38 protein-coding genes and 1 tRNA gene are annotated in these 42,084 nt (G+C 61.2%); 23 read left to right on the top strand and 16 right to left on the bottom strand.

Annotated features, from left to right (window positions below):
* The first annotated feature begins 275 nt into the window (after positions 1-275).
* From I4W07_RS07725 to I4W07_RS07755, 7 genes are all read left to right on the top strand, one after another.
* Positions 276-1,214, top strand: coding sequence for a phosphate ABC transporter substrate-binding protein (locus tag I4W07_RS07725; RefSeq protein WP_196026218.1), 939 nt, complete (start codon positions 276-278; stop codon positions 1,212-1,214).
* Between the two features lie 25 nt (positions 1,215-1,239).
* On the top strand, positions 1,240-2,148 hold the full coding sequence (gene pstC / locus I4W07_RS07730) for a phosphate ABC transporter permease subunit PstC (RefSeq protein ID WP_196026220.1): 909 nt from the start codon (positions 1,240-1,242) through the stop codon (positions 2,146-2,148).
* Complete coding sequence (gene pstA / locus I4W07_RS07735) at positions 2,141-3,067, top strand: phosphate ABC transporter permease PstA (protein WP_196026221.1); 927 nt, start codon at positions 2,141-2,143, stop codon at positions 3,065-3,067. Before pstC ends, pstA begins: the two co-directional genes overlap by 8 nt.
* The gene (gene pstB / locus I4W07_RS07740; RefSeq protein ID WP_196026223.1) at positions 3,064-3,936 is read left to right on the top strand and encodes a phosphate ABC transporter ATP-binding protein PstB; all 873 of its coding nucleotides are present in this window, start codon (positions 3,064-3,066) and stop codon (positions 3,934-3,936) included. Before pstA ends, pstB begins: the two co-directional genes overlap by 4 nt.
* A gap of 163 nt (positions 3,937-4,099) precedes the next feature.
* Complete coding sequence (locus I4W07_RS07745; RefSeq protein WP_195502717.1) at positions 4,100-5,959, top strand: ABC-F family ATP-binding cassette domain-containing protein; 1,860 nt, start codon at positions 4,100-4,102, stop codon at positions 5,957-5,959.
* Between the two features lie 6 nt (positions 5,960-5,965).
* Positions 5,966-6,736: a Cof-type HAD-IIB family hydrolase gene (locus I4W07_RS07750; protein WP_196026225.1), complete on the top strand. Its 771-nt coding sequence runs from the start codon at positions 5,966-5,968 to the stop codon at positions 6,734-6,736.
* Between the two features lie 208 nt (positions 6,737-6,944).
* The gene (locus I4W07_RS07755; protein WP_196026226.1) at positions 6,945-7,334 is read left to right on the top strand and encodes a metal-dependent transcriptional regulator; all 390 of its coding nucleotides are present in this window, start codon (positions 6,945-6,947) and stop codon (positions 7,332-7,334) included.
* Between the two features lie 283 nt (positions 7,335-7,617).
* Here I4W07_RS07755 and I4W07_RS07760 read toward each other — a convergent pair whose 3' ends face one another.
* The 5 genes from I4W07_RS07760 to I4W07_RS07780 all read right to left on the bottom strand — a co-directional run bounded on the left by I4W07_RS07760 (position 7,618) and on the right by I4W07_RS07780 (position 13,435).
* Positions 7,618-9,570, bottom strand: a complete 1,953-nt coding sequence (locus tag I4W07_RS07760; RefSeq protein WP_196026227.1) for a heavy metal translocating P-type ATPase — start codon at positions 9,568-9,570, stop codon at positions 7,618-7,620.
* Between the two features lie 100 nt (positions 9,571-9,670).
* Positions 9,671-9,889 (bottom strand): cation transporter, encoded by a 219-nt coding sequence (locus I4W07_RS07765; protein ID WP_117735568.1) that lies wholly within the window; start codon positions 9,887-9,889, stop codon positions 9,671-9,673.
* Positions 9,890-9,952: 63 nt separating this feature from the next.
* A complete protein-coding gene (locus I4W07_RS07770) occupies positions 9,953-10,318 on the bottom strand; it encodes an ArsR/SmtB family transcription factor (RefSeq protein WP_055285819.1) in 366 nt (121 codons plus the stop codon).
* Positions 10,319-10,707: 389 nt separating this feature from the next.
* Positions 10,708-11,829 carry a hypothetical protein gene (locus I4W07_RS07775; protein ID WP_196026229.1) on the bottom strand — a complete coding sequence of 374 codons (1,122 nt, stop codon included), beginning with the start codon at positions 11,827-11,829 and terminating at the stop codon, positions 10,708-10,710.
* A 637-nt stretch (positions 11,830-12,466) separates the two neighbouring features.
* A complete protein-coding gene (locus I4W07_RS07780) occupies positions 12,467-13,435 on the bottom strand; it encodes a 3'-5' exonuclease (protein ID WP_006235437.1) in 969 nt (322 codons plus the stop codon).
* Between the two features lie 172 nt (positions 13,436-13,607).
* Here I4W07_RS07780 and I4W07_RS07785 point away from each other — a divergent pair, with 172 nt between their 5' ends.
* Positions 13,608-14,714: a putative manganese transporter gene (locus I4W07_RS07785; protein ID WP_196026231.1), complete on the top strand. Its 1,107-nt coding sequence runs from the start codon at positions 13,608-13,610 to the stop codon at positions 14,712-14,714.
* A gap of 105 nt (positions 14,715-14,819) precedes the next feature.
* On the opposite strand, the gene I4W07_RS07790 is transcribed toward I4W07_RS07785, so the two are convergent.
* Both I4W07_RS07790 and I4W07_RS07795 read right to left on the bottom strand, forming a co-directional pair.
* Complete coding sequence (locus I4W07_RS07790; protein ID WP_196026233.1) at positions 14,820-15,302, bottom strand: YaiI/YqxD family protein; 483 nt, start codon at positions 15,300-15,302, stop codon at positions 14,820-14,822.
* The gene (locus tag I4W07_RS07795; protein WP_196026235.1) at positions 15,303-15,905 is read right to left on the bottom strand and encodes an HdeD family acid-resistance protein; all 603 of its coding nucleotides are present in this window, start codon (positions 15,903-15,905) and stop codon (positions 15,303-15,305) included.
* Between the two features lie 236 nt (positions 15,906-16,141).
* On the opposite strand from I4W07_RS07795, the gene I4W07_RS07800 reads away from it, so the two are divergent.
* The 3 genes from I4W07_RS07800 to I4W07_RS07810 all read left to right on the top strand — a co-directional run bounded on the left by I4W07_RS07800 (position 16,142) and on the right by I4W07_RS07810 (position 18,091).
* On the top strand, positions 16,142-16,813 hold the full coding sequence (locus tag I4W07_RS07800; RefSeq protein ID WP_195235055.1) for a nitroreductase family protein: 672 nt from the start codon (positions 16,142-16,144) through the stop codon (positions 16,811-16,813).
* An 82-nt stretch (positions 16,814-16,895) separates the two neighbouring features.
* Complete coding sequence (locus tag I4W07_RS07805; protein ID WP_196026236.1) at positions 16,896-17,438, top strand: histidine phosphatase family protein; 543 nt, start codon at positions 16,896-16,898, stop codon at positions 17,436-17,438.
* A gap of 17 nt (positions 17,439-17,455) precedes the next feature.
* On the top strand, positions 17,456-18,091 hold the full coding sequence (locus tag I4W07_RS07810) for a histidine phosphatase family protein (protein ID WP_138374914.1): 636 nt from the start codon (positions 17,456-17,458) through the stop codon (positions 18,089-18,091).
* A 129-nt stretch (positions 18,092-18,220) separates the two neighbouring features.
* On the opposite strand, the gene I4W07_RS07815 is transcribed toward I4W07_RS07810, so the two are convergent.
* From I4W07_RS07815 to I4W07_RS07835, 6 genes are all read right to left on the bottom strand, one after another.
* Positions 18,221-18,901 carry a DUF1015 family protein gene (locus I4W07_RS07815; RefSeq protein ID WP_195235056.1) on the bottom strand — a complete coding sequence of 227 codons (681 nt, stop codon included), beginning with the start codon at positions 18,899-18,901 and terminating at the stop codon, positions 18,221-18,223.
* 39 nt (positions 18,902-18,940) lie between these two features.
* Positions 18,941-19,561: a M20/M25/M40 family metallo-hydrolase gene (locus I4W07_RS09190; protein WP_230317556.1), complete on the bottom strand. Its 621-nt coding sequence runs from the start codon at positions 19,559-19,561 to the stop codon at positions 18,941-18,943.
* Positions 19,562-19,573: 12 nt separating this feature from the next.
* Positions 19,574-20,161, bottom strand: a complete 588-nt coding sequence (locus I4W07_RS09195; protein WP_230317557.1) for a M20/M25/M40 family metallo-hydrolase — start codon at positions 20,159-20,161, stop codon at positions 19,574-19,576.
* A 177-nt stretch (positions 20,162-20,338) separates the two neighbouring features.
* Positions 20,339-21,502, bottom strand: a complete 1,164-nt coding sequence (locus I4W07_RS07825) for a phosphoglycerate dehydrogenase (protein ID WP_196026238.1) — start codon at positions 21,500-21,502, stop codon at positions 20,339-20,341.
* 72 nt (positions 21,503-21,574) lie between these two features.
* Positions 21,575-22,699: a 3-phosphoserine/phosphohydroxythreonine transaminase gene (gene serC / locus I4W07_RS07830; protein WP_196026240.1), complete on the bottom strand. Its 1,125-nt coding sequence runs from the start codon at positions 22,697-22,699 to the stop codon at positions 21,575-21,577.
* 226 nt (positions 22,700-22,925) lie between these two features.
* Positions 22,926-24,527 carry a potassium/proton antiporter gene (locus I4W07_RS07835; protein ID WP_196026242.1) on the bottom strand — a complete coding sequence of 534 codons (1,602 nt, stop codon included), beginning with the start codon at positions 24,525-24,527 and terminating at the stop codon, positions 22,926-22,928.
* 253 nt (positions 24,528-24,780) lie between these two features.
* Between I4W07_RS07835 and I4W07_RS07840 the strand changes: the two genes are divergently transcribed.
* The gene (locus I4W07_RS07840) at positions 24,781-25,620 is read left to right on the top strand and encodes a metallophosphoesterase family protein (RefSeq protein WP_022095029.1); all 840 of its coding nucleotides are present in this window, start codon (positions 24,781-24,783) and stop codon (positions 25,618-25,620) included.
* Positions 25,621-25,925: 305 nt separating this feature from the next.
* On the opposite strand, the gene I4W07_RS07845 is transcribed toward I4W07_RS07840, so the two are convergent.
* A complete protein-coding gene (locus I4W07_RS07845; RefSeq protein ID WP_328291091.1) occupies positions 25,926-27,506 on the bottom strand; it encodes a lipopolysaccharide biosynthesis protein in 1,581 nt (526 codons plus the stop codon).
* 180 nt (positions 27,507-27,686) lie between these two features.
* Between I4W07_RS07845 and I4W07_RS07850 the strand changes: the two genes are divergently transcribed.
* From I4W07_RS07850 to I4W07_RS07875, 6 genes are all read left to right on the top strand, one after another.
* Positions 27,687-29,258 (top strand): L-lactate permease, encoded by a 1,572-nt coding sequence (locus tag I4W07_RS07850; RefSeq protein WP_196026244.1) that lies wholly within the window; start codon positions 27,687-27,689, stop codon positions 29,256-29,258.
* A 278-nt stretch (positions 29,259-29,536) separates the two neighbouring features.
* Positions 29,537-31,207 (top strand): phosphoenolpyruvate carboxykinase (ATP), encoded by a 1,671-nt coding sequence (pckA, locus tag I4W07_RS07855; RefSeq protein WP_196026246.1) that lies wholly within the window; start codon positions 29,537-29,539, stop codon positions 31,205-31,207.
* Positions 31,208-31,434: 227 nt separating this feature from the next.
* Positions 31,435-32,154 carry a B3/B4 domain-containing protein gene (locus I4W07_RS07860; protein WP_196026248.1) on the top strand — a complete coding sequence of 240 codons (720 nt, stop codon included), beginning with the start codon at positions 31,435-31,437 and terminating at the stop codon, positions 32,152-32,154.
* A 170-nt stretch (positions 32,155-32,324) separates the two neighbouring features.
* On the top strand, positions 32,325-32,774 hold the full coding sequence (locus I4W07_RS07865; protein WP_117820503.1) for a MarR family winged helix-turn-helix transcriptional regulator: 450 nt from the start codon (positions 32,325-32,327) through the stop codon (positions 32,772-32,774).
* A gap of 119 nt (positions 32,775-32,893) precedes the next feature.
* Complete coding sequence (locus I4W07_RS07870; RefSeq protein ID WP_195239497.1) at positions 32,894-33,748, top strand: DegV family protein; 855 nt, start codon at positions 32,894-32,896, stop codon at positions 33,746-33,748.
* A gap of 80 nt (positions 33,749-33,828) precedes the next feature.
* Entirely contained in the window at positions 33,829-34,149 is a 321-nt protein-coding gene (locus I4W07_RS07875) for an MGMT family protein (RefSeq protein ID WP_035137247.1), read from the top strand.
* Positions 34,150-34,542: 393 nt separating this feature from the next.
* On the opposite strand, the gene trpS is transcribed toward I4W07_RS07875, so the two are convergent.
* Positions 34,543-35,592, bottom strand: coding sequence for a tryptophan--tRNA ligase (gene trpS / locus I4W07_RS07880; protein ID WP_196026250.1), 1,050 nt, complete (start codon positions 35,590-35,592; stop codon positions 34,543-34,545).
* Between the two features lie 159 nt (positions 35,593-35,751).
* The gene (locus tag I4W07_RS07885) at positions 35,752-36,951 is read right to left on the bottom strand and encodes an MraY family glycosyltransferase (RefSeq protein WP_195544746.1); all 1,200 of its coding nucleotides are present in this window, start codon (positions 36,949-36,951) and stop codon (positions 35,752-35,754) included.
* Positions 36,952-37,476: 525 nt separating this feature from the next.
* On the opposite strand from I4W07_RS07885, the gene I4W07_RS07890 reads away from it, so the two are divergent.
* From I4W07_RS07890 to proB, 5 genes are all read left to right on the top strand, one after another.
* Positions 37,477-38,415, top strand: coding sequence for a radical SAM protein (locus tag I4W07_RS07890; RefSeq protein ID WP_196026252.1), 939 nt, complete (start codon positions 37,477-37,479; stop codon positions 38,413-38,415).
* A gap of 150 nt (positions 38,416-38,565) precedes the next feature.
* Positions 38,566-38,638, top strand: a tRNA-Ala gene (locus I4W07_RS07895).
* Between the two features lie 64 nt (positions 38,639-38,702).
* Positions 38,703-39,161 (top strand): hypothetical protein, encoded by a 459-nt coding sequence (locus I4W07_RS07900; RefSeq protein ID WP_195645291.1) that lies wholly within the window; start codon positions 38,703-38,705, stop codon positions 39,159-39,161.
* An 84-nt stretch (positions 39,162-39,245) separates the two neighbouring features.
* Positions 39,246-40,751: a nicotinate phosphoribosyltransferase gene (locus I4W07_RS07905; RefSeq protein WP_196026254.1), complete on the top strand. Its 1,506-nt coding sequence runs from the start codon at positions 39,246-39,248 to the stop codon at positions 40,749-40,751.
* A gap of 79 nt (positions 40,752-40,830) precedes the next feature.
* Positions 40,831-41,958 (top strand): glutamate 5-kinase, encoded by a 1,128-nt coding sequence (gene proB, locus I4W07_RS07910; protein WP_035137237.1) that lies wholly within the window; start codon positions 40,831-40,833, stop codon positions 41,956-41,958.
* Positions 41,959-42,084 lie beyond the last annotated feature (126 nt).

Consider the following 42,084-nt stretch of genomic DNA (forward strand, 5'->3'; position numbering starts at 1 on the left):
CGGCGGCCCGTTCTGGGCGCGCCTCAATCGTAGCCCGAGATGGTCCCAGGCTGACAATTTCGACTGTAATGGACGTTCCTTTGGTGTAAAAGGTGCGCCATGTTCGGCGCTGGATTGTTATCCGTTTGTAAAGGCCGTGCTGCGCTTGCGGTAAGGGTCTATCAGATGCCCGTAAAAAACCGCAGTTGGCGCTGGTGCTGCCCGGTCGGGGCCGTATCTTTCCAAACAGCAAAGCGGGCAGGGTGCCCGCGAGTCGCATGTATGAAAGGAAGATCATGCTCGATCAGGCTTATTCTCGTCGTCAGTTCCTCGGCCTCGCTGGTGGTCTTGCCAGCATCGTCGGTCTCGGCCTCGTTGGTTGCGGCGGCTCCGGCGCATCCGACGCCGCCGACAAGGGTAGCGCCGCTGCTGCCGAGTCCGTCTCCGGCGAGGTGACCTACGACGGCGCCTCTTCGTTCCAGGCCCTCGTCGAGGCTGCCGCCGAGAAGTTCATGGACGCCAACCCCGACGTCTCCATCTCCGGTTCGGGCAACGGTTCGGGCAAGGGCCTGACCGCTGTCGCCGCCGGCACCGTCACCATCGGTAACTCCGACGTCTTCGCCGAGACCAAGCTCGAGGCCGACCAGGTCAAGAACCTCGTCGACCACGAGGTCGCCGTCGTGGGCATGGGCCCCGTCGTCTCCAAGAACGTCAAGGTCGACGACCTGTCCCTCGAGCAGCTCAAGGGTATCTTCTCCGGCCAGATCACCAACTGGAAGGAGGTCGGCGGCGACGACGCCACCATCGTCGTCCTCAACCGTAAGGCTGGCTCCGGCTCCCGTGCTACCTTCGAGGCCGCCGTCTTTGGCGACGAGGCCGTCGACTTTAAGGGCGACGCCGAGCTCGACAAGTCCGGCGACGTCCAGACTCAGATCGCCAGCACCGACAACGCCATCTCCTACCTCGACTTCTCGCACTTCGATGACTCTAAGTTCAACGCCATCAAGGTCGAGGGCGTGGAGCCCAAGAGCGAGAACGTCACCGACGACTCCTTCAAGATCTGGGCTACCGAGCACATGTACTGCTCCAAGGACGCCTACGAGGCCACCAAGGCTTTCCTCGACTTCATGCTCTCCGACGATGTCCAGGGCAAGCTCGTCGAGGAGCAGGGCTTCATCCCCGTCTCTGCCATGAAGGTCGTCAAGGACGCCAGCGGCAAGGTTTCCGCTAAATAAGTAATCGCCCCCGGAAAGGTTTGCAATGGCAAAACAGCTGCCAAAGCGCGACCTTGAGAATGCGGGCCTGGGCGTCACGGGCGCGTGCGTAGCGCTCGTGACGCTTGTCGTTGCCGCGCTCATCTTTATGGTCGCCCAAAAGGGCCTCTCGGCTTTTTTCAAGGACGGCGTCTCGATCGTCGAGTTTTTTACCGGTACCAAGTGGGACCTGGCCAACACGGCCGAAAACGGCCTGCCCTACACTGGCGCCCTGCCCCTGATCGTCACCTCGTTTGCGGTCATGGTGCTCTCCACGCTCATCGCACTGCCCATCGCCATCGGCTCTGCCATCTTTGCGGTCGAGATTCAGCCTAAGTTTGGCTCCAAGGTCTTTCAGCCGCTTATTGAGCTTTTGACCGGTATTCCCTCGGTCGTCTTTGGCCTGATCGGCTTTCACGTGGTCGTCGGCCTTATGAAGAGCGTTTTCCACGTGAGCACGGGTCTGGGTATCCTTCCCGGCGCCATCGTGCTGGCCGTCATGATCCTGCCGACCATGACCACGCTTTCGGTCGACGGCCTGCGCGCCGTGCCCGACAGCTACCGCCAGGGCTCGCTCGCGCTGGGCTACACCCGCTGGCAGACCATCTGGCACGTGGTGCTCAAGTCCGCCATGCCGTCGCTCATGACTGCGGTCATTCTGGGTATGACCCGCGCCTTTGGCGAGACGCTCGCCGTGCGCATGGTCATCGGCGGTATCGAGGCCATGCCGACGTCGCTGCTGTCGCCGGCCTCGACCATCACCACCACGCTCACCACGTCCATGGCGGTCTATGCCGAGGGCTCGGCCCAGGACGATGTTCTGTGGGCGCTCGGTCTGCTGCTGATGGGCATGAGCCTCATCTTCATCCTGATCATCCATCTCATTGGCCGCAAGGGGGCGAAGGCTCGTGGCTAGCACGCGCATCCACATTGACGAGGCGAGACTCGGGCGCGTCCAAAAGCAGGACCGCATCGCCACGGGCGTGCTGACGGCGATCGTCGCCATCGTCATGCTCATCGTCGTCTCCATGGTGGCCTATATCCTGTTTGAGGGCGTCTCGACGCTGTTCCAGCCGGGCTTTCTCACGGAGCCGTCGCGCGCCAACGGAACGCAGGGCGGCGTGCTCTACCAGCTGTTCGACTCGTTCTACCTGCTGCTGATCACCCTGATCATCTCGGTGCCCATCAGTCTGGGCGGAGCGGTCTTTTTGGTTGAGTACGCGCCGGACGGACCCATCCGCGACATCGCCTCCACCGCCATCGAGACGTTGTCCTCGCTGCCTTCCATCGTCGTCGGCATGTTCGGTTTTCTGGTGTTCTCGGTGCAGCTGGGCTGGAAGTACTCCATCATCTCCGGCGCCGTCGCGCTCACCATGTTCAACATCCCCATCCTGGTGCGCGTGATCCAGCAGGCGCTCGAGGACGTGCCGCAGGCCCAGCGCGATGCGTGCCTGGCCATGGGCCTCACTCGCTGGGAGGCCACGCTGCACATCCTGATCCCCGAGGCCATGCCTGCCATCGTGACGGGCATCGTGCTTTCGGCCGGTCGCGTGTTTGGCGAGGCCGCAGCACTGCTTTTTACCTCGGGTATGAGCTCGCCGGTTCGCCTGAACTTCTTGAGCTTTAACCTGTCGAGCCCCACCTGCGCTTGGAACGTGTTCCGTCCCGGCGAGTCGCTCGCCGTGCACATCTACAAGATCTATGGCGAGGGCAGCCCCGAGGCCCAGCAGATCGTCTGGGGCACCGCTGCACTGCTGATGATTTGCGTGCTGCTGTTTAACGTAATCGCCCGCATTGTGGGCAAGCAACTGGCAAGGAAGATGACGGCCGAATGAGCGAGATGAATGTAACGCCCGCAACCGAAGCGGCATCGTCCGACACCCGGGACTTCCTGTCGAGCGTGGGGGAGAGCGAGAAGCGCGTGCGCGTGAGCGGCAAGGCCGTGAGCGACGAGGTTGTGCTCTCCACCAAGGACGTCAACGTGTACTATGGCGACCACCATGCACTGCACAATACGTCGCTCGACTTCCACAAGGGCGAGATCACGGCGCTCATCGGGCCTTCGGGTTGCGGCAAGTCGACCTTCTTGCGTAGCCTCAACCTTATGAATCGCGAGATTCGCGGCTGCCGCGTGGAGGGCGAGATCAACTATCGCGGGCGCAACGTGAACACCAAGACCGAGAACACCTACGAGTTGCGTCGCTCCATTGGCATGGTGTTCCAGCAGCCCAACCCGTTTCGCAAGTCCATTCGCGACAACATCACGTTTGCGCCTAGGCGCCACGGCATCACCGACCGCGACGAACTCGACCGCCTGGTCGAGGAGAGCCTGCGCGGCGCGGCGCTGTGGGACGAGGTCAAGGACAAGCTCGACAAGAGCGCCTATGCGCTTTCGGGCGGTCAGCAGCAGCGCCTGTGCATCGCGCGCACGCTGGCGCTCAACCCCGACGTGATCTTGTTCGACGAGCCCTGCTCGGCGCTCGACCCCATCTCGACGCTGGCGATCGAGGACCTGATGTCATCGATCGTTGCCGACCGCGCCATCGTCATCGTGACGCACAACATGGAGCAGGCGTCGCGTGTGTCCAACCGCACGGCGTTCTTCTACATGGGCGATATGGTCGAGTACGACGAGACTGACGAGATTTTCCAACGGCCCAAGGATAAGCGGCTGAATGATTACCTCACCGGCATGTTCTCCTAGTCCGGGACATGCTTGAGGCCCGCGGCGGCCACGGTTGCCACGGGACTGATTGGAGAGGCGGGTCATCTCTTTTGGGAGATGGCCCGCCTTTTTGTGTCGTGTGCGGCCCGCCTTTTCGCTGCTATTATGGACAACGTTGAATTTCTACGAAGGAGCAGGGCATATGGCGATTCTTTTGGGATGCGATTCCGTCAGCCTAGAGTTTCCCACCAAGCATATTTTCGATAGCGTGACGCTCGGCGTGGGCGAGGGCGACCGTATTGGTATTGTCGGTAAAAACGGCGACGGCAAGTCGACGCTGCTGAGCGTGCTCGCCGGCACGCTGGAGCCCGATGACGGACGCGTGACGCACCGCCGCGGCACGACGATCGGTCTGCTCGGCCAAAAGGACAACCTGGTCGATACTGATACCGTGCATCATGCCGTTGTGGGCGACGCCCCCGAGTACGAGTGGGCGTCGAGCCCCCGCACGCGCCAGATCCTCGCCGGCCTCATCAGCGATGTGCCCTGGGAGGGCACGGTGGGCGAGCTTTCGGGCGGTCAGCGCCGTCGCGTGGACCTCGCGCGCTTGCTGATCGGCGATTACGACGTGCTCATGCTCGACGAGCCCACCAACCACCTGGATATGCGCACCATCAACTGGCTCGCGCGTCACTTAAAGGCCCGCTGGCAGCGCGGCCAGGGTGCCATGCTCGTGGTCACGCACGACCGCTGGTTCTTGGACGAGGTCTGCACCAGCATGTGGGAGGTCCACGACGGCCAGGTCGATCCCTTCGAGGGCGGCTATTCGGCATACATCCTGCAGCGCGTGGAGCGCGACCGCATGGCCGCCGTTACCGAGGAGCGCCGTCGCAACATGGCGCGCAAGGAGCTCGCGTGGCTGAGCCGCGGTGCCCAGGCTCGTTCCACCAAGCCCAAGTTTCGCGTGGATGCCGCTCGTGAGCTGATCGCCGACGTGCCGCCCGTGCGTGACGAGCTGGAGCTCAAGCGCCTGGCCGTGAGCCGCTTGGGCAAGCAGGTTATCGATGTGGTCGACGTGGATGCCGGCTATGCCGATACCGACGGCGCGCCCAAGCAGGTGCTCACCGATGTGACCTGGCTCATTGGTGCGGGCGACCGCTATGGCCTTTTGGGCGAGAACGGCGCCGGTAAGTCGACGCTGCTCGACGTGATCCAGGGCAAGATTGAACCCACGCGCGGCCGCGTGAAGATTGGCCAGACAGTGCGCTTTGGCGTGCTGTCGCAGCAGCTCGAGGAGCTCAAGCCCTACATGGGCGACACGATCCGCGAGGTGCTCGGCAACTATAAGAAGTACTACGTCATCGACGGCAAGGAGACTTCGCCCGAGAAGCTCTGCGAACGTCTGGGCTTTACGACGCAGCAGCTCTGGAGCCGCATCGGCGATCTTTCGGGCGGCCAGCGCCGTCGCCTGTCGCTGTTGCTGACGATTCTGGACGAGCCCAACGTGCTCATCCTGGACGAGCCGGGCAACGACCTGGATACCGACATGCTCGCGATTGTCGAGGACCTGCTGGACGGCTGGCCCGGCACGCTGATCCTGGTGACGCATGACCGCTTTTTGATGGAGCGCGTGACCGACCAGCAGTGGGCGCTGCTCGACGGCCACCTGACGCATATGCCCGGTGGCGTGGACCAGTACCTGCGCCTGTGCAACGCTACCGCCGAGGGCGAGCCCGTGGGCGCGCCGAGCGCCAAGACCGGCACGTTCGACACCGGTGCCGCGGCAGCTGCGGCCGAAAAGCCCAAGTCGAGCGGTCAGCCCAACGGCCTGTCCAACGCCGAGCGCCAGAAGCTCCGCCGCGAGGTGAGTTCGCTCGAGCGCAAGATGGAAACGCAGCGCACCCGCGTTGAGGAGGCCGAGGCAGCAATGGCCCAAGTCGATCCCACCAACTACACGGCGCTCGGCGAGCAGCAGGCAAAGATCGACGAGGCTCACGCTGCCATGGACGAGCTGGAGATGGCGTGGCTCGAGGCGAGCGAAAAGCTCGAGGGCGAGGAGTAGGCGAGAATGATCAAAGCCGCATTTTTCGATATCGACGGCACGCTGCTGAGTTTTAAGACCCACCAGATTCCGGCGTCGGCGCAGCGGGTGCTCGACAGCTTTCGCGAGCAGGGGATCGCGTGCGTAATCGCCACGGGTCGCCCGACCTACCAGATGCCGGATTGGCTGTTCGACCTGGGTTGGGATGCGTACATTACGCTCTCGGGTCAGCACTGCTTTGATGCCGAGGGGGTTTACCGCAGCTGTCCGATCGATCCAGACGACGTTGCGGTGATCGTGGACCAGGTGGCGCAGGGGTGCTATGACTCGCTGTGCATGCAGGGCGAGAACTCGTTTGTGAACCGCCTGTCCGAGCGCGTGGTGACGGCTGGCAGCAACGCGGGAATCGTCTATCACGAGGAGTCGTTTGAGCACGCCTTTGACGCACCGGTCTACCAGTTTTGCGCCTTTGTTGATCCGGCCGGCGAGCATGTCGTGACCGATGCCGTGTCGCATTCGCTCACCACGCGCTGGTGCGACCTGTTCTGCGACATTATTCCCGCTAACGGCGGCAAGGACCTGGGTGTGGCGGCGACGCTGGAGCGTCTGGATATCGACGCGAGCGAGGCGATCGCCTTTGGCGACGGCGAGAACGACCTATCGATGTTTTCCGCCGTGGGCACGAGCGTGGCCATGGGTAACGCACAGGACACGGTGAAAGCTGCGGCGACCTATGTGACGACCGCCGTGGACGACGACGGAATCTACAACGCCGCGAAGCACTTTGGACTGTTATAACTGCGGCTCGGCACTTAGGGATGCTCCTTTTCTGCCGGCAGCTGGGGGACACTCCTTGCGGGGCGTCCCCATTTTGTTTTCGTCCCGCACGTTTTGTGAAACACGGCTAACTTTTAGACAAAGTAGTAAGACATGGGCAACTTTTGCGGTAAAGTTAGCCGTGGAAAGTATCCAAAGGCTAACTAGCAATCATCGCGAAAGGCGGCCCATGGCCCTACGTGAATCCGGAGAAGACTATCTCGAATCGATCTACGTTCTGTCGGAACGTCAGGGCATCGTGCGCTCGATCGACGTTGCGGAGCACCTCGGCGTAACCAAGGCGAGCGTTTCCAAGGCCATGGCGACGCTGGAAAGCAACGGCTATGTCGAAATGGGCAAACGAGATGTTCATCTGACAGAGCGCGGTCTGGAGGTCGCGCGCCAAATGTGGGAGCGCCACTGCTTTTTCGTGGGGCTTTTGGAGGATGCAGGCGTATCGGCCGAGGTGGCGTCGCAAGAGGGCTGCCACATGGAGCACTGCCTGAGCGAGGAAAGCTTTGAGAAGCTAAGATCGATGCTGGGGCGGGACGGTGCTTCGGCGCCAACAATGACCGACTAGCACTCCCGCAACGGCGCGCCTCCCGCGCCGGAACGGTGCGGGACAGCGACCGAGACGAGTGGTCCCACCAACTAAGTCCAACTCAGACAAGGAACCCCACCAGCAAGCGATGCCCAAGAACCGCCAGCTGTGTCAACGCAGGTCGGGGCCGGGCTTGGTTTTGAAAACACTCCGCAGCGCGAGGCCCGTCTTTCCGTTGCTCCGCAGGAGCAGGAAAGACGGGCCTCATGCGCGAGGACGTTTTCAAAACCAAGCCCGGCCCCGACCGGACAGACCACAAACGCTACAGGTTCTTGACACCCATCGCGCGCATGGCGTTCAGGATGGCGATGATCGCCACGCCTACGTCGCCGAACACGGCAAGCCACATGTTGGCGATGCCCAGTGCCGCAAGCACCAGAATCAGCAACTTAATGCCCAGCGCAAAGATGATGTTCTGCCAAACAATCGACATGGTCTTGCGCGCCACGCGGATCGCGCGGGAGATGTTGGACGGTTTGTCGTCCATGAGCACCACGTCGGCGGCCTCAATCGCGGCGTCGGAACCCATAGCGCCCATGGCAATGCCAACGTCTGCGCGGGTGAGCACGGGCGCATCGTTGATGCCGTCGCCGACAAAGGCGAGCTTGCCCTTGCCCGATTCGGCTGCCAGCAGCGCTTCAACACGCTCGACCTTGTCGCCCGGCAGCAGCTGCGCGTGGAACTCGTCGAGACTGAGTTGCTTGGCCACAGACGCCGCAACCTCCTCGCGGTCGCCCGTGAGCATGACGGTGCGCTTGACACCGGCGGCGTGCAGGTCGCGAATCGTTTGCTCAGCATCGGCCTTGACGGTGTCTGCAATCACGATGTGGCCGGCGTACACGCCATCAACGAGCACATGCAGAATCGTTCCGATGACCTCGCAATCGGGCGCTTCGACTCCGGCCGCGGCGAGCATCTTTGCGTTGCCAACGACGACGTGCTTGCCGTCGATGGTTGCCGTCACGCCATGGCCCGCGTCGTTGGTGGAGTCGCTTACGCGCTTGGGGTCGACCTCGCCCTGGTAGGCGACACGTACGGACTGCGCGATGGGGTGATCGGAGAACGACTCAGCAAGGGCTGCGACTTCGAGCAACGACTGCTCGGTATAGCCGGCCTCGGGGTGTACCGCGACCACCGAGAACGTGCCGTTGGTGAGGGTGCCCGTCTTGTCAAAGACGACGGTGTCCACGTCGGCGAGCGTCTCGAGGTAGTTAGAACCCTTGATGAGAACGCCCAGCTTGGACGCGCCGCCGATGCCGCCAAAGAAACTGAGCGGCACGCTGATCACCAACGCGCACGGGCAGCTGACGACCAAGAAGGTCAGGCCGCGCAGAATCCAGTCGGACCAGGCACCGGTGACCAGGCCACCGCCGAGCGCGAGCACCGCGGCAGCGCCGGTGACGGCGGGCGTGTAGATGCGGGCAAAGCGCGTGATGAAGTTCTCGGTGCGTGCCTTCTTTTCGCTGGCATTCTCCACGAGTTCCAGGACGCGTGCGACGGTGGACTCGCCAAAGGGCTTGGTGGTGCGCACGTGGATGAGCCCCGTCATGTTGATGCAGCCGCTGATGATATCGTCTCCGGTTTTGGCCGGGCGGGGGACCGACTCACCGGTAAGGGCGGCGGTGTCGAGCTGGGTTTCGCCCTCGACGATGACGCCGTCGATAGGCACGCGCTCGCCGGGCTTGACCACGATCACGGTGCCGACCGCGATGTCATCGGGGAAGACCTGTTCGAGTGAGCCGTCGGCTTGCTCGACGTTAGCGTAGTCGGGCGCGATGTCCATCATGGCGCTGATCGACTTGCGGCTCTTGCCCACGGCGTATGCCTGGAACAGCTCGCCGACCTGGTAGAACAGCATGACGGCGGCGCCTTCGGCCATGTGCGGGTCTGTGTCGGGGAAGAGCACCATGGCAAACGCGCCGATGGTCGCGACTGCCATAAGGAAGCTCTCATCGAAGGCCTTGCCGCGGCGGATGTTATTGAATGCCTTTTGCAGCACGTCGTAGCCGGCAATCAAAAACGGTATGAGGAACAGCATAAAGCTGGCGTAGATGTCGCCCGGGGTACCGAATGCGGCGGTGAGGGTGCCGAGCTCATCGAGGGCGTACACCACGGCAAAAATGCCCAGCGCTACCAGGATGCGGTTGCGCTTATGCTCGAGCGACTCTTTCTTCTTACGCTTCTTCTTTTTCTTCTTGGGGTCGGCGGTGGCCATGACTCGTATCCTCCCATTTGAATGTATGAACACTCGCTCATACAATTTCGCGAGCAAAGGCCGCGGCAAGCGCGGCCTTGCGGGTTGGCGTAAACCTGAGCTAGAGAATGATCTCGCAGTCCGGCTCGGCGTCGGCGGTGAACTCCACAACGCGGTCGAGGACCTCGTCGAACTCGGCTTCATCGGCCTCGAGCGTTAGCTTCTGGGTCATAAAGTTGACCGAAACGGACTTGACGCCCTCGAGCTTGGCCAGCTCGTCCTGAAGCTTACGCGCGCAGTTGGCGCAGTCGATCTCGTCGAGCTTGAACTGCTTTTTCATGGTGGATTCCTTTCCCCGTATTTGCGGCTTGGGTGCAGGCCGCGCTGGTACCGTGGTTGGTCGCTATTCGCAGATGTGGCTCATGCCCTGGTTGAGCATGGTGTAGACGTGGTCGTCGGCGAGCGAGTATAGGATATTGCGCCCGTCGCGCCGGAATTTAACCAGGTGCGACTGCTTGAGTGTGCGCAGCTGGTGCGACACCGCGGACTGCGAGGTTTCGGTCGCTTCGGCGATGTCTGCCACGCAGAGCTCGCGGCCCATGAGGGCGTAAAGGATCTTGATGCGCGTGGTGTCGCTGAAGACCTTGAACAGGTCGGCGAGGTCGTAGAGAAGCTCCTCGTCGGGAAGGTCCTCGGGCGAGCAGGTGGTGGGGATCGCGGGTTCGGTGGCCTCGATGTCGGGTTTCGTTTCATCAACGCGGATGCTCATTGCAATATCCTTTCATATGAACATGCGCTCATATAACTTGCTTTCGATTATATGAGTGTATGTTCATATGTCAATACAATTTGCGTTAATTTCGATGACTGCTTGCCGCCTCTGCGATTTTCTGTGGGTTGGGAGACATCGACGCAATGCTCGCCAACATATTTCGAGATGTTCGGCTAGCATGCTAAGAAAGCCACCTTGAGAAGCATTAGAACTGTTCATATTTGTACTTTATCGTGTCAAATACCGCGAGAATCAGTTCTTCCTCTACGGGAGTTCCTGCAGAATCAGTTTTATCTAAAGTTATATTGAGCATTGCTGCAGCCAATCTGGCACATCGGTGGCCGAATAAGTCGAAAAATGTAGGTGGACATCCGCAGAGATCGCCTTTAGAAGAGCGAATTCTCAATTAGATCAATAATCGTGTCGTCTTCCGTGCGGTTTTCATCGATTTTTGCGAACATGTCGCATTCCCAAGCCCCATTGATTTCCTCAGCAAGGGCCCCGACGTGTTGCATGTCGTCGGGTTCGGGCACATCGTTGATGCTCGGGTCATCAGCTTGCGGATATTGGCTTGCAATTTCGCGCTTGGCGGCCTCTTCTTCTTTGAGTGACTCCAGGACGCGGCGACCGTATTCGAAGTAGCGCCGCAAGACAAATTGACGAAGAGTTTCTTGCAGGATGGCGAAGTTATCCGGGAGTCGACCGGGCCATATCTTCTCGCGAATGCGAATCGCTTCCATGACCCGTTTAAAAGCGGACTGCTTGAAAAACGAATGACGATTAACTGTGATAACGGCATATCCCATGTTTCGCAGCGTGTTTCGGCGCTCCTCGTCAATTGATTGCTGCTCGGGTTCGTCGTGGTAAAAGCCGTTGTATTCGATATCGGTCATCGAATTTTCGAGCAGCGCGTCGAGGTAGAAAACCGTCCGTCGCGTTAGGGCGGCGTATCTTTTGGGGACTGGGATCGGATAATCCGTTTTGATAGCGCGTATGGCTAAGCCACCCATTGACTTGGGCATTGTCAGCATCATGACAAACGCCGTTTCGAGTGGGGAGCGACAGCCTTCGTGTACATAAGAAAGTGCCTTAAGTGCTTTATTAGATCCACGATACCCCGGTGCCTCTGAAAAGAAGGCTCTGAGCTCTTCAACGCTGGTTAGGGCTGGGCGCTCGCGATATTGAGTTTCGTCGGACGTTCCAAGCGCGTAGGAGCCGCAGATTTCAAAGTAATACTCAACGAGCTCCGAAAGGTTGAGGTCGGCTGTTGCTTCTAACGCGCACAGCTTGATGTCGACGATGTAGACGTTCGGCTCGAGTTCTAGGTAGCTTTCTGCATCAAACGTATAGCGCGTGCAGTGGCAGATGCAGCCCTTGCGGTGCCTTTTGGCATTATTGGAAAACGTCAGCACATGGATACGTTCAGAATCGACATTCTTTCTGTTGAGCCATGCTCGTGCCGCTTCCAGGTCGGACGTGGTCGGCGCAGACACCCTGATCTTTTCCATAGGTATGGGACCGGTCGCGTAGCTTGCGAGCGAGTTGGCTGTTTGGTATACAGCGCGTGCCGTGGTATGTGACAGAATGATTCCCATACGCGCATGATGGCATAGCGGACGCCGCATACGCCCGAAACTTCGGGCAACGGTATTGGGGCGCGGCTTATCTTCTGCGAACGGTGGGTTTTTGAGCTGTCGTATTGAGGGAGCAGCTTTGGCTGGGGAGGTTTCTGCCGGCTGCCCCTTTTTGATGAACTTTAGTTGCGGATTCGTAGCTTCTAAGCGTTTTTGCCGACCGCTCAGATGCCTCACCAACATAATTTGAGTTATTCGGCCTTATCCTATACAAATGGTGCGATCGCAACGTCCTATTCGAATTGATTCAGGTAGATTTATGGGGCTTGGTTGCGAAATTAAGGCGATTTTAGCTTCGATTGCGGTTCAAGGGGCCTTGACTAGTGGTTCAGCTGGCCGAACAACTCGAAAAATGTAGGTGGGCCAACCTGCCGACTATGTGAAGCACGCGTATTTGCTCGTTTTGATGAAAACTAGGGTGCAGCCATAAGGCTGCGCCCTAGTTTACTGCGTGTCGGTGTGCCCAGACGGATTGCGCTGTGCCTGGCAGGCGCTCCCGCAGATGGATCGGTTATTTCGCGAATAGGTTCTTGAGGTTGAACTCGGCCTGAACCGTGCGGAGCATGAGGTCGGTGTCGTCGAGGCCCAGATGCTGCTCGTTGGCGTCGGCGGCGAGGGTTCCACGGCGGCGCGCCCAGTTCTCGAGCGCGGCGGGCGCGGATTCGCGGGGGAGCGAGCGGACGTCGGCATCCAGGCTGCGGCAGATCTGGCGCGAGTCGATGACGATGATCTTGCCGGCGCGGCGTGCCTCGGCGTAACCGTCCAGGTGGATCTTGAACCAACTGTCCTCAAAGGCGGCGTTGTGCGCCATGTACGGGTACTTCTTCATAAGCTTGAGCAGCTGCTTCTGCAGTTCCTTGTTCTCGCGGAACGGCTTTTTGCCGTCGATGTCGTCCCAGGTGATGTGGTGGATATTCGACAACGGCACATCCTCGCCGCGGTAGATATCGGGCAGGCCGCAGTAGTGTGCCTCGGCGTCGTGCGGGACGGCGTCGCTGGTGAGCTCCATGATTTCCCAACCCACATTGATGATATAACCGCGCTCGGGTGCACGGCCGGTGGTCTCGATGTCGATACCGAGCACGGTGCCCTGGATGGGCTTGCGGGCGTAGGCCACGCCGAGCGCGTCGCGGTCGCCGCGGATCTCGCGCATGACCGACGCGGCGGTGCGCTTTTGCATCTTACCGATGGCGGCGCAGGTGTCGGCATCGGACAGGCCGCGCGAAAGCGTCGCGGGCGTCACGTTGCGCAGGCGCGCCTCGCCAATCTGGTCGCACAGGTCGCGGTTGCGGTCAGCCAGGTCGCGCACGGTGGCAAAGTCGAAGCTGGGGTCGCCCTCGGCGGTAAAGTACTCGGTTTCGAGCACCTTAAGGGCCTCCTCGCCCTTCTGGCGCTCGGACTCCATGGCGCCGTGATCGCCATAGATAAACATGGGGATAAACGGCTGACGCTCGTATTCGAGTGCTTGTGAAACGTTCATATAACTGCTCCTTGGACGGGCCGCACCGCGCGGCTCGGGTTCATTGAGATGTGGCGAGATGATAGTTTACCATGGGCAACTATTGGCATCGCGCCTAGGACAACTACAATACCCTAGTTGACCGCTAGGACTTTTACAATGCTGCCGAAAGACATGAAAGGTTCCATCCGTCATGGATTTGCTGATTGATATTCTGCTCGACGCCGGCAAGGACACGCTCTCGCTGGCGCCGTTTTTGTTGGTGACGTATCTTGCTCTCGAGACACTTGAGCACGTTGCGGGCGACCGCGTCAACGGCGCTATCAAGCGCGCCGGCGCTGCGGGTCCTGTGGCTGGCTCGCTGCTGGGCATTGTGCCGCAGTGCGGATTTTCGGCCATGGCAGCAACGCTGTACGCCGGCCGTGTCGTGACGCTGGGCACGCTGGTCGCCGTGTTCCTCTCGACCTCCGATGAGATGCTGCCGCTGTTGCTCGCCGAGCAGGTGCCCGTGCAGACCATGGCGATGCTTTTGGCTTCGAAGGCACTGATCGCGCTGGTCACGGGCTTTATCGTGGACGCGGCTATCCGCGGCCTTCGTCGTAATGCCCGCGCGCATGCGGCGATTCGCCGTACCGTGCTGGGGACCGCTGCCAATCCGGCTCATGTGAACTGCGCGCACGACGACCATACCGGGGGCGACATCATTGATGAAGTGGCCGAGGCGGGCGTGAGCGCCGACCACATCCACGAGTTGTGCGAGCGCGACCATTGCGGTTGCGATGATGATGAAGATGAACACGAGCGCGACCACGGACACAGCCATGACCACGGTCACGCAGGCGAGCATGAGCACCACCACGGCCATGGGCACGACCACGGTCACTCCCGCTCTCACGAGGGCGCGCCCCTCCTGTCGATTATTCGCAGCGCCATCTCGCACACCGTGCAGGTATCGGTATTCATTTTTCTGGTGACGCTGATTCTGGTCGCCGTGCTCGAGACCTTCGGCGAGTCCGCGATCGAGCAGTTCCTGCGTGGCAACGAGACGCTCGCCGTCCTGGGTTCGGCGCTTGTCGGCCTGATTCCCAACTGCTCGGCCAGCGTCGTCATCACACAACTGTACCTGGAAGGCGCGCTGCAGCTGGCCCCGATGCTCGCCGGCACGCTCATCTCTGCTGGTGTGGGCTACCTGGTGCTGTTCCGCACCAACCGCAGCGCCCGCGAAAACGTCCTGTTCCTGATCATGATGTACGTCATCGGTGCCGGCTGGGGCCTCATCCTCTCCGCCGTTGGCCTTTAAGTAGATTATTGGGACATGTCTTACGATCTACCCCTGTGACCAGGGCATTTCCGCTGCCAAAACAAAAAGGTAGATTTCCGGGCATGTCCCGAAAATCTACCTTGGTTAGCGCAGCAGCTCGGTGAGGTTGCGCTTAAAGCGGGCCCGGTCTTCGCTGGTAAATGCCGCCGGACCGCGAGTGCGACCGCCGGCGCGGTGCACCTTCTTTTCCTCGTGGCGAATAAACAGTTGCATGTCGATGGTCGCCTTATCGTAGACGCGCCCGCGCACGCCGATGGCGGCGGCATCGCGCCCGAGCACCATGCTCGCCAAGCCAATGTCCTGCGTCACGACTACGTCGCCCGCCTGCAGGCGTTCGACAATGGCAAAGTCGGCGCTGTCGGCGCCCACGCTCACATCGAGCGTCGTGACCCAAAATCCGCGTCGCGCATGCTCGACGTCGCGCGGATCGTCGCGGCGAATGTGGCGTTCCAGGTTCTGTGTGCTGTTGCCGGCGATAACGACGGCGACGCCCGCCCGCCGCGCGCAGTCAATCGACTCGCGCGTGACCGGGCAGGCGTCTGCATCAATAAAGAGCGTTCGCGGCATCTAGTGCACCAGTTTGCCAAATTGAATAGCGCGAACAATCAGCGTTACGCCAAACACCAGCAGTGCGGTGCCGCTAAAGATGACGAGCATCTTGGCCGACCACAGCGGATAGATAAACACGAACATGCCGGCGATGATGGAGAGCGCGCCGCTCAGGATGGCGAGGGCACGGTTGGACGAAAGCTCGGACTCCAGAATGGACATGACACCTTCGACGATCCAGCCAAAGCCGGCCACGATAACCACCATCGTGGTGAGCGTCGCGGTCGAGAAGGCCTGGTTGCGCAGGATTATGACGCCGCCCAAGATAATGAGTAGGTTGGAGATGATGTTCGTCACGCGCCAGCCGGTGGGCAGCAGTGGCTCGAAAACAGCGGTAAACAGCCTGATCGCGGCCGTGATCACAAAGTAGAAGCCCAAGACGGTCGTTAGGAAGACGAGGGACTTGGCGGGCGCAAACAGCAGTGCGATGCCGGCGACGAGCGCCAAGACGCCCGTGATGGCGTAAATCCAGCGCACGGCCTTGACGGCCTTGCCTGCCATGCTTTTCTCGTCAAATCCAAACTGGCTCGATTTTTGGTCATCATTCTTAAAGATGCCCATAATGTCTCCTTTCCGTGCGGCGTAAGCCTTGATCGTTACGACCAGTATCGCCTAAAGGCGCTGACGTATGGGTCGGGGAGGGTGAAACGTAACCCAAAGGCCCCGAATTGTTTCCGTTGTTCCCCACGTCGCGATTTTCTATTCAACAGGTGTAGAACATTGCGGCCCTGTTCGTTATTGCCTACGTTTTAGGTTAGATTTTCCTAAGAACAATTGCCCGAAATTGGGGGGTCCCTATGAACGAAGCAGTTCCCGCAGCGCCGGTAAGCGCTGAGTCGATGGCAAAGCAGGGTTGCGAAAAGCTCGGCTTGGACGCGTTTGATGCGTTGGTTCGCTGCGCCCGCACGTGCCGTCGCTTTGACGAGTCCATGCGCGTGCCGCGTGAGCTTTTGCTTGAGCTGGCGGAGCTGGCGCACCTGACTCCCTGTGGTGCCAATGCTCAGCGTCTGCGTTTTCATGTGGTAAGCGGTGCAGAGGACTGCGCGCGTGTATTTGACGAGCTTGCATGGGCCGGTGCGCTCAAGGATTGGCCGGGTCCCGATGAGGGCGAGCGCCCGACCGGCTACATCGCGATTCTTGCCGAGCGCGCCGTTCCGGGTAAGCCCGCCGCTCCTATTACTGAGGTCGACACGGGCATTGCCGCGCAGACGATGATGCTCGCCGCCCGCAGCGCCACGCCCGAGGTGGCTGCCTGCATGTTCAAGGCCTTTACGCCCCACGCGATCGATGCCATGGGGCTCGATAGCGACAAGTATGAGCTCAAGCTGATCATGGCGTTTGGCGTTCCGGCCGAGACGCAGGTGATCGATGCGATCGATTCCAACCCCGACGGCTCAATTAATTACTGGCGCGACGAGGCGCAGGTGCACCACGTACCCAAGCGCCCGCTTGCCGACGTACTGGTGTAGCTGAGCGTCACCGCGGTGTGATCCGGCGGTAAACCACCACAAAGGTACCTGTCCCCTTTGCGGTGGTGCGAGGGGAGGACGTGTGGCAGATTTGTATTTGGTGCGGCATGGGCAGACTGAGCTCAATGTGCAGAACATTTTGCAGGGTGGGCACGATTCGCCGCTTACGGCGCGCGGGCGCGAGCAGGCGCTGGCGACGCGCGCGGCGTTTGAGGCGCGTGGCGTGACCTTTGACCGTGTGTATTCCTCGCCGTTGGGCCGGGCGCGGCATACGGCTGAGCTAATTGCTGGTGAGGGCTGCTCGATAGAGCTGGTCGATGACCTGCGCGAGTGGCATTTGGGCTCGCTGGAGGGTACATCAAATCGCGAGATGCCGCCGCAGCCCTGGGGTGATTATCCGGTGGCCTTTGGTGGCGAGTCGGAAGTGCAGCTTCAGTCGCGCATGGTCGCGGCGCTTTCCCACATCATGGCCAGGCCGCAGCACGACTGTGTGCTGGCAGTCTCCCACGGCTCTTCCTGCCAGGAGTTTCTTGAGTATGTGACTGGCAGGGGAGAGCTACCCGACAACGGTGCCGTGCTTCATTTTGGCTATTGCGACGGTGCGTTTTCGCTCCTTGATTGGTAACGAACGAAAGGACCCCTATGAATAAAGACCTGTATCTGGTTCGTCATGGGCAGACAATATTCAACCTTAAGCGCATTATTCAGGGTTGGAGTGACTCGCCGCTCACGCAGCTGGGATGCGACCAGGCGGCGCGTGCCGGCATGTTCTTACGTGCGCGCGGCATTGAACCCGATCATGCCTACACCTCCACACTTCATCGCACCGAGCAGACTATCGCCAACCTGTGGCCGGGCTTGGCGTACGAGCGCCTGGACGGTCTGCGTGAGTGGTTCTTTGGCGACTTTGAGGCCGAGCGCGTGATGCTTATGCCCGAGCGCCCGTGGCGAGATTTCTATCGTCAGTTTGGCGGCGAGGGCCAGATGCAGGTGCGCGAGCGCATGGCGGCGACGATAACCGATCTTATGCGACGTCCGGACCACGAGTGCGTGCTCGCGGTGAGCCACGGTTCGGCTATCAAGGAGTTTTTGGACCACGTGCGGGGCGCGGCGGCCGACGAGCGCGAACGCGTGCCGGGCAACTGCTCAGTGCTGCATTTTGCGTTTGACGATGCGGCCGATACGTTTGAACTGGTCGAAGTCTTTACGCAGGAAGACTACGCGCGCGAGCTGGGGCTTGAACCGCTCGTGGCTACTGCGGGTCCGCAGCGCGGATAACGCGAGCGCGGCGGCACGGGTCGTCGGCATAACTTCTCGACGCAAAAGGGGCGGAGATGCATGTACCTGCTGCATCTCCGCCCCCTGTTTGTTGGGCTGCCGATTTTTGTGCTGGACGGTCTGGTCTTGCTAGAACCGCGCGACCTGGTGCGTGAGCAGACCCGTCGGAACCTGCGCCGCGCCGCCGCTGACCTGCGCGGCGGGGAAGAGCGCAGCTACGGCAAAGTTGAACGGCTCTTTGCCCGTGTAGGTGCCGGCGGCACGTGCATCGTCGGCCAGGAGCTGTGATGCCTCGACTAGTGCGACAGCGTAGGCAGGGTCGTCGGCCAGTGCCGGCTCCGGCGCCTGGTCGAGCATGGCGCGGATGGCCCCGACGGCGTCCTCGCGCTTGACCTCCCACACGCGGTGCGTAATGCCGGCGGGGTCGGTGACGGCATAGAGTGAAGCGCCCTCTTTTGCGGCGCCGAGGATGATATCCATGACGGGAGAGGCTTCGTAGACAAGCGTTACGGGACGGGGCTGTACCTTGAGGTCGGCGATTGCGCGCGCAGCGGCGGTCGTATCGGCGGCAACCGCGTCGCCGCCCGCCAGCGCACCAACCGGGCAGATCGCCACGACACCCGTCACACGTCCCGGCTCGCCCGAGCATTCGTACACGTAATACGCCGCACCCGGGTCCTTGAGCATCAGACCATCGGCAAGGGCTCCGCGCAGAGCATCGTTGCCGCTCAGGATGCTGCCCATTGCAGGCAGCGCCTCGAGCACGCGGTCCTGAGCCGGGCGGATGCAGGGAAACGGAAGTGCTTTCATGGGCGGTCCTAACGCACGAGTCGGTTTGTTCGCGGCTTATTATGCCCCAACTTGGCCGCTCGCGTCCCAGAGCACGTTATCGGCGAGCGCGATTAGCACCTGCTGACAACGAACGATATCGGCGTGGGGCACATATTCGTTGGGCTTGTGCGCGAGCGCGAGCGACCCGGGACCGTAGCTCATGCAATTGCGGTTACCTGTCTTGCCGGCAATGACGGCGGTGTCGGTGTAGCCGGTAAAGAAGCCGACGGTCGTGTCCGCGTCCGTCACGTCATCGGCGGCACGCTTGAGCGCTGCTAGAAGGGGAGAGCTCGGGTCGCGCTCGATGGCGGGGCGGTCGCCCGTTACGGTGTAGCTGCCATGGCAACCGGGAACGGCGGCTTCGGCGACGGCGATGGCCTGCTCTACCATGCGCGTCGCGGCGGCCGTATCGGTCGGCGGGGTCAGGCGCATGTCGACCCAGACTTTGGCGCGGTCGGGTACGACGTAGGGGCGATATCCGCCCTCGATTTGGCCAAACGTGATGGTCGAAGGCCCCAGCTCATCGTGCGCGGGCAACGCCATAAACGCGCGACGGAGCGAACACACGACCTCGGCCATGGCAGCGACGGCATCCGCGCCCTTCCAGGGCTGGCTCGCATGCGCCGTCACGCCAGTCATTTCAATCTCGAATCACGTACGCCCCTTGTGCGCCACCTGGATCTGTCCGTCGGTGGGCTCGGTGTCCAGCACCCATTCACGCGAGCCGACCCAGCCAGCATCGATCGTGGCCTCTGAGCCGCGCATAAAGTCCTCCTCGTCGACCGAGCAAATGAGTGAGAAGCCACGGCGGGGCAGCTTGCCTTCTGCCGCCACGCGCTCGAGCGTATGGACCAGTGCGGCAATGGCGCAGGCCAGGCCACCCTTCATATCGCAGGCACCGCGGCCATAGAGTTTATCGTTGCGCACGATCGCTCCGAGCGGCGGAATGTCCGCGTCCCAGCCATCGCCCAGTGTAACGGTATCCATATGGCAGATATAGACGAGCCGTGGCTCGTCGCTCAGTCCCGGCACGGTGACCATAAGGTTGCGGCGCCCGGGCAGCACCTCGAGTTCCTCAACCTGCACGGCATCGAGTACCGGATGGCTCAGCTGCGCCAACCGTTCCTCAACCAACGCTTTGATATGGCGTTCAATCTCGCCCTCATACGCACCTGGGTCGGAACTGTCGATCCGCACGAGCCCTTGCGTAAGCCGCCAAGCAAAATCTGTATCAACCATAGGCACCTCACAGATAGTTAGGTCAACATACAGATTGTATGCCAAGAAGCGGCTCGGTGCATTTAATGGAGGGCTCACAAAAACGGGGACGCCTCTCGTGCGAAAGGCGCCCCCGCGGGCATTCAATGTCAGCGACGGGCAGGCCACATGGGGAACTGCCCGTCAGATCAGCCGGCGCTATTTGATCACGCGCACGCGATACATCGACGGAATCTGCTTGAGCGCCTCGATGGTGCTGCTGTCCAGGTGCTCGTCGGTGTCGAACATGGTGTAGGCGTTCTCTCCGGCGGACTCGTTGGTCATACGCTGCACGTTGGCGTTGTCCTTGGCCAGGATGGCCGTGATCTGGCCGATCATGTTGGGCACGTTGGCATGCAGGCAGGCAATGCGGCTTGCAGCGCGCGCCTTGCCCATGTTGCAAGCGGGGTAGTTGACACTGTGGGCGATGTTACCGTTCTCCAGATAATCCTTGAGCTCGCTGATGGCCATGTCTGCGCAGTTGGCTTCAGCCTCGCCGGTGCCGGCGCCCGAGTGCGTGGTGATAAACGTATTGGGCATCTTGACGGTCTTGGGCGTGGCGAAGTCGCAGCTAAACCAGCTCAGCTTGCCCTCGCGCAGGGCGGCGTCGACGGCGTCCTCGTCAATGATGGTATCGCGCGCGTAGTTGATGAGGACGGCGCCCGGGGCCAGCAGGTTAATCTGCTGGGTGCTGATCATGCCGATGGTGTCTGCCTTGCTGGGCACGTGCACGGTAAGGTAGTCGCAGCCGCGGCAGAGATCCTCGAGCGTGCCCACGCGCTGCACCTCGCGGCTCAGCACCCACGCGTGCTCAACGGAAATGAACGGGTCGTAGCCGTAGACGTCCATGCCCAGGTCGACGCAGGCGTTGGCGATTTTGGAGCCCACGTTGCCCAGACCGATGACGCCGATGCGCTTGCCCTTGAGCTCGCGGCCCACAAAGGCCTTCTTGGCCTTCTCGGCATCGACCTGAATCTCGGGGTCGTCGGCGTTGTCGCGCACCCAGTTCATCGATTGCACCACGCCGCGGCTCGAGAGCACCAGCATGCCCAGGACGAGCTCCTTGACGGCGTTGCTGTTGGCACCGGGGGAGTTAAAGACAACGACGCCCTTCTTGGCGTATTCCTCGACTGGGATGTTGTTGACGCCGGCGCCGCAGCGGGCGATGGCGCGGATGCCCTCGGGCAGCTCGCAGCCGTGCAGATCGGTGGAGCGCATCAGGATGGCGTCGGCCTCCTCGGCGGTGCTCACAAACTCGTAGCCCTCGCCAAACTCGACCTTGCCGTCTTTGGTAATGTCGTCGATGGTCTTAATCTTGCGCATGAAAAAACTCCTTAGCAGGTTTTGATCTAAACAGGGTGGTTTGAAGTGGCTGGTCGGCCCGCGCGTTGCGGGCTAGTTAGATCGCGGACTCAAACTATGCTGCGCTTCGAAGTCCTTCATGTACGAGGCCAGTGCCTGCGTGTCTTCCATGGTCACGGCGTTGTAGACGCTCGCGCGCATGCCGCCCACCAGGCGATGGCCCTTGACGTTTTGAATCTGGTGCTTGGCCGCGCCTGCGACAAAGGCCGCGTCGAGTTCGGCGTCGCCGGTGCGGAAGGTGACGTTGGCGATGGAGCGGCTGTCGGCCTGCGCGGTGCCATGGAACAGCTCGCTGTGCTCGAGCAGGTCGTAGAGCAGGTTGGCCTTGGCCCAGTTGCGTTCGGCCATGGCGGCGAGTCCGCCGGTCTGCTCCACCCAATGGAACACCTTGCCGCACACGTAGATGCCAAAGGTGTTGGGCGTGTTGAGCATGGAGCCCTTGGCGGCCTGGGTCTTAAGGTCCAGGTACTGCGGCGTCTGCGCAAAGGCGGGGCCATCTGTGATGAGGTCGTCGCGCACGATGACCACGGTCACGCCCGCGGCGCCGGCGTTTTTCTGCGCGCCGGCGTAGATGAGCCCGTAGCGCTCAACGTCGAGCGGCTGCGACAAAAAGCAGCTCGAGACATCGGCGACCAGCGGCACGTCGCCGCAATCGGGCAGCTCGTGGTACATGGTGCCAAAGATGGTGTTGTTCTGGCAGATGTAGACGTAGTCGAGCCCGTCGCCCGCGGCCTCGGCGGCAATGCGCGCGTTGATGTCGGCCATACTGGGAATGCGGTCGAAGTTGGTGTCCTCGGAGCTCGCGAGTAGCATGGCCTCGCCGTACTTGGCGGCCTCCTTGTATGCCTTGTTGGCAAAGTTGCCGGTCACGACGTAGCCGGCGCGGCCGCGGCGCATGAGATTCATGGGAATGCCCGCAAACTGCAGCGTGGCGCCGCCCTGCAAAAACAGGACACGGTAGTTGTCGGGGATGCTCAGCAGGCGGCGCAGGGTTGCCTCGGCGTCGTCGATGATCTGCTGGTACATGCTAGATCGATGGCTCATCTCGAGCACGGACATGCCGCAACCGCGGTAGTCCATCATCTCGTCGGCGATCTCGGCGAGCACGCTTGTGGGCAGTGCGGCCGGGCCAGCTGAGAAGTTGTGCACACGTGCCATCTTCTAGTCCCCCTTGTAGTCGTTTGAACGTTCGGGATACTTTAGCACAGTGGAGCGCCGGGCGCGACCGCATCACGGTAAAACTCGAGTGCGCCGCTATGATTTACAGGATGGTTACATGAGGGGGTGTTGCTTTACTCCTCATGCAAATCTAAATCTGCGAGCGAAGGCATGGGGTTCTCTAGGCGTTTGATCTCTTCGTTGCAAATTAGCTACCCCATGGCCACTACGACGCCAGCGTGGCGATGACGGCTTCGTCGCCGGCATATATGAGGGTGTTGCCGTCGGGAATGATCGTTTGGCCGTCGCGCTTGAGCATCACGACGATAAAGGGGTGCTTGCCCTGCGGCACGTCGCGCAGGCGCTGGCCGGCCAGGCGACCGTGGGATGTCACGGTGACCTCGCGTAGCGTAACCTCGGCACGCTCTTCAAACGTCGGCGCGGCCATCACCAGCAGGTCACCTTCATCGATGACGGTATCGCCGTTGGGCAGCACCGGGTGCGCCCCGTCGCGCAGCACCAGGACCACGAGCATGTCTGTGGCGCTGCCAATGTCCGCGAGCGAGCGTCCGGCAAACGGATGTCCAGCGCCCACCTTGAGCTTTACAAACGACATGCCGTCCTCGTCGCGGTAGTCGTTAAAGGTGCGGCGCACGTCGCCGGTCGCATCGATCATATCGAGCTTCTTCGCCACCGCCGGCAGCAGCGAGCCCTGCACCACAATGCTCGACACGGCAATCACAAACACCAGGTCAAACAGGTCGTGTCCGCCGGGAACGCCGGCCACCACGGCAAAGAGACTAAAGACGACCGAAGCTGCTCCGCGCAGGCCCGCCCAGCTTACGAGCGCGACCTGGCGGGGGTTCGTCCTAAACGGCGCCAGCAGCATGCCTACGGCGATGGGGCGGCTCACAAAGAGCATAAACGCCATGAGCGCCAGGCCCGGTAGCAGCATTTGCGGCAGGCGTGCGGGTGTAACGAGCAGGCCCAGCAAAAAGAAGATGGTCATCTCTGCCATCTCGGTGAGGGTGTCAAAGAAGTGCGCCATCTCGACTTTGCCGGTGATGTCGCTGGCACCCAGCACAATGCCGGCCAGGTATACAGCCAAAAAGCCGTTGCCGCCCAGATAGCTTGGTAGCGCGTAGGCAACGATCGCCACGGCGAACAAAAAGATGGTCTGCGCGCCCTCGGCCGTTGCGTGCGCGCGTTCAATCAGGCGGCCCGCCGCCCAGCCGATGGCGAGGCCCAGGCCCACGCCCAAGATAATCTGCTTGGCCAGCAGTGCGGGAATGTTGATGTCGCCGCCGGCCGCGAGTGTGGCGAGCACGGCGGTGAGCATATAGGCGACGGGATCGTTGGAGCCCGATTCGACCTCGAGCAGCGAGTCGGTGCCGCCCCTCAGCGACAGGCTGTGCTCACGCAGTACGCTAAAGACGCTCGCCGCGTCGGTGGATGCCACGACCGATCCCAGCAGCAGGCCGCCGATCCAGTCGAACCCCAGCGCGAAGTGGGCGAACACGCCGGTGATGCCGGCAGTGATGACGACGCCGAGCGTGCTCAGCAGCACCGCCGGCGCAGCGACGGGCTTGGCGCGGTCGATATTGGTGTTAAAGCCGCCGTAGAACATGATGAACAGCAGCGCCGTGCTGCAGACGGTTTCGGTAAGCGCGTAGTCGCTAAAATCGATGTGCGCCGGGCCGTTGACGCCCAACAGCATGCCCAGCGCGATAAAGATGAGCAGGGTGGGGAAGGGGAGTTTTTTGCCGACGGGTTTGATGGTCAGGCACAAAATGATGACGAGGCCGATAAAAAGAAGGATCTGGTTCATGGATGGTGTCCGCTCCTGGGTGGTTGGCGTGGCACGGTCAGTTGTCTGCGGTTATTTGTACCCAAAGATGGTGGGTTTATGGGGTTGGATTGCAGGCGTGCGCGATATCGTCATAGACGGCTGCCGTCTTTGCCTCTGCTCGGAAACCCTTTCCAGCTTTATTGCAACGGAGTACAATGGGTAACATTTAAGTTCAACTTGAAGTTTTAGTTGCGGCGCCGGGCTTCGGCCGCAATGCAAGGAGAGGCGTACCATGGCGATCTATGTGACATCTGATGCTCACGGGCACGTGCGTGCGCTTGACGAGGCCCTGTCTAAGATCTCGTTGACGTCCGACGACACGCTGTACGTGCTGGGCGACATGATCGATCGCGGGCCCGATCCGGTCGGCGTTATTAAGCTCGTGCGCTCGCTGCCCAACGCCCACGTGCTCAAGGGTAATCACGAGCAGATCATGCTCGATGCCATCATTGGTCAGGATCCGCTCGATGCCGAGACCTGGGATATCAACGGTGGCTGGACGACGCGCGAGCAGCTCAACGACATGGAATTTGAGGCATATGAGGAGCTCGTGCGATGGATGGCCGCGCTGCCGCTCTACGCGGTGGTCGAGACCGAGGAGCGCCCGTATCTGCTGGTACATGCCGGTATTGAGACCGAGGCGGCGCAGGCGTTTTTGCTTGAGCATGGCGTCGATTGTGCCGATGGCGTTGGAGCGGTGGGTGCCGATCGCGAGCTGCTGCAGCAGATGCTCGCAGTGCAGTCGTCCGATGACCTGCTGTGGATTCGTCATGGCTATTGGGATGCGTCGACCGGGCTGCTTTCTGCCGAGGGCAAGGGCCCGGTCGTGGTGAGCGGTCACACGCCCACGGTATCGCTTGGGCGCTATTGCGAGGTCGGTGGTCTGGCGGGGCTCGATGAGGAATCGGGACGCGGGCAGATCGTGCGCTTGGGCGGCGAGGACACTGCTGGTGTGCCCGATCGCATCGACATCGACTGCGCCGCCGCCACCGGCTCCGAGTTCGGCCGCGTGGGCATCCTGCGGCTCGATGATGGGGCTGAGTTCTACGCGAACATCAACCCGGGCGAATAATCGGTGCAAGGGGTAGCTAATATGGGAAGGGTTTTTTGACTACTTTTGCCCTTCTGCCCGCAAATTGATTTTTCAGGGACGGGGATTAAATAATCATTTGGCTGCCCGCTGGCTAAGTGAGTAGACTTTTTTGGAAATGCCGAGCACCCAACATATTTGCCTCAATAAAACCGCTGGTCACGGACTTGTGCTTTGTCGGTGTGGTCCGGGATTCGGTAAAAGTCTACTCACTTAGTTTTGCGTGTCCGCAACGAGACTCCAGCCGGGGTGATTCCACCGCAAATTAGCTTCTCCCATCGCCGCAATTAGGCGCCGTACGGATTCCGGTCCCTCTCTATGCGTTGGCGGATGTGGGCGTACTCGATAATCAACAGTACCAGCAGTAGGGCCATGATGGCCAGGTAGCTCACGACGGCGCCCATCAGGCCGAGCAGATTGATCAGAATCACCGGGAGCACCACGCTCACGGCAAAGCAGATCAGGTAGATCTTGGTGACGTCGCCGGCATGGCGCAGCACCGTGATGATGGCGTAGATAAAGTCGATGGCCGCGGTGACGCCGCCGGCGACGACCATCAGCAGCGCCAATGTGCGGTAGCGCTCAAAGTTGAGGCCGTACATATAGCTCATGAGGGGAATACCGGGACCTGCCATAAATGCGGCGCACACGCCGGTGATGACCACGATCAGCGCCATAACGGCAACAATAATCAGGTCAAAGCGACGACGCTTGCGAGGATTAGCCCAAATGCTCGACAAGCGCAGGAGCTGCGGTTTATAGACAAATCCAATGCTCAACAGAATAGCCTGAGCTGGAAAAAACAGGGCATTAAAGTACAGCTGGTATTTGTAGGCCAGTGTTCCTTCCATCACAAACTTGGGCATGCTCTCGATAAGATTGAACAGGAATAGCGCGCCAAAGAGTGGGGCGCACTGGACAAACAGGTGGCCGACCTCGCGCAGGCTTACGCGGCGCGATTTTTCGGTCTCGAGCAGGGCGAGCGGCGCGGTGACCAGCACGAGCGAGGCGATCGCGGCGATGCCCATGGCCATGGCCGCGATGGGCATGCTACGCGTGAAGAACAGCGCCACGCTGAAGACCGCGATGACGCCGACGGAGCGTAGCGTTTGACTCATTCCAGCCAAGTAGAGCTTGTCGGCCTGCTGCAGGCGGCCTTCGTACACGTCGGCGACGCCGTCGATGACCTTATACAGGTAGACGCCCAGGCCGATCGTCGCCATCTGCGCGTCATAGCCGCGGGCGCTGCTATACATGAGGCCGCAGCCTAGGGCGAGCGCTCCGCAGATCCAACGATTGAGCTGGTAGGAGGCGAAGGACGTCTTTTCGTCGATGTCCGAGACCTGGAAATTGCGCACGCCGTAGTTGCATGCGATCATGATGAGCGTGCCGGTGACAAAGGCGATGGAGAACTTGCCGGCTTCTTCGGCGCCCACGAGCTGTGTGGACACGATGGTGAGCAGCGGAAACGCCAAGCCCCACACGGCGGTGCCGAGAGCGTTCCAAAGGTAATCGCGGCGGGTGGCGTGCTCCTCGTATTCCGCTTCCTGCATGGAGAAGCCGCCGCCGTAGACGGCACCGAGCAGACGGTTCCACCAAGCGTTGACCATGCGGCGGACGGGGCCGGGCTTGCGATCGCGTTCGCGCCGGCGACGTGTGGCTTGGCTGCTATCGGGCCCGCCGGCGTTGCGCTGACTCAGCTCTTGGATGCGTGCGAGTTCCTCGGCAGTGTGCGAGGCAGGGAAGAGGCCGTTCTCGATGCGGCCGCCCTGGGCCTTCGCGGCGCCGTCTCTCGATGCAGCGGGGTTGGAGACGCCGTTGCGGCGGGCGATGGCGCGGCGAATGCTATCGAGGGGCGTGATGCTCAAAGCGGAGTCCTTTCTATTGCTGCGCTTTAGTATAGACGCGACGGTGTTCGTTCGTGTTTTTGAACGGATTGTTCAATAATTTCGGCGGGCGGCTGTAATTAGTCGGTAAACGTGCGGTATCCTGTTGAAGTTTTGTGACACCCCCGATGCCGCCCACGCGGTACCAAGGAGCTTCTACCTATGGACGTCGCCGCATTCTTACTGGCTCTTGTGCCGATTATTTGGCTGGTCGTGATGCTGCTGTGCTTTAAATGGCCAGCTTGGAAGGCCGCTATCGGATCGTTTGTCCTTTCGTGCTTGCTTGCCTTCGCATGGTGGCACCTGCCGGCAGCGCAGATCGCGACCGCCTCGCTCGAAGGTTTTTTGATGGCTCTGTGGCCCATCGTCCTGGTGATCATCGCCGCGGTGTTCACGTATAACCTGTGCGTTCGTACGGGCGCCATGGACGTGATCGGCAGCATGATCACCTCCATCAGCAGCGACCGCCGTCTGCTGGCGCTGCTCGTGGCTTGGTGCTTCGGTGGCTTTATGGAGGGCATGGCCGGCTTCGGTACCGCTGTCGCCATTCCCGCCGGCATGCTCGCGGGCCTGGGCTTTGAGGCCGTGCCTGCCGTGCTCATCTGCCTGCTGGCCAACGGCGTGCCCACGCCCTACGGCTCCATCGGCATCCCCACGGTGTCCGTTGCCGACCTGGTGGGTTTGGATTCCCTTCACCTAGCGACCGTTCAGCTGGTGCAGCTCGCACCGTTCTTTGTGGTGATGCCGCTATTTATTGTGCTGGTTGCGGGCCGTGTTGCCGATGACCAGGGCAATGCCGCGAGTGTGGGCGAGCGTCTGCACGGTGTTGCCGGCGTGGCGTTGCTCTCCGGCGTGTCGTTTGTCGGCGCGGCTCTGGTCGTTGCCATGTTTGTGGGCCCCGAGCTGGCCGTGGTCGTAGGATCCATCGTTTCGCTCGCGCTGACAGCTGCACTTGCCATGCGTGCCGAGAAGTCGGGGCATCTGGACGCACGCTTTCACATGAATATCGAGGCGGGGGAGAAGCTCACCGTTAAGTCGGCGCTTTCGGCCTGGTCGTGCTTCATCCTGATCTTTGTGTTGCTGCTGGGCACGTCTAATCTGATGCCCGCTGTACATGCTGCGCTCGCACCGTTTGCGAGCCATGTGCAGGTGTATTGCGGTGAGAATCCCGGTATGCTTACGTTTTCGTGGATCAACACGCCAGGCGTCTGGATTTTCCTGGCGGCGTTTGTCGGCGGTGCCATTCAGGGCGCTTCGCCGCGCATGATGGGCGAGGTGCTGGCCGCGACTGTGAAGCAGATGATGCCGACGGTTATCACCATGCTTTCGGTGCTGGGCTGCGCCAAGGTGATGGGCTATGCCGGCATGATTTCGTCGATCAGCGCATTTTGCATTGCGGTCGCCGGCGGTCTCTACCCGATTCTGGCTCCGTGGATCGGCGCAGTCGGTGCGTTCGTGACCGGCTCGGGCACGTCCTCGGGCATGCTGTTTGGTCCCATTCAGAGCCAGGCCGCCACTGCGCTGGGTGTGAGCGACTACTGGATGGTCGCATTGAACGCCCTGGGCGTCGCCGCTGGTAAGATGATCTCGCCGCAGACCCTCGCCATTGGTCTTGCCGCCGTGCACGTGCGCGGTAAGGATGCCGAACTCCTGGGCGCGGTGCTGCCCTACGCTGCCGGCATGCTGGTCCTGATGAGCGCCATAGCCATGCTCGGCCAAAACCTGCCGCTGTAGTCGGCACTTAGGGACGTTCCTTATGTGCCGGCACTTTGGGAACGTCCCTAAGTGCCGGCATCCGGGGGCGCTCCTTGAATGTTGCCTGTTCAAGAGTGTTCCCAATGACTAGGCGTTTAAAAACGTCCCCAATGACTAGGCCGCTTGCCTGCGATTTTTGACCGTTGGGCGGGCTTGCCGCCCTTGCCGCAAAAACGTTTTTGCATATCGGGTACAACGGGCTTTACGTGAGTAAAGTGCGCGTCGCGTCCACGTGTCGCGTTTTTAAAGGAGGCCCCATGCCTGGTGTTACCCCTGCAGAAGTTCTGTCCAACTTTGGTATTACGCTCGTTGAAGATCCCGCCGAGAATCAACCCCGTCTGCTGGTGGACCTGCCGGCGGCAGAGCTTGTCGAGCACGCTATTCGTCGCAAAGAGGGCCGTATGGCTTCTAATGGCGCGCTCGTGATCGAGACGGGGGAGCGCACTGGTCGTTCGCCCAACGATCGTTTTATCGTTGACACCCCCGATGTTCACGACAAGATCGCCTGGGGTGCGGTCAACCGCCCACTGTCCGTCGAGAGCTATGAGGCCATCAAGGCCGGCATCGTCGACTATCTCAACGAGCGCGACGTGTTCGTCACGCGCGGCATGGCGGGCGCTGACCGCAACCACACGCGTCGCCTGCTTGTTGCCTGCGAGCGTGCCAGCCAGGCACTCTTCATTAAGCAAATGCTCGCCCGTCCGCTCGCCCGCGAAATCGCGCGCACCGGCGAGCCCGACTTCTGCGTGCTCGCAGCGCCCGGTTACCAGTGCGATCCTGCCATCAAGGGCCTCAACTCCAGCGCCGCCGTGGTCATCAACTTCCAGGAACGCGTGATTCTGGTCGCCGGCACCGGCTACTCCGGCGAGATTAAAAAGTCGATCTTTAGCGTCATGAACTATCTGCTGCCCGTCGAGGATGACGTGCTGCCCATGCACTGCTCGGCCAGCATGGATCCCGTCACGCACGAGACTGCCGTGTTCTTTGGCCTGTCCGGCACGGGCAAGACCACGCTTTCTGCCAACCCCACGCGCCTGCTGATCGGCGACGACGAGCACGGCTGGTCCGACATGGGCATCTTCAACATCGAGGGTGGCTGCTACGCAAAATGCGAGGGCCTGGACGCCTTCCACGAGCCCGAGATCTTCAACGCCGTCCGTTTTGGCGCCATTTGCGAAAACGTGGTGCTCGACGAGAACCGCAAGCCCAACTACGACGACATCTCGATCACGCACAACACGCGCGTGGCCTATCCCGTGGAGCACATTCCTAACGCGTGGACTAAGGGCATGGGCACCACTCCGAGTGTCGTGCTGTTCCTGACTTGCGACGCTTTTGGCGTGCTGCCGCCCATCTCGCGCCTGACGGCCGACGCCGCCATGTACCACTTTGTGACGGGCTTTACGGCTAAGATTCCCGGCACCGAGGTCGGCGTCACCGAGCCCACGCCCACGTTCTCTTCGCTGTTCGGCGAGCCGTTTATGCCGCTCGACCCCATGGTTTACGCCAAGATGCTTGGCGAGCGCATTGCCGACGGCCGCACGCGCGTGTACCTGGTCAACACCGGCTGGATCGGCGGCGGCTACGGCGTGGGCCATCGCATCGAGCTTGCCTACACGCGCTCGCTGGTCGCGCGCGCCCTCGACGGCACCATCGAGGACAGCGAGTTCGTGCACGACGACATCTTTAACGTCGACATTCCCACGACGTGCCACGGCGTGCCCGATGGCATCCTGGTGCCGCGCCAATACTGGCAGAGCACCGCGCGCTATGACGAGGCCGCGGACAACCTGGCGGTGATGTTCGAGGAGAACTTCGAGAAGAAGTACTCGCACCTGCCCGAGTCCGTCAAAGCCGCCGGCCCGCACGCCCAGGTGTCCGCCGAGGCCCGTCATCACGGCCGCGGCCTGCTGGGACTCCGCCACTAGCTTCGCCGTGAGTCCATATCCACCACAAAGGGGACAGGCAACTTTGTGGTGGTTTTGCTCGTGTGGATGACTCGGGTTACAATACGCCTGACATATCGTCCCCTTCTCCGGATGGGGACAGCGCAAGCGTTCTTGTGACGGCACCGTAGGACTTTGAAGGTGGCCGTTGTAAGGGCGCTTTTTGTTTAGGCGCCCTCACTCGGGCGCGCACAATGAAGGGAGAGCGTATGAAGAGCTTTATTGCCGAGGATTCATTCTGGGAGCTGTTTCCGCAGGCAGCGGTCGGTGTTGTGGTCGTGGAGGGCATGAAGCCCACGGCTCAGATTCCTCAAGAGGACGTGGATGCGATTGCGGCGTTGCTCGACCGCGCCAATATCGATGCGGAGCGTCATCTGACCAGCGACACTATCAGCGAGAACGCACCGGTCAAGGCATGGCGCGAGGCCTATCGTCTGTTCAAGACCAAGAAAGGCGCGCGCTGCTCGATCGAGAACTTGCTCAAACGCGTGCTCAAAGGCAAGCCGGTGGGCCACATTACGCCCGCGGTGGATATTTACAATACGGTGTCGCTGACCTACGCGCTGCCCGTGGGAGGTGAGGATCTGCATGCGATCGAGGGAGACCTTCGCTTGAAGGTGACCGACGGTGGCGATGCGTTCTTGCCGCTTGGCGAGGAGGCGGACGATCCGACGCTGCCCGGCGAGCTCGCCTACATCGACGATGCGGGCGCTGTGTGCCGCTGCTGGAACTGGCGCGACGGCGTTCGCACGGCGCTGTCCGATAATTCGGCCGATGCGTTCCTGGCGATTGAGTGCGTGGAGTCCGAGCGGATGGGGGATTGCCAGGCTGCGATCGATCGCTTAGCCGAGCTGCTTGAGCGCTATCTGGGAGCGACGGTTGTCATTAAGACGCTTGTGACCCGCGACAATCCTTGCATGGAGCTGTAGCGGCGTCTAGAACCTATTGATGCCCCAAACCACCACAAAGGTGCCTGTCCTCTTTGTGGTGGTTTTTATGTTGATGGGTTAACAAATAGGGCGTGCAGGGCTGCCGGCCGTTAAGTACGGCTAAGATGTTTACCCGTTAGCATTATGCAAGCGAAAGGCGGTCGTCTCCCATGCAGCAGAGCGACGAGACACGTTTCGAGGACTTTGTCGGACTGATCAGCGGACTCTACAAGGAGATCCAGCGCATTAAGACGTCTGAGGGCGCAAGGCTGGGTCTCAAGGGCTCCGACGTTATGTGCCTGTACTATCTTGAGCGCAGCAAGGACGGCCTGACTGGCGCCGACCTGGCTCGCATGGCAGGCGTGACCCGCGCCGCCGTCTCGCGTACGCTGGCGCATCTGGAGGAGGGTGGCTACGTCGAGGTCGATGATTCGGGCGATGCCGCCGTTAAGTATCGTGCTCCGGTGCGCCTGACCGCTCTGGGCGGCGAGAGCATGAGCGAGGCGGACCGCATCATTCGCGAGGTGCTCGATACCACCGGTAAGGCTATGGGTGTGGAGCAGCGCGAGCAGATGTATGCGTCGCTGCGCACGATTCTCAACACCCTGCGCGAGATCTAAGGCCGCCAAGGCATTTGCTTCCAATTAACAACTGCATAGTCCCGTTTGAGTGCGTATGCCGTGCCGGGGCATTGCTGTCAAAATTCCCCGCGAGAGGTCCGCGAAAGAAAGGATTCGCTATGTCCATTCGTATTATTACCGATTCCGCGAGCGATATGTCGCCGGCTGAGCACCCCGCTCTGCGTGTTCTGCCGCTGTCCGTCACCTTTGGCACCGATGTGTACATGGATGGCGTCGACATCGATCACCAGCGCTTTTACGAGATGCTCGTGGAGCGCGATGAGCTGCCCAAGACCGGCCAGGTCAACCCGTACGCGTTTTCGCAGGCTATTGCCGAGGCGCGTGATGCCGGCGATGAGGCTGTGATTATTACCGTGGGCGCTAAGCTTTCGGGCACCAATCAGAGTGCCCGTACCGCACTTGCCGAGGCGCCGGGCGGCGACGTGTACGTGGTGGATAGCAACAACGTCACTCTGGGTGAGCGTGTCCTGGTCGAGTATGCCCTGCGCCTGGTGGACGAGGGCCGTAGTGCGGCCCAGATCGCGGCGGCCGTCGAGGCCGTCCGTGACCGCGTGGTCGTCATCGGCCTGCTCGAGACGCTGGAGTACCTGGTTCGCGGCGGTCGTCTATCTGCTGCGGCCGGCGCCGTGGGCACGCTGCTCAACGTGAAGCCCGTGGTGGCCGTCGAGGACGGCCTTATCGTGCAGTTGGGCAAGGCGCGCGGTTCCAAGAACGGCCGCAACCTGCTGAACCAAAAGGTCGAAAAGTCAGGCGGCATCGACTTTTCCATGCCGCTGGCGCTGGGCTATACGGGCCTTTCGGATGCGGTGCTCAAGAAGTATGTCGAGGACAGCGCGGCACTGTGGGCTGGCCACACCGAGGGCGAGTTGCCCGTTCACACCATCGGCGCCACCATCGGCACCCACGTAGGCCCCGGCGCCGTCGCCGTAGCCTTCTTCCAGCCCGCCAACTAACCGACCTGCCATAAACCACCACAAAGGGGACAGGCACCTTTGTGGTGGTTTATGCTTTTCCGGGTGGAAGGGAGCGAGCAATGGCGTCTGAGGGCTTTTTTGAACGGGTGTACGAGGTGGTCGAGCAGATCCCCGAGGGGATGGTCGCCACGTATGGCCAGGTGGCGCTGCTTGCCGGTCGTCCACGAAGTGCGCGGTACGTGGGGTATGCCCTGCATAGTAATCCGCGCCCCGGCGAGATTCCCTGTCACCGCGTGGTGTTTGCCGACGGGCACATATGCGAGGGCTTCGCTTTTGGCGGTCCCGATGCTCAACGTGAGCTTTTGCTAGGGGAAGGTGTGGCGTTTAAGGACGACATGCACGTCGACTTGGCCGCCTGTCGCTGGCCTGCCGGGCTCTAGCGGTTCTGCCGTGGCGAAAACCACCACAAAGGCGCCTGTCCCCTTTGTGGTGGTTTTACGCTGTAGGTTTACCAGAGCTAACTTATGGAGAAGGTGTGGTGGCGTACTTTGCCGTCAGAAAGTAAACCACGGTGAACTATATTGGTTTCAGCAACGGAGCAGGCAATAGGCGATGAAAAAGCCTGCCCTGTTGAGTTTGATTCGCATTCCTCCCCTCTGTGCGATTCAACGGTGTACTTCGGGAACAGGCCCGCTGGCAACTAGCTGCCGGCGGGCCTGTTCCTGTTTGTCGAGGGGGTGCGATGGACGGAGCCGAAGCGGTCCGGCTCCAAAAAAGGCGGACGCCGTAGCGCCCGCCCTAAAGCAATCGAAAACTCAAGCCAGCAAATCGGTCTAGTACACCATGCCCATGGCGTCCTGAACCTCTGCCAGGGTCTGCTCGGCGATCTCGTTGGCGCGACGGTTGCCCTCGTGCAGCACGTCCTTCACGTAATCCAGATCGTTCTCGTAGCGCTGGCGACGCTCGCGGATAGGTGCGAAGTACTCGTTGACGACCTCGGTCACGTACTTCTTGAGCTGGCCGGAGCCGCCCATGCCGATCTCCTCGGCAATCTCGACCTCGGAGCGACCGGTGCAGATGGCGGCTGTCGAAAGCAGCCCAGACACGCCGGGGCGGTTCTCGGGATCGAACGTGATCATGCGCTCAGAGTCGGTCTGGCTTTTCTTGATGCGCTTGGCCGTCTCCTCAGCGGTCATCGAGATGTTGATGGCGTTGCCGTAGCTCTTGCTCATCTTGCGACCGTCAAGGCCGGGCAGTAGCGGGGTCTCGGACAGCAGCGCGTCGACTTCGGGGAACACCTTGCCGTAACGGTTGTTAAAGCGGCGGGCGATGGTGCGGGTAAGCTCGATGTGCGGCAGCTGGTCGCGACCGACGGGTACCACGTTGCCCTTGCAGAACAGGATGTCGCAGGCTTGATGTACCGGGTAGGTGAGCAGAAGGCCGGTGAGCTCGTGGCCCGAGGCCTCCATCTCGGCCTTAACCGTGGGGTTGCGCGCCAGCTCGGCCTCGGAGACCAGCGACAGGAACGGCAGCATGAGCTGGTTGGCTGCGGGCACGGCGGAGTGCGCGTAGATCATGGTCTTGTCGGGGTCGATGCCGCAGGCAAGGTAGTCCATGACCATGTTGTACACGTTGTCCTGGATGTGCTCGGTGGTGTCGCGGTCGGTGATGACCTGGTAGTCGGCGATGAGTACGTTGGTCCTGGCGCCCATGTTCTGCAGCTCCACGCGGCCCTTGAGGGTGCCAAAGTAGTGACCCAGGTGCAGACGGCCGGTGGGGCGGTCGCCGGTAAGCATGGTGAACTTCTCGGGCGTCTTGGCCAGGCCCTCGCGAATGGCGTTGCTCTTTTGCAGCGCGACTTCGTAGCTGTTCTCGTTTGGCATGATTGCTCCTAACGTTCGTTCGCAGGTTTTGATGATAGCGTGTTTATTGAGAGGGGTGGGCGTGAGTGGGTGAGGGACTGCCAGGGGCCGGCTTTCAAGTCCGCCGCGGCGTTCGCGCGAACGGCTGCCAACGCCTTGGCACATCCTCGGCAGCTTGCCCTAGAGCTTGTGGTGGCGCTCTTCTTTGCGCTCCTCGGCTGCCTGCTCCTCCTGCTTAAAAGCGGGGTCGTCGGGGGTGACCAGCTCATCTTCGTGCGTGCGCTTGTTGTAATGGTGGCGCAGCACGGGTTCAAACAGGTGTAGGTGCTTGGCGAAGGCAGCCGAGCCAATGGCGAGCACGGTAAAAATGAGCACGCGCATGGGCACCTCGACCTGATTGATGGCGGCGGCGCCGGCCGAAAGCATGATGCACCAGGCATAGATGAGCAGCACGGCCTGTTTTTGGTTGTAGCCTTCTTGGATCAGGCGGTGGTGGATGTGGCCCTTGTCGGCCTGCCCGATGCTAATGTGGGCGCGCTTGCGGCGCACAATGGCGCTAAACGTGTCGATGATGGGCACGCCGGCAACGATGAGCGGGATGATAAGCGAGGTGAGTGCGGCGGTGCGGCTCACGTTGAGCAGCGAGATGGAGCCCAGTGCAAAGCCCAGAAGCAGCGACCCCGAGTCGCCCAAGAAGATGCTTGCGGGGTTGAAGTTGTAGCGCAAAAAGGCCAGACAGGCGCCAAAGAGGGCAATGGAGAGCGCGGCGGCGTCGATGCGGCCCGAGAGAACGGCCATCGAAAACATGGTGAACGACGCGATGCCGCAGATGCCCGTGGCCAAGCCGTCGAGGCCGTCGATGAGGTTAATGATGTTGGTGAATGCCACCAGATAGATTACGGTGATGGGGTAGGCGAGCCATCCGAGCATGATCTCGCCGGGGGCAAACGGGTTGACGATGACGCCGATTTTTAGGCCGCCGATACAGGCGATAAGCGCGGCGAGGACTTGTCCGGCCAGCTTTTGCTTGGGCGTGAGCTGGAAGACGTCGTCGATAGCGCCGGTCGCAAAGATGACGGTAAAGGAGAGCGCCAGCATGGGATAGCTAATGTGAAGGCGCGGGTGCGGCACCAGGACGGGTGGCCAGCCTAGGTACCAGGTGCCTAGGATTTGCACAATGCAGGCAACGACCAGGCCCAAAAACACCGCCGCTCCGCCCAAACGTGGGATGGGCTTGGTGTTGATGCGGCGCTTAGAAGGATAGTCGACGGCATCGAGCTTAATTGCCAAGCGCTTGACCAGGGGCACCGCGAGGAAGGTCGTGATAAAGGCCGCCGCTGCCACGCATAGGTACGGTATGTAGCTCGGGGATGAAGCCATGAATCTAAAAACCGCCAAGCGTCGAAGGAAAAGGTCAGAAGAACGCCATGCGCAAAGGGCATAGCCGAACCATAATACTCGACCAAGGTGGGTGCATGGAATTGCACGCAGCGATAATCACGCGCTTACCAGATATTGGGATGTTGTCGATGGCTTGTCGGGATGCCGGCGGGGATCCATATGGACTGTAATGGTGATTTTCGGCAAAAGAAAACCACCCCCCACGTTACAAAAATGAACCCACCTAAAACAGGTGGGTGCCCTCATCGACTGTTCCAGCGTCCTTAACAACGAAGGATACCTGTACTAGGTACGACTGTGTGGGCTCCCTAAATAAACGCGACGGTTCACCCAGTTGCTCCGCGGGGGGCGGAATACCTACATCATAAAGCGGCACTTTATCGATTCCAGTCTTGACATTACAAAAATCGTGTCGGACGATTACGGCGCCTTGGGCTCGAGCCGTCTGTGGGGTTGATCCCTTTACGTTTGAGCTGCTGAATCGTTGTTTTGGAGCATGGTTTTATGCCGACGTCGTTGACCGAACTTTTTTCGCCCGCCTGCCATTTGTGTCCGCGCCGTTGCGGTGCGGCGCGCGATGAGGGCGCGCACGGCGTCTGCGGTGCTAACGACACGCTCAAGGTGGCCCGCGCCGCGCTTCATATGTGGGAGGAGCCGCCTATCTCGGGCGAGGCCGGTTCGGGCACGATCTTCTTTAGCGGCTGCTCGCTCAAATGTATCTACTGCCAGAACCACGAGATCTCGACCGGCAATTTTGGCCTTGAGATTTCGCCTGAGCGCCTGGTCGAGATTATGCTGGAACTGCAGGACCAGGGTGCCAACAACATCAATTTGGTGACGGCGACGCACTATGCGCACCTGTTGCCTGCTGCGATTGCCGCGGCACGGGCGCGCGGACTGGTTATCCCAATCGTCTACAACACGAGTGGTTACGAGCGCGCGAGTGCCGTGGCGGCGCTGGGCGACCTGGCCGATGTGTGGCTCACCGACTTTAAATATGCCGATGCCGGGCTTGCGCAGTCGCTCTCCCATATAAAGGATTACCCGCGTGTGGCCGTGTCGGGTCTGGCCCAGATGGCGCGCGAGATCGAGCGCCGCGGGGGAGAGTTGGTGGACGAGGACGGGCTTATGAAGCGTGGCATGATCGTGCGTCACCTGGTGCTTCCGGGGCATGCAGACGATTCGTGTCGCGTGCTGGACCTGGTGTGGCAGACGGTGGGCGACGTGCCGATCTCGGTTATGAACCAGTACACGCCCAATGCGCTCATGCGCGAGCAGGGCGGCGACCTGGCACGCGCCGTGACGCGTGAGGAGTACGAGCAGGTGCTCGACCATGCCGACGACCTGGGTTTTACGACGATGTTCTGGCAAGAGGGCGGCGCGGTAGACGAGAGCTTCACCCCGGCCTTCGACACCACCGGTGTTCTTACCAGCGCAAAGTAGTGCGTTCGTCGATGATTTTTCTGGGACGGGGATAAAAAATCATCGAGAGGATCGCCTGTTCGAAAAGTTGCCAAAATAGCCGCGCCCCAAAAAGACTGGTTATTGGGCGTTGACAGTTGGCGAGCCGTAGGTAAAATATCGACTTGTCCTGGGGACGTAGCTCAGTTGGGAGAGCGCTGCCGTCGCATGGCAGAGGCCGAGGGTTCGACTCCCTTCGTCTCCACCCTTGGATTTGATAAGCCGCTGACATTGTGTCGGCGGCTTTTTTTAAAAGAAAGGGCTATACCATGGCCGAGCTTGAGTCCCAACCATTGTCCGACGAGGAGCGCGCTGAGTTGGAAGAGCTCCGCGCTGAGAAGGCCCGCCGCGAGGCTCGGGAAGAGGCCCGTCGCGAGCGTGAGGAGCTGGCTGCCCTGCGCGCCGAGCGTGCGAAGGCCGAGGAGGTCGCCTCGAACGCCGCATCCGAGCGCAAGCCCGCGCCCGCACCCAAGCCCGCTGCTGCGAAGCCTGCACCTGCCGCGCCCAAACCTCAGCCTAAAAAGGCCGCTCGTCCCAAGTCCGTCGAGCCCAAGCCGAGCCGTGACGAGATGACCTTTGCCCAGCGCATGGTTACCTCCAAGGAACCTACGGGCGAGAACGAGATCCCTGGCATGGCGCCGGCTCAAAAAATCATCATTGTCCTTGCCCTCATCGCGTTTGTCATCTTTATGGGCTACACGATCCTGACCAGCATGGGCCTGCTCTAACCTATTTGCATCGGGCGTTATGTCCGCATCCTCTGCTCTCGTCTAACCCTCAAATTCTGTACCACACATCCGAAAGGTCGCCCCATGGCTTTGACCGACATCTCGCATCCCACCGACATTGCAATGCTCACCGATCTGTACGAGCTCACTATGGCCCAGGGCCTGTGGGAGAGCGGCAAGGCCAATGAGCAGGGTTGTTTTACCGCGTTTTACCGCGACCATCCCTTTGGCAGCGCCTATGCCGTCATGTGCGGCACCGCCGAGCTGCCCGAGCTGGTCGAGAACCTGCGCTTTACGCCCGAGGATATCGACTACCTCGCATCGCTTGAGGCCCCGGCCGGCGGCGCGATGTTTAAGTCCGCATTCCTCGACTATCTGCGCGATTTTCGTGCGCATGTAAACATCGACGCCGTGCCCGAGGGCGAGCTCGTCTTTCCGCGCGAGCCCATGGTGCGCGTCACCGGCCCCGCGCTGGAGTGCCAGCTGCTCGAGACGGCGCTGCTCAACATCGTCGGGTTCCAGACGCTTGTCGCCACCAAGACGGCGCGCGTGGTGCTCGCCGCTGACGGTCGCCCCGTGGCGGAGTTTGGCCTGCGCCGTGCCCAGGGCCCCGATGGCGGCCTAGCTGTTGCGCGCGCGAGCTACGTTGCCGGCTGCTCCTCTACGTCCAATGTGCTCGCCGGCCGCCGCTACGGTATTCCCGTCTTTGGCACGCATGCGCACAGCTGGGTGATGAGCTTCGATTCCGAGCTCGAGGCCTTCCGCGCCTTTGCCAAGTCGAGCCCCAAGAACTGCACGCTGCTCATCGACACCTATGACGTGCGCGAGGGCTGCGCGCATGCCATTACGGTTGCCAAGGAGATGGAGGCGGTGGGCGAGCGCCTGTCGGCTATTCGCATCGACTCCGGCGACCTTGCCAAGCTCTCCAAGTATGTTCGCGGCCGTTTTGATGCCGAGGGCCTGCCCTATGTGGGTATCTCGGTGTCCAACGACCTGGACGAGTACACGATTCAGTCGCTGCTCGACCAGGGCGCGCCCATCGATAGCTTTGGCGTGGGTACTAAGCTCGCGACCTGCTACGACCAGCCGGCGCTGGGCGGCGTGTACAAGCTTTCCGCCCGCCGTGCGAGCGAGGCCGACCCGTGGACGCCGGTGGTCAAGCTCTCCGAGCAGCCCTATAAGCGCACGATCCCGGGCGTACAGCGCGTGCGCCGTTATTACGACGGCTTTGGCGGCCCGGTCTGCGACATGATCTACGACGAGGACCATCTGGCGGGGGAGGGCGCCGCGCGCGGCAATACCCTCGTGGCCGTGAATGATGCCGCCCTGGTGACCGACGTGTCCGAACTTGTGTATCGTGAGCTGTTGGTGCCGATCGTGCGCGACGGCAGTGCGGTGGCTCCGCGTGAGAGCATCCAGGACGCGCGCGAGCGCTGTGTTTGGGCGCTCGATCATCTGGATGCGGCTTTCAAGCGCTTCCTGTATCCGCAGACCTACGTGGTGGGTATGGAACAGGGCCTGGCCCAGGTGCGCGACGAGCTCGTGCGCAAGAATATGGCCGTGGCCTCGGCTTTCCCCTGGGCAAAATGATTCCTTGGGCGGTAGGGGCGAGTCACGCTCCCTTGGCCGCCAGCTCGGCCGTTCGCTGAACAGTTGATTGGTTTGACGTATGACGACTTCTTATAAAACGATGGTGGTAAAGATCGGTTCGTCCACGGTGGTGGGCGCCGATGGCAAGGTCAACCGCGCCTTTATCGGCGGACTTGCCGATCAAGCCGCAGCGCTGCGCAAGCTCGGCTGGCGTCTGGTCGTGGTGAGCTCGGGCGCTATTGCCTGTGGCTATCCCGTGTTGGGCTTCGACCGCAAGCCGGTCGGCGACCTTCCGAGCCTGCAGGCCTGCGCCTCGGCTGGTCAGTGCATCATCTCGTCGGCCTACGACGAGGAGTTCCATGCGCGCGACCTGCTCACCTCGCTCGTGCTGCTCACGCGTCACGACACGGCGCGTCGCACGTCCTACCTGCACGCGCGCGACGCCCTGCTGCGTCTGGTGGAGCTGGGCGTGGTGCCGGTCGTCAACGAGAACGACACCGTTACCGTCGACGAGATCAAGTTTGGCGACAACGACACACTGGCGGCGCTCGTGAGCTGCCTGGTATCTGCCGATCTGTGCGTGACGCTCTCGGACATCGATGGTCTCTATACTGCCAATCCGCATGAGGACCCCACGGCCGAGTTTGTTCCTGTCGTGCATAAGATCGATGCCAAGATTATTGCCTCGGCGGGCGATTCTTCCACATCGGTGGGCACGGGCGGCATGATTACCAAGATCCGCGCGAGTCGCATCCTGATGACGGCGGGCATTCAGAGCGTGATTTGCTCGGGCGAGGAGCCCGATGCGCTCGTGCGCCTCGCCCGCGGCGAGAGCGTGGGCACGCTGTTCGATCCGCCGGCGGAGCGTCTGGACATCGCGCCCCGCAAGCTGTGGATCGCGCTGGGCGACAAGGCACATGGGTCGGTGACGGTTGATGATGGTGCTGCGAAGGCGCTGGTTAGCCGTGGCTCTTCCTTGCTTGCGGTGGGTATTCGCGAGGTCGATGGCCAGTTTGCCGAGGGCGATGTGCTCGATGTGTGCGATCCGAGCGGTATGGTCGTCGCCCGCGGTATCGCCGAGGCCGATTCGGACGTGCTGGAACTTGCTGCCGGTCGCCGCCAGGACCAGATCGCCAGCAACCGCCTGCTCGCTAACCTGGCCGAGAAGCCGGCGATACACAGGGATAACTTGATCGTATTTGCATAAAGAAAGACAGCACTGCGGATCGTTTCCCGCAGCGCTGTCTTTCTCGTGCCGGCACTTGGGGACGTTCCTTTTAATATGAGCAGGACATTGTCAAGAGGCAAAATCGGGCCTGGCCCCAACGATATG

This window comes from Collinsella aerofaciens (assembly GCF_015670745.1).
Taxonomy (GTDB): domain Bacteria; phylum Actinomycetota; class Coriobacteriia; order Coriobacteriales; family Coriobacteriaceae; genus Collinsella; species Collinsella aerofaciens_T.

Coding starts and splice junctions, on each gene's coding strand:
- I4W07_RS07725 (WP_196026218.1), top strand. CDS start 276: ATGCTCGATCAGGCTTATTCTCGTCGTCAGTTCCTCGGCCTCGCTGGT.
- pstC (WP_196026220.1), top strand. CDS start 1,240: ATGGCAAAACAGCTGCCAAAGCGCGACCTTGAGAATGCGGGCCTGGGC.
- pstB (WP_196026223.1), top strand. CDS start 3,064: ATGAGCGAGATGAATGTAACGCCCGCAACCGAAGCGGCATCGTCCGAC.
- I4W07_RS07745 (WP_195502717.1), top strand. CDS start 4,100: ATGGCGATTCTTTTGGGATGCGATTCCGTCAGCCTAGAGTTTCCCACC.
- I4W07_RS07750 (WP_196026225.1), top strand. CDS start 5,966: ATGATCAAAGCCGCATTTTTCGATATCGACGGCACGCTGCTGAGTTTT.
- I4W07_RS07755 (WP_196026226.1), top strand. CDS start 6,945: ATGGCCCTACGTGAATCCGGAGAAGACTATCTCGAATCGATCTACGTT.
- I4W07_RS07760 (WP_196026227.1), bottom strand. CDS start 9,570: ATGGCCACCGCCGACCCCAAGAAGAAAAAGAAGAAGCGTAAGAAGAAA.
- I4W07_RS07765 (WP_117735568.1), bottom strand. CDS start 9,889: ATGAAAAAGCAGTTCAAGCTCGACGAGATCGACTGCGCCAACTGCGCG.
- I4W07_RS07770 (WP_055285819.1), bottom strand. CDS start 10,318: ATGAGCATCCGCGTTGATGAAACGAAACCCGACATCGAGGCCACCGAA.
- I4W07_RS07775 (WP_196026229.1), bottom strand. CDS start 11,829: ATGGAAAAGATCAGGGTGTCTGCGCCGACCACGTCCGACCTGGAAGCG.
- I4W07_RS07780 (WP_006235437.1), bottom strand. CDS start 13,435: ATGAACGTTTCACAAGCACTCGAATACGAGCGTCAGCCGTTTATCCCC.
- I4W07_RS07785 (WP_196026231.1), top strand. CDS start 13,608: ATGGATTTGCTGATTGATATTCTGCTCGACGCCGGCAAGGACACGCTC.
- I4W07_RS07790 (WP_196026233.1), bottom strand. CDS start 15,302: ATGCCGCGAACGCTCTTTATTGATGCAGACGCCTGCCCGGTCACGCGC.
- I4W07_RS07795 (WP_196026235.1), bottom strand. CDS start 15,905: ATGGGCATCTTTAAGAATGATGACCAAAAATCGAGCCAGTTTGGATTT.
- I4W07_RS07800 (WP_195235055.1), top strand. CDS start 16,142: ATGAACGAAGCAGTTCCCGCAGCGCCGGTAAGCGCTGAGTCGATGGCA.
- I4W07_RS07810 (WP_138374914.1), top strand. CDS start 17,456: ATGAATAAAGACCTGTATCTGGTTCGTCATGGGCAGACAATATTCAAC.
- I4W07_RS07815 (WP_195235056.1), bottom strand. CDS start 18,901: ATGAAAGCACTTCCGTTTCCCTGCATCCGCCCGGCTCAGGACCGCGTG.
- I4W07_RS09190 (WP_230317556.1), bottom strand. CDS start 19,561: ATGACTGGCGTGACGGCGCATGCGAGCCAGCCCTGGAAGGGCGCGGAT.
- I4W07_RS09195 (WP_230317557.1), bottom strand. CDS start 20,161: ATGGTTGATACAGATTTTGCTTGGCGGCTTACGCAAGGGCTCGTGCGG.
- I4W07_RS07825 (WP_196026238.1), bottom strand. CDS start 21,502: ATGCGCAAGATTAAGACCATCGACGACATTACCAAAGACGGCAAGGTC.
- serC (WP_196026240.1), bottom strand. CDS start 22,699: ATGGCACGTGTGCACAACTTCTCAGCTGGCCCGGCCGCACTGCCCACA.
- I4W07_RS07835 (WP_196026242.1), bottom strand. CDS start 24,527: ATGAACCAGATCCTTCTTTTTATCGGCCTCGTCATCATTTTGTGCCTG.
- I4W07_RS07840 (WP_022095029.1), top strand. CDS start 24,781: ATGGCGATCTATGTGACATCTGATGCTCACGGGCACGTGCGTGCGCTT.
- I4W07_RS07850 (WP_196026244.1), top strand. CDS start 27,687: ATGGACGTCGCCGCATTCTTACTGGCTCTTGTGCCGATTATTTGGCTG.
- pckA (WP_196026246.1), top strand. CDS start 29,537: ATGCCTGGTGTTACCCCTGCAGAAGTTCTGTCCAACTTTGGTATTACG.
- I4W07_RS07860 (WP_196026248.1), top strand. CDS start 31,435: ATGAAGAGCTTTATTGCCGAGGATTCATTCTGGGAGCTGTTTCCGCAG.
- I4W07_RS07865 (WP_117820503.1), top strand. CDS start 32,325: ATGCAGCAGAGCGACGAGACACGTTTCGAGGACTTTGTCGGACTGATC.
- I4W07_RS07870 (WP_195239497.1), top strand. CDS start 32,894: ATGTCCATTCGTATTATTACCGATTCCGCGAGCGATATGTCGCCGGCT.
- I4W07_RS07875 (WP_035137247.1), top strand. CDS start 33,829: ATGGCGTCTGAGGGCTTTTTTGAACGGGTGTACGAGGTGGTCGAGCAG.
- trpS (WP_196026250.1), bottom strand. CDS start 35,592: ATGCCAAACGAGAACAGCTACGAAGTCGCGCTGCAAAAGAGCAACGCC.
- I4W07_RS07885 (WP_195544746.1), bottom strand. CDS start 36,951: ATGGCTTCATCCCCGAGCTACATACCGTACCTATGCGTGGCAGCGGCG.
- I4W07_RS07890 (WP_196026252.1), top strand. CDS start 37,477: ATGCCGACGTCGTTGACCGAACTTTTTTCGCCCGCCTGCCATTTGTGT.
- I4W07_RS07900 (WP_195645291.1), top strand. CDS start 38,703: ATGGCCGAGCTTGAGTCCCAACCATTGTCCGACGAGGAGCGCGCTGAG.
- I4W07_RS07905 (WP_196026254.1), top strand. CDS start 39,246: ATGGCTTTGACCGACATCTCGCATCCCACCGACATTGCAATGCTCACC.
- proB (WP_035137237.1), top strand. CDS start 40,831: ATGACGACTTCTTATAAAACGATGGTGGTAAAGATCGGTTCGTCCACG.